This is a genomic window from Ferruginibacter sp. (genome assembly GCF_028288465.1).
Lineage (GTDB): Bacteria > Bacteroidota > Bacteroidia > Chitinophagales > Chitinophagaceae > Ferruginibacter.
The window spans coordinates 1-57,671 of sequence record NZ_JAQBNR010000002.1; the positions used below are offsets into that span (position 1 = coordinate 1).

Sequence of the window (57,671 nt, forward strand, 5' to 3'; positions counted from 1 at the left end):
TTTGTTTCTTTTTTTTATCAAGAAAAAAAAGAAAGTAGAGGCTAACTACCTATTGCAGGCTATACAAACACTTCAAATAAATACAAAGGTCTTTTCAACTTTCCTGAACAAGCAGCATCATTTAAACGCGTGTTAATTTAATAGGCGTAGTATGATTCGCATTCCACTGACAGATGTACAGATTTTTATCTTCATCCACACAAACATCATGACAATGCTGAAAAACTTTCTCAGGCGCCTGCAGCGTAGGTTGCAATACATTATTCTTATACACCGGCGCATTGCCCCCGGGGCATGACACGACCTGGTTTTTACCATCCAGTATGGTGACAAAACCAGTGTTGGCATTGCGTTTTCCGGCAGCGTCCTTCGACCAGCAAACACCGGAATAAATATTTTCACCATCCGGTACAGCACGGCAAACATACATGCCCGGCGTATCCGCCCGCTGTATAAATTTTCCGTCCATTGAAAAAAGCTTAAAACAATTCTCTTCTCTCGACGTGATGATCAAAGCAGGTTTATTTTTATCCCTTGTATCAATGGCTACACCATGTGCATTGGATAAATTGTGTTCGGGGTTGGCATTGTTATGTCCGCCGAAATGCCGGATGTACTGGCCCTTGCTGTTGTATTGAATAATGTAATCAGAGCCATAACCATCTGCTACATAAATATCGCCGTTCGGTGCCACCGCCGTTTCCGTTGGCATAAAAGGTTCGTTGTCTTTATAAATGCCAATGGTACGCGGATGCCCGATGGCAAACAAGATTCGACCATTGATGTCTGTTTTCACCACCTGCCCGGCCTGGCTTTTCCAGTTGCCTGTTCTGTCCTGGAACCAGCCACAATCCACGATCAGTAAAAAATCTTCCCCTCCTTCTTTTGAAATGGTTAACCCATGACCGCCCGGCCAGGATGTACCCCATGCATCCAGCAACTTGCCCGACTTATCAAACACCAAAATATTATTGTGCGTATCATCGCCCAGCATAATCAGCCGCCCCTTACTGTCTTGCACCATTTCATGACAGTTAAAAACAGGGTTGCTATTGGCGCTGATTTTCGCCCAGTCTTTATCTACTTTGTACTTATAGCCACCATGCCCGATCAACGGTTCTTCGGGCTTCAGGCCTTTGTGCAAAATCGTAAATGCGGTGCTTGTTTTAGCCACCGTAATGGCCGAAGCCATCGACGAATTCCTGATAAATTTTCTTCTGGAAAGCATATGTTATTTTTTGTGTGTTGTATTTCTTGTTAGATTTCTACTTATAAAAATATTTGTTTGCAGCACCATTCGCTTTTTCAAAAGTCTATTTAATAAATTGACAAAAACTTACCTTACCAAGTTTTTTCTATTCGAATAGTCGCCTCTACCGCCGGCGGGGCTGCGTAACTGCAACGCCGCTGCTTTTTCCCCTTTGAAAAAATATGCTACGCATTTTTTCAATCCCGCCTGAGGCGGGACCGGAGAAAAAGAGGCGTCTTATGCAGTTACTGTGTTCAACTCGAAGAACGATTTGAAGAGCCTTCTCTTTCCTTCACCTTCCTTCGCTTTCGATCAGGTTTAACAATGAACTGTACGAATAACGCTTACTCTTCAAACGGCCTCGAATAAAAAGTGCTAGAAATTTTCAGTACAATCCGTTAAGCAATCAAGGCTGTCTGAGCCGGCATAACCTTCAAAGTATTTTACTTTTCCGGCGAGTTCCTTGATTGTAGGATTGTGCTGAAAATTTCAGCCTTTTTATTCGCAGCCTTGATTTTTCTTGTTACTTCTTTGCATCAAGGCAAAGAAGTAAGCAGAGACTAACTAATTATTGTAGGCAATACAAACACTTCAAATAAATACAAAGACCTTTTTTCAATTTGAATAGTCGCATCCTAATCAGGCGAGGCCGCATAATTGCATCGCATCAGCATTTTGCCTTTCAGTTTTGCCTTTTTACTTTTTAATTTTTACTTTTTAATTTTATTCCTCAAGTCAAAACATCCCTAACCACTTTCCCCTGCACATCAGTAAGCCTGAACCGCCTTCCCTGGAACTTATAAGTAAACCGTTCATGATCAATACCCATAATATTCAGCAGCGTGGCCTGGAAATCGTGTACATGCACCGGGTCTTTAATGATGTTATAACTAAAGTCGTCTGTTTCGCCGTAACTGATACCATGCTTTACACCAGCACCCGCCATCCACATCGTAAAGCAACGGGGATGATGATCGCGGCCATAATTATCCGGTTGTAATTTGCCTTGCGAATACACTGTGCGGCCGAATTCTCCACCCCAAACTACCAGCGTATCTTCCAGCAAACCTCTTCTTTTTAAATCTTTAATAAGTGCTGCGGTAGCCTGGTCTGTGTCTTTGCATTGCTTGGCCATGCCTGCCGGCAAGCCGCCATGGTGATCCCACCCCTGGTGATAAAGCTGCACAAACTTTACATCCTTCTCTAATAGTTTACGGGCAAGGATGCAATTGGCCGCATAAGTGCCGGGGTCTTTGCTATCCGGACCGTAGAGGTCAAATATTTCCTGCGGCTCGTCAGAAATATCCATTACATCCGGCACGGAGGTTTGCATACGGTACGCCATTTCATATTGCTTAATGCGGGCCTCTACTTCAGGATCGGCGTTTGCTTCGTTTTGATACTTATTAAGCGTTGTAAGATAGTCCAGCATTTCCTTGCGGTCAGCGCCGTCATAACCTTCCGGGTTGTCGAGGAATAATACCGGATCTTTTCCGGCCCTGAACTGCACGCCCTGGTACTCCGACGCTAAAAAACCATTGCCCCATAACCGGGCATACAACGGCTGATCTTTCACCGCATTTTTTGACACGAGTACAATAAAGGAAGGCAGGTTTTCATTATCCGACCCGAGCCCGTAACTGATCCATGACCCGATAGAAGGCCGTCCTGGTAACTGGTTACCGGTTTGAAAAAAGGTGATGGCCGGGTCATGATTGATGGCTTCTGAATTCACTGTTTTGATGATGCACAAATCATCTACCACTTCAGCCGTATGCGGCAGCAATTCGCTCACCCAGGTTTGCGAAGCGCCGTGCTGGTTGAATTTATAAATGGAAGGCACGAGCGGTAAAATGCTCTGGTTGGCACTCATACTCGTAAGGCGCTGGCCCTGCCGCACAGAGTCCGGCAAAGGCTGACCAAACATATTCACCAGTTTGGGTTTGTAATCAAAAGTCTCCAGCTGCGACGGACCACCCGCCATAAACAAATAAACAATTCGTTTGGCCCGAGGTGCAAAATGCGGAATGGCTTTTAAAATTTCTGCTTCCAGGTTCTCATCAGCAGTGCCAGACGTTGGCTTGGTATTGCTCGCCGTTTTCCCAAACAACCCATTGTCCAGCAAAGAGCCCAGCGCCACTGCCCCAATCCCCATGGAGGTTTTGGTAAGAAAATTACGCCGGTCCCAGTTGCGTTTCAGTTGCTCCAGTTCGGGCAAATGCGGTTTAAATTCGTCGTGATGATGATGATGTTCACTCATAGCTTATCTTTTTGTAATCGCCGCATCTGAATTTAATATTACACTGGCCACCACGGCATTCGCTGCCACCGTGGCCGCATCCATATTTTTATTTGCCACGTACTGCCCTGCTGCCAGCCAGCCCTTTGCTTTACGGGGGTCTTTTTTAAATTTGTCCAGTTGGCCAGCTTGCAGTTTTTGCAGCAAGGCCAGTTCCTTTTCATCCGGCACAACACCGGTTAATTTGCGGTAGATTTTTTTAATGCCTTCCGCAACGTCCGGCTCCTTGCTGAGCTGTTCTCCCAGCACTTTGGAAGCCTCCACAAAAGTGGGATCGTTCAGTGTGACCAATGCCTGCAAAGGCGTGTTCGTTGGCTGACGCCGCACCACACAATAACTGCGGGAGCTGCCGTCAAAGGTTGAGAGCGTAGGATTGGGTACCGAGCGTTTTACAATTACATACAGACTGCGCCGGTACACCGCACTGCCTGAGTCTGCCTGGTAACTGGTATTGTTAATCTCCCACAAACCCGGCGGCTGGTAAGGCTTTACGCTTTTACCGCCGATGGCAGGGTTCAGCAATCCACTTGCCAGCAAGGCATTGTCCCGCATCATTTCTGCACTCAGCCTTACAGCCGGACCATGCGATAACAAGCGGTTGGCAGGGTCTTTTGCTTTCGCCTCCGCACTGGCCACAGACGATTGCCGGTAAGTGGCACTCATCACAATCAGCTTGTTTAGTTTTTTCACATCCCAACCTGATTCTATAAAATTAACCGCCAGCCAGTCCAGCAGTTCGGGGTGGCTTGGCAGCTCGCCCTGGTTGCCAAAATCTTCCGTTGTTTTTACCAGCCCGGTACCAAAAAAGTTTTGCCAGTAACGGTTAACGGCTACCCTTGCCGTAAGTGGATGTTTCGGGTCTGTCATCCACATCGCCAGTCCATAGCGGTTGCGGGGCAGGTTGGGTGCAAAGGGCAAAATAGATGCCGGTGTATTGGCAGTCACTTCATCACCTGGTGCATCATAATTGCCTCGTAGCAAAATATGTGTTTTACGCGGCTGCGGCATTTCCTGCATCACCATCAGCTCCGGAATATTTTCGGTAGAGTCTGCCAGCCGGTTGCGCAACTGCTGTAATTTCTTTTGCTCCGCCTGCAGACCTGGATGAATCGCATTTAAATAATAAGCTTTCAAAACAGCCGTTTCATCCAGCGATAACTGATTGGGTAATTTTCCTGCAACCGAAGCCCAGCTAGCCTCTCCGGTCAATACCTTTACTTCAAAACTGGTGAGCGCCCGGTTGTATACTGTTACATCATCTACCTTACCGCCTTTAAAACCAAGGCCTCGGTCCCACGCTCCTACCTGCAGCCCCGGCTGGTCATTGCCATTGATTAAAATATCTTTTGCCAGTTGGTCCATGGTGGTTTCCATTGGCGCTTCTTTGCCGTCGAGGTATAATTTTACGCCATCCGCTTTGCTACTGCCATCATAGGTTACTGTCACCGCGATCCATTTTTCTCTTGGTAAAGCCGCTTTGGTCACTTTCGTAATGGCGTTGCTCGGTGCCGCATGAGAGAGGTTCATTTCCAGCCGGTCGTTTTTAAAATACAAATGATAGCCGCGGTAATTGTACAAACGCTCCGCCACACATTTATGAAAAATCACGCCCTCCTTAAAGTTTTGCGGAATAAAAATATCCAGGTGAATTGTAAACGGGTCCGCCTTGCGGAACACACCCACCGGTTTTACATCCAGCCACTCATCACCACCCAACGCCAGCGCCTTGCCGTTATCCCGATGTTCAAATACCGGAGGCTCACCTTTCTCATAACCCAAACCCCGCTTCATGTTACCGGCAACTTTGCCAGGCACAATATTTTTTAAAGAGCCATCATCAAATACATAACGGGCCTGTAAACCCGCCTGCGGAATTTTTTGTTGTTGCAGCGTCGCGTAGCTTTTTGCCTGCAACCATTTGTCAAAATCAGCCGTGGCATTGGTGCTGACGGCTGCAATGGTTTGTTGTTCCGCCGCAATGGTATCGTTGATAAAACGCAGCAGGTTTTCTTTTTCTTTGTTGGGCAATAAAATAGTGGGCGAAGGCATGGTGCCATCAAAAGAAATCTGCCCTGCTTCTTTTACGTTATTAAAAAAGCTGAAGAGCTCATAATAATTTTTTTGAGAGATGGGGTCAAACTTATGATCGTGACAGCGGGCGCAGCCTACCGTAAGCCCCATCATGCCTACGCCCGTGGTGTTCACCCGGTCCACCACGTACTCCGCTTTAAACTCGTCTTCAATAATACCGCCTTCCAGGTTTTGCTGGTGCATGCGGTTAAAGGCGGTGGCAATCAGCATCTCCTTCGTCGGGTGCGGCATCAGGTCGCCGGCCAGTTGCCACTGAATAAATTTATTGTACGGAAAATTGGTATTGAACGCATCAATCACCCAATCGCGGTAAGGCGATACATCCCTCACCGCATCCACGGTATAGCCATGCGAATCCGCAAAGCGGGCAAGGTCCAGCCAGTCCACCGCCATTTTTTCTCCATAGTGCGGCGACTGCAATAAGCGGTCCACCTGCTTTTCGTAAGCATTGGCCGAAGCGTCGTTTATAAAAGCATCCAGTTCTTCGGTAGTCGGTGGCAGCCCCGTTAAATCCAGCGAAAGCCTTCTTAACAACAGCGCCTTATCCGCTTCGGGCGAAGACTTCATTTTTTCCTGCTCCAGCTTTTGTGCAATGAAATGGTCGATGGGGTTAACGGCCCAACGGTCGCCCCCTGCCGAAGGTACCACAGGTTTTTCTGGCGCCACAAAAGCCCAGTGCGGTTTGTATTGGGCGCCCTGTTCAATCCATTTTACCAGGATGGCTTTTTCGGTAGCCGATAAACTCAGGTGCGATTTCTGCGAAGGCATTTTGTATTCCGGGTCGTCTGACACAATGCGGTGAAACAGCTCGCTGCCCTGCAGGCTGCCGGGATCAATAGCCACCTTACCCGGACTTTCGGGCAATGCGGCGTAAGCGAAGGAAGCAATGTCCAGCCGAAGCCCGGCTTTTTGTTTGGCCTTATCCGGCCCGTGACAGCTAAAGCATTTATCCGACAGCACCGGTTTTACGTGCAGGTTATAATCAATCTTGTCGGGCAGTTCCTTGTAGGCCGCCGCCACGTCTTTCGGCAAACCCGGCGAGCACGACCACAACTGACCTGCCGCCAGCAACAACAATAATAAATACACAGTACAGCAACGCATTCGCACAAAATTTAAGCGGGAAAATTTAGCTGGTCTAAGTTAAGCAGTTAAATTTAAATACGCACAGCAGGCGGAAGGTGGGCATAAAGAAAGCAAAAATATTGGTCCGGGCTGAGGAAGCTATGTGGAACATCGTTGCGTCGCCCTCTTGTGCTGTTGTGGGTATAGGGACCGGCGGGACGGTTATTAATTTGCATAACGATTACCTGAAATCGAGATAAAAAAATTACGGTAAAACATTAGTCTCTAATGCAATATTTGAAACGATGGGTTTTAATATCCTACATTTACAGTCTTGGCTAAAATTAATTGACTCTCTCATATGCATAACATACAAGACACTTCCTTAGAATGGGCGTTATTACATGTGACGCACTATTATGACAGTGATTTCTTTCCTAGACTTTTTGAATTCGAAGCAATAAAAAGGGATTGGAAAAATATTAAAGAATATTTATTAAAACTTGACTTAGATAAATATGCTGCTAAAAGCCCTGTAATTTATTTGGCATTAAAACCTAATAGCACTTTTAGAGTTGTTCACCAACTAGAGCCTTTAGACAGTATTATTTATTCGGCGTTACTTTATGAAAATTCATTAATTATAGAGAATTACAGAATTCCAGAAAGAAGAAAAATTGCATGTTCTTATCGAATAAAACCAGATATTAATGGTTCCTATTTCGAAAAAGAATATAATGGGTACGGAGAATTTTTATCCCAAGCTGAAGCTTTGGCAGATGATTTTGACGGCGGGGTGGTCCTTGTGTGTGATATTGTAGATTTTTACAATCAAATTTATTTACATAGGATTAATAACGTATTAAGTGAAGCAGGTTCAAAAGATGGAAAAATCATTGAGGATTTCCTAGGAGGATTAAACTATAATGTTTCCAGAGGAATACCAGTCGGACCGGCACCAAGTATATTAATAGCCGAAGCAATAATGGGTGATATAAACAAAAAGATTCTTGGATTTACAAGCTCATTCGTTCAATATGTCGACGACCTATATATCTTTTTTGAAGATGAATATGATGCTAAATCATTTCTACACGAACTGACGAAATATCTTTATTCTAACCATCGACTTGTCCTGTCGCCTGACAAAACAAAAATTTTAAAAGTTGAAGAATTTGGCGCCGAATATTTACGTGAAGAGAGTATTGTTGAAAAAGATGCCATACACAAAAAACTCGAAAGCTTAAGCGGCGATTACGCATCTCCAGAAGAAACAAAAGAATTTGAAGAACTGGAAGCTCCTGAAAAACTTAAAATCCGTTCCGAAACTTATCTTGAGTTATTTGATGAAGCATTAAAATTCGATAACCTTGAGCTAGGCCTAATGCGTCACATTTTAAGACAAGCAGGAAGGTATAAGATCAGGAACATCATTCCAAAAATATTTAAGAACTTCAGTAGACTGTTACCTGTAATCAGAGAAATTGTAATTTATTTTGACAGAGTTTTAAACGAACAAACGGTCAAAAAATACGAAAAAAAATTTACTGCCCTTTTGGAGAATCCGTACCTAAGTCTACCATTTATAAATATGTGGGTATTCACTCTATTTCAAAATGAACATTTTAATTCTATTTCTCTTACTATTGATTACTCTATAATAATTCGAATTCGAGAAAGAGCACTAATAGCAAAGAGAGAAAACAATTTAACCTTTATAAAGGATGTTAAAGATAGTCTTGATACCCTAGGTATTTGGGACAGACGGGCCATCTTATACTCGTCGATAATTTTGTCAGAAGACGAAGTAAAACACTGGCTAGGCTTAGAGAGTTCAAAGGGGGACGTCGTAAATAAAGCAATTTGCTCAATGGTTATTAGTGACAAAAAAAAATCCCGATAGTCTCTATTATATATTGGGGGGCATAGCAAGCGCCAAAAGTAATAACACCGTTAACGTAAAACCCAACGTTTAATACAGTACATCAATTGGATACAACCATTTTTCTGCTACTAGCACTACAAAATGAATGATAGTAATACATTGATTTCGCAGGACTATTTTTCTGTCCCGGCGGGGTTTTCACAGCAAGCACTAACGTTAATAACAAAACTTCCGTGAAACCCCGACGTTGAATACACTGCGTAAACGATATCCACTCCTCTTGTGTTACAACAATACAAAAGTACATAGGGCACCAACAGGTCAATATCCCTACTGCCTTTTTTCAACAACGTTTATTATCTCATATATTTACATTCTCATCCGCGATTTTAATCTGTCCCGGCGGGGTTTTCACAGCAGGCACTAACGTTAATAAAATAGCTTCCGTGAAACCCCGACGCTAAATACACGACATCGATACAAGCTACCACTCTGCCACCAGCAGTAGCTTTACAAATCCAAATAATGCAAAGGCCGGTGATGTCTAACCAATTGTATTTCATAAAACGCATCGCTGCTGAGTTCATACTCAACAAAATCCTTTGCCAGCATCCACTTCCCGTTGAAAATATATTGCTGTGCGTTAATTTATTGCCATAAGATAAAGCTAACAAAACCGTAGAACGGGTACAACCTAATTGTATATTTGCTCAGCGTCGGGGTTTCACGGTAAGCGCATTCTAATTGTTGATGCAAGCTGTGAAAACCCCGCCGGGACAGAATCAAACCACCTTTAGCAATGACAGCAGAAAGATACTATAAACCAGAGTTGGATATCCTACGCTTATGTGCATTTCTGTTTGTATTCTTTACGCACCGGATGGACCTTGCACCCATTGATCCCGATAAATATTATTGGGAACACCACCTCAGTTTAGTAGGCGTATTCGGCGTACCGCTCTTCTTTTTAAGTGCATTTTTAATTACAGAATTGCTTACCAAAGAAAACGACCAGTTCGGAAAAATCAGCATTCAATCGTTTTATATCCGGCGAATACTGCGCATATGGCCGCTGTATTTTACCTTCTTCTTTGGAATGGTTTTAATCACACAATTCACTGACCTGTTTGGGCATATTACGCCTAACACACAACTTGCATTCAGTTTATTTTCCGGCAACTGGTATATTACTTTTCACCATTGGCTACCCTCCTATCCCATAAACCCACTCTGGAGCATTTCTGTAGAAGAGCAACTCTATATTTTACTTCCCCTGGCTATTTTTTATACTGGTAAAAAGGGGCTGAAGGTTTTTGCTTTTGTTGCGCTGGCAGCCGCGTATTTAGCAATCCTGTATTATTCCCGGAAACCCACGCAGGGATTCAGTGGGGAGTGGACAAACAGCTTTGTACAGTTCCAGTTTTTTTCGGCAGGAATGCTTTTATCCATTTATATGAAAGGCTGGCAGCCCGGCTGGCCTTTTGCAGCACGGTTTGTACTCTTCATAGCAGGTCTTATTTGCTGGTTAATTGCCTCTATCGTGTGCGAAGTTCATGCTGATTCCCCGCATACTTCCACTACCCTGCAGGCCATCATTGGCTGGTTGCTGATCCTCTCTGGCGTAATACTGTTCTTCCTGTCGTTGTATGGTGCACCTCAAAAATACATGCCATGTACGCTGGCATACCTCGGCCGTATATCCTACGGAATGTATATCTTTCACATAACGATGTTTTGGATTATTTACCACATATTTAAAAATGAACTGGCATCATTCAGCAATATGATTGGCCTGGCTGAATGGAAAAATGAGGTGGGTTTTGTAATCGCGTTTGTCGCCACGCTGCTTATTGCACTGCTATCTTACCGTTTTCTTGAAAAGCCATTTTTACGCCTCAAAAGACGGTTCACATTCATTCCGTCAAGAGATTAGCGGTCTGGAAACATCCTGTCGCCGTAGTTGGTGTACTCCCATCCGATTTCTTTCGGTCGTTTTTTTGCAGCAGCACTAAAAGTAATAATACAGCTTGCGTAAAACCCCGACGTTGACTAAGCTGCAGCCGTAAAAGAGGCAACTTTCTAAAACGCCCGCACTTTACCAATACTGTAAGATAACGACTAAAAAACCGTAGAACGGGTGCAAGCGAATGGTTGATTTGCTCAGCGTCATGGTTGTACGGTAAGCACTTTATAACTGTTGATGTAAGCTGGGAAATCCCGCCGGCACAAAAGACCGACAGATCACCCTTCATTTAAAAGACATAAATCTTAGCTCAATTGCCACATACTAATACTGCATTTTCTTCAACATTGATCTGGCATCCCTACGTTATATCTACGTTAGCTAACGTAGATGTATACAACATGTCAGCTATCAGCTGCGAAGAAGGTGGGAATGATCTGCCCCCTTACCAATAAAAAATAAACCGCATGCTTTACAAATTCTGTCCCGGAAGTGTTTTCACAGCTAGTACTAACAGTAATAAGACAGCTTCCGGGAAATCCCCGACGCTGATTAAACTACGTATATAAAAGAGGCGCTTCCTAAACCACTATCACGCTACAAATCCAGATGTTACCAATAATACGAATACTCTTCCCGGATGTATTTTTTTAATTTTTTCTTCGAGGCCTTTAACAGGGAGACAAACTTATCTTTTGTTAAAGTAGAAAAAAACAATTCGTTGTTCACCATATCTTTCATGGAAGCGGGCACAAACTCTTTCATATTTACAGAATAAAGGTATATGGTATGATACCCTTCGATGGCCACTGACCCCATACCCGGCATCTGGATATTGTGAAACTTACTCAGCAGAAAAATAATGAATTCCTTTTCCTTATCAATAATACCATTTCCCGTAACGGTGATATTTTCGGGATAACCGTTATCACCAATCTTAAATTCAATACTGCCATCAATTTCCTTGTGCTGATAGTCGAGCCGGTTACTGTTATTTTCCAGTGTATGAATCACGAACAACAATGCATTTTCAAATGTGCTGTCCTTTACAATTATCTCAGCAGCTTTACGATTCAGCAAATATCTTCTAAGGGCCAGATCACCGGTTGAATCGCCACCCTTGCGAAAAAAATCATCATAGGCCATCCGCTCGGTTATAAAAATTTTAGATGGCTCAAAATTGTAATCTTCATACCTGGTTGTTGATTGCAGGCCATAATAATTGCCTGCCAATATTTTTCTCTTAAATTCACCAGCGTCATTGTATTTTTCCTTAAACAACATCACATCGTCATAGCCTTGCCTTACCCGGTAAAATTTCCACACGCCTGATCTGTTGCCATTCAAAAATTTACCATCTACCATATACCCTGAACTGTTAATACTTTTGGAGCTGGTGAACCATTCAAAATCGCCGGTTCCATTTTGCAGGGTATTTTTACCATCAGCTGTAGTATACTGAACAAACTGAAAGTCTTTCTCATCACCATCAAAAATAATGATTGCTCTTACGCGTCCATTGTCGTAATACCATTGCCAGGCGCCCCGCATTTTATCGTTTTCATATCTTCCCATCATCCTTAATTTACCGTTGGGATAATAAAATTTGAACAACCCGGTTTTGTATCCGTCTTCTGTATACTGGCCTTCCATCAGCAAGGTATCGGCCATACTGTAGTCTTTTATTTTACCGGTAAAAAACCAAAAAGAATCAATGGCGAGTGTACCTATTCTGTAATTGGTTGCAATTGATTTTTCACAAATCTGCCAGCCACTGTTATAAAAAATGGTATCGGTTATTTTCTGCGCAAAAATGATCGCAGGAAGAGCGATGGAAATAAAAATGGTTATTGAGGTGCGGAGTAAGCTGGGCTTAATTTTCATAGACAAATAAATTAGACATAGCTAAGATAATAAAAAAGTCATCATTCTATAATTAAAGACCTTATTGGCAGCAAATTATTTTTGCCGAGATGAAGTACAACAGCAAACCCGAACGTTGCTACGACCTCTTTATATTTTAACAGTACTTTCATAGAATCGGACAGCCGTAAAACGCTATCGAATGCAATTGGTTGTACGACCTCAAAATAAAAAATGGAATTTCCGGCGAAAGGATAGAACCGCTGATCATTAAAAATGAAAACATTATTAAATGCCCGACGTTATCGTTAGAGAATAAGGAAAGCAAAAAGTGGGAGTTCTGTCACGGCGCGGCTTTCACACTAAATTTAACAAAGTAAATCTGTAATAAAAGATTAAGAAAATCCCAACTCAAATATTCAGGACGGTAAACCCTGGATTTATTTAAAGGCTTTAAAGTATTGAAGATCGTTTATTTCATCACCTTTGCAGTATGCAGCAGTTTGATACTTTAATAGTGGGCCAGGGCATTGCCGGTTCGCTGGTCGCATACCAACTGCACAAACAACATCGAACATTCAGGGTATTGGATGCGGGGCATGACAGCAGCGCCAGCAGGGTTGCGGCTGGTATGTTCACGCCTGTTTCCGGCAAAAGAAAAACCATTCACAAGGCGTTTTTTGACCGGCTGAAAATGGCTGTTGAAACGTACAGGGAAATAGAATTGCTGCTGGGAAAACGCATTCTGCATATAGAAAATGTATATCAGTTGTTTGAAGACGAAGCAGAAAAAAAATTGCTTGCCGGTAAAATGCTGTTACCGGAATACAAGGATGTTTTTGTGAAGAAAGTACCAGCACCAGATGGCATCAACAACGGGCTGGGTGGAATTATCATCAAATATTCCGGCTGGGTTGACTGCCCGTTATTCATAGCAAGCTTCCGGCAATGGCTGCACAATAGTGAACTGTTAATTGCTGAACTCCTTGATTATTCATCCCTGCAAATAAACAGTGCCTTCTTTCAATACAACGGCCTGCAATTCCAAAACATAGTTTTTTGCGAAGGCTTTCGTGCTGTTGGTAATCCTTTTTTTAATGAACCCATGATTCCCTGCAAAGGCGATATTATCAGCATCGCTGCAGGCGGCAACAACACAAGCGGCATCATCAAAAAAAATGCATTTTATATGTTGCCTGCGATGGATGGTATGAGCAAGGTGGGTGCCACCTTTAAATGGCACAACAGTGATGAGGCTTTGTATGAAACGGACCGGGATGAACTGGAACAGGCAGCAACTGCCATGCTGGATGGCGCCGGTTGTAAAACAATGCACCATCAATCAGCCATCAGGGCCACCACACCAGGCCAGCAGGTAATTGCCAAACAGCATCCTACCATAAAAAACATGTTTATGCTGAACGGGCTGGGTACAAAAGGAATCCTGCTCGGGCCTTGCTATTCGGCACAACTGGTACAGACCATACCGGAGGCTAGTCCGTCCGGCAACCCATTTTAATTTTGTTTCAACTGATTTTTTATAGCTACGCTAAAAACAATAATACACCTTCCGCTATGTCCTGGCATTAATAATTTGCGCAAGGCACCCCAGAATAAATTCCACATCAACACCGGGTTAAAAATCAATAAACACAGATACACCTAATGTTTCACAAAACTTATATTAAAAACAACACAACGCTCGTGATTCAGAATGAGTAACACTCTTATTTTTGCCCGGACATTATGAAAAATGACATTTTATAAAGTATTTTTGGAGGGTAGCACACAACCTTAACGCAGCACTATTTTTATTAAAGATGTCATAAATAAAAAACTGATCTGTGAAACCTATTTATAAAATATTACTGGCTATATTTTCGATCGCCCTATTTATAAACGCCTGTAAAAAGCAAGCGCCCGTTTGCACAGGTAATTGTGAGACAATGAATGCAAACGGAAGTGTGATCAATAAACTGACCAACACCGGTGCAGCCGGTGTTCCGGTTTCACTAAGCTGGGTAAAATTTGTTGGAGTCTTTTCTCAAAGCGAAATAATTACTACCGTAAATTCCAAAGCCGATGGTTCATTTAACTTTACCTCAAACATTGACACGACCTACTTTTCCAAAGGTTATTTTCTTTCAGTAAGTATTGGCAAAAGCAACGACTATATAATACTGGGATATTCAGGCAACATTGAAACAAGGACCTATTCTTTTGACCAAAACGCTTTTCAGCATAAACAATTTGAAGTTTACAAAAAAGCAACGCTTAAAATAAGATTGCACAGAACATTCAATGATACTTTTAAGAGTTATGCAATAACACACGCTAATGTAACGGAAGATTATTTATATGATTATAATGTGCAATCGCCACAAGAAGTAATTGACAGAAACACCAGCGAAATCAATGTTGAGACAGTTGCTGATGTTTATACAAAAATCAATACGGTAAAAACGTTTGCAAATGGTACATCCACTGTAACACTTGACTCTGTTAAATGCACCACCAGTGCTCCGGGCATTTATGAGGTCACTTTCTGAAAGGCAACCTGCGACAAAAGGGCTTTGGGCAATTGGGGTTAGCTGGAAAAAATAATTAAATGCAGTACATATCCACGCGCTATATCGGCAGTGAGCACTTTGGCCCGGCCCCTTTCCCGAAGTATTCAATAATAACGCAACATCCAAAAAATCTACCTGTTAAATTCCCTGCATCAATAGAATGGTACTCTCCTTTTACCAGCTACCTAAAAAAGTCCAGCTCATTCACCTGCTTTAACAATTCTATCCGGCTCTTTACTTATGGCAGCTTTATGCAGTACAATTTTTTCACCTGCTATATCTACACTTAATTCTACCCAGCCATTATAGCGTTTGCCATTTTCGTTAACCTGGTAAGGAAGATAATTATGCACTGCATTTTTCCAGTGCCCTTCCCAAACATCGGGTGCGGTAAAAGAAATGATCTTCTGCACAAGCAAAATGGATGACAATTCAAACCAATGATATCCATTAAAATCTTCCGGTACAATTGATTGCCCATTTTTCATTACAGGCACTTCTTCATTATCATTGACAGGCAGGTTTATTTTTATATTACTTGTTATTAAAAACTGCAGTTTATCCACCTGGTAAACCGGATCACCAACCAGTAAGGTTGTGAAAGCAAGGTCCGGACGGCTATCATGATTTACGTCCATAAAAAAGCCGGGTGTATTCGCTTTAATTTCCCTGTTATTAAGATTAAAATACTCCATTTCCGGGCGGGGTACAGCCGGTGTATCTTTCGTTTCCTTTTTGCACGACACCAGGGTCAACATCACCACAATACAGCACAAAGTTTGCAAGCCGGAAGTAAATCTGCTTGGCATAAATAAATTTTACCCAAAAGTATTTTTAAAATTACAAAGATCATTGTCAAATGCATGAATTGATGAATTACGAAGATCGATTGTTAAAATCAGCTACCAGTTCTGCGGGCATTCACGGCACACACAAATAAACAACGGGGAAACTGAACCAAGGGGAGATTCTTTAAAACGAAGGCGCCCTTTGGGTTAAAGCAAAAGGTATAATTCGAAGTGCTCAATTAACCGTGACTGCTTTCAGCATGCACAAATCATTGCACTCAGAAAAATAAAAAAGGTGACTATACAATAGCCACCTGCATGCTTCTGGTGGAGAATACCGGATTCGAACCGGTGACCTCTTGCATGCCATGCAAGCGCTCTACCAACTGAGCTAATTCCCCAAACGGATTGCAAATATATATGCATTGTCAGTTGCTTCAAAATCATTTTTTTTATGGATGGATGAATTGAGCCAGCTAACAGGCGTATCTGGTCACTTTTTTGCCGCCACAAAAAAAACCAGTAGGTTTGACCCCAATTGAAAAAGATGATGGAAGAAGAAAAGAAGGCAGCTGTAAAAGCGGAGATTAAGTTTTTGGCAGGACCCCAAAACCGGTGGAAAGAGCTGCAGTTTGCAATAAACGTACTGTTTGAATTTATAAAGGGTTTCAGGGCACTCCATTTTGTGGGGCCTTGCGTTACCATATTTGGTTCAGCCCGTTTTAAAGACGGGCACCCCTATTTTGAAAAAACAGAAGAACTGGCGGCCCGTATTGCGCAGCTGGGGTTTACGATAATGACTGGCGGCGGTCCGGGTATTATGGAAGCGGCCAACAAAGGGGCAAAAGAGGCCGGCGGCCGCAGTGTTGGCTGCAACATTGTACTGCCGCACGAACAACAGCACAATGCTTACCTGGATAAATGGGTGAACATAAAATACTTTTTTGTACGTAAAACACTGCTGCTAAAATACTCCTACGCATTTGTAGTAATGCCGGGTGGCTTTGGAACTATGGATGAATATTTTGAAGCCCTGACGCTGATACAAACCAGAATGATCAGTGAATTTCCGATCGTTATTTTTGACACCAAGTTTCATGCGGACCTGATTGAGCACATAAATCTAATGAAAAGAGAACTGACCATTTCGCCCGAAGACACCAGCCTGTTTCTGGTGACGGACTCTATTGATGAGGCGGTAGCCTACATTCAAAAAAACAGCATTGCCAAATTCAACCTTCAGCCGGAAAAGCCCAAACGTCCATTCAGGTGGCTCGGCGAAAAGGCCTGAAGGAGGGGATGGTGAGCGGCGGATCGTAATTGTGAATAATAAGTTAGCACAACACTTCATAAATCAGATCATTCGCTACCATTGCCTATCGACGATCGATTATTGACAATCGACCGGTTGACTACTGCCCATTCACCACTCCACTCACTTTCATGACAACGATCATCTCATTGCTGACGTATGTCACCTTCTTAAAAAGAAACTTATCTCAATTTTGTAGCGTTCTTTTTTTAACAAGCTGAATATAAAAAGTATAAAACCGAAAACCGACATAGTAATAAGCTGCTTCCATTGCGGGGAACAATGTGAAGAAATTATAGAAGCAGATCACAAATCATTTTGCTGCGAGGGATGCAAACAAGTATACCTGCTGCTAAATGAAAATAATCTCTGCACGTACTATAATTTCGACAAAAACCCCGGCATAAAAGCCAAAGGCAAATTTGTGAGTGAACGTTTTGCTTACCTTGATGATACCCCAACGGTAAACAAGCTGGTACAGTTCAGCAGTGGCACGCAAACCAATGTAACTTTCAGCCTGCCGCAAATGCATTGCTCCAGCTGTGTTTTTTTACTGGAAAACCTGCACCGCATTGAGCCGGGCGTTACTAAGTCGCAGGTTAACTTTCAACGTAAGGAAGTGTTTATCATTTTCAACCCTATAACAATTTCATTGCGCAAAGTGGTTGAACTGCTGGCTTTTATTGGCTATGAACCGGATATCAGTTTGAAAGACAGCACACAAAAAAAAGCGGTGACTTATAATAAAAAACAAATTTATCACATCGGCATTGCCGGCTTTTGTTTTGCCAATATTATGATGCTTAGTTTCCCGGAATACTTTTCTTCGGGCAATATTGAGCAGGCAGGCTTAAAAGCCACTTTTACCTGGCTTAATTTATTTTTATCCCTACCTGTATTGCTGTTCAGCGCTTCCTCTATTTTTATTTCGGCCTGGAAAGGGCTGCGGCAAAAATTTTTAAACATTGATGCTCCCATCGCATTGGCCATCATTGTTACTTTCAGCAGAAGCTATTATGAAATCATTACCGGCCATGGTGCAGGCTACCTGGATTCGGGCACCGGCATTGTATTTTTTATGCTGGTGGGCAGATGGTTTCAGAATAAAACCTACGACTCATTTGCATTCGACAGGGATTATAAATCTTATTTTCCGCTGGGCGTTACTGTGATACAAAATAATACCGAAAAAAATATACCGGTTACACAGTTAAAAAAAGATGACCGTATCATTATCCGCAACGGAGAAATGATACCGGCTGACGCTATGCTGCTAACAGGAAACGCCAGCGTGGATTACAGTTTTGTAAGTGGAGAAAGTAGTCCCATACAAAAATATATGGGCGAACTTATTTATGCCGGAGGCAAACAATGCGGCGCAGCTATTGAATTACAAATCATCAACGAAGTATCGCAGAGCTATATCACGCAGTTATGGAACAACGATATTTTTAAACATAAAAAAAATAAGGAGCAATCTTTTATTCATCCCTGGAGCCGTTATTTTACCCTCGCCCTGTTTTCGGTAGCCATTATTACAGCCATTTACTGGTCCATTGCAGATACGTCGAAACTTTTGCCTGCTGTAACGGCAGTGCTTATTGTTGCCTGCCCTTGTTCCCTTTTACTGTCCGCTACGTTTACCTACGGCAATATGCTGCGCATTTTTGGCAAGCATAAGCTATTTCTAAAAAATGCTGCTGTTATAGAAAGCATGGCAAAGGCAGATACACTTATTTTTGACAAGACAGGCACCCTTACACAAAACCACGCCTCAGCACTGCAATATAACGGCACACCACTCAGCAAAAAAGAGTTGGCTACGGTGCAGGCGCTCACCCGGCAGTCAGCACATCCCTTAAGTAAAATTATTACAGACAACCTGGGTAATGTAAATGACGGGCAATTACTGACTGTAAACGGATTTAAGGAATTTGCAGGTAAGGGCATTGAAGCCGTGGTGAATGACATGCCGGTAAAAATTGGGTCCGCTGCCTTTGTAGATGAATTATACAATACGGATAACTACGAGAGTGGATCGCAGATTCACGTGCAGTTTAATAAGGTACACATGGGAGCCTTTACCATCAGCAACCAGTATCGTTCAGGTATTAAGCAGGCTGTTACTGAATTACAGCAAAAAGGCTATGAGCTGCACCTGCTTTCCGGCGACAATGACACCGAGAAAAATACCCTTACCAAACTGTTTGGAAAAGATGCCGATATCCGTTTTAATCAATCGCCCCAAAATAAATTGGATACGGTACAGCAATTACAATCGCTGCATAAAAATGTATTAATGTTTGGCGATGGCTTAAACGATGCCGGCGCCCTGATGCAAAGTAATACAGGCATTGCCGTTAGCGACAGTACCACGCAATTTTCACCAGCCTGCGATGCCATTATTGATGGCAGTAAAGTAGGGCTGGCACCCCGGTTCCTGGCTTATGCCAGGGCAGGCAAAAAGATTGTGGCGGCCAGTTTTATACTTTCTATCATCTACAATTTTGTTGGTTTATCATTTGCCGTACAAGGCACGCTGGCCCCAATTGTAGCGGCCATCCTGATGCCTGCCAGCAGTATCAGCATTGTATTGCTGGTTACCCTGCTTTCATCACTGGTTGCAAAAAAAATCGGGTTGAAATAATTACAGCCTTTACCAGCCCGGATGCCGGGTAAAATCATCCATTTTTTATAGGCGGCTATAGCAAAAACGCAGGTCTTTTTCAAACTCATTCAATGGGTACTGTTTTGTGTTATACTGCCTTATGACGAATATCACCCTACCCTTGTGGCTGCATCATATATTTTGGTACACGGCCATAATAAATTTGCTCCAAATAAATTATAACACCATTGAGTGCATTATTTGTATTAATCGGAATCAGCATTGTTGTAGCAGGAAGCTTTTTAGCTGCCTTTTTGTGGAGCGTTAACAAGGGCCAGTTTGAAGATGATTACACGCCATCTGTAAGAATGCTTTTTGATGATGAGCTGAAAGAAGCAGCTGCAACAGAAACTCCAATAAAAAAATAAATCAAAACAATAAAACAATCATATGCAGGTAGAAAAATTTTATTATGACAACAGGACTGTAAAAAACTTTGCATACGCTACCATTTTATGGGGAGTAGTAGGGATGCTTGCAGGTTTGTATGTAGCACTTCAACTGGTGTTTCCGGCACTTAATTTTACCCAGTACGGATCATTCGGCAGGCTGCGTCCGTTGCATACCAATGCTGTAATTTTTGCCTTTGTCGGCAACGGTATGTTTATGGGTATTTACTATTCTTTACAGCGCTTGTGTAAAGCACGTATGTTTAGTGACACCCTAAGCAAGATACATTTCTGGGGATGGCAACTGATTATTGTTGCAGCCGCTATTACCCTGCCAATGGGCATTACAGCCAGCAAAGAATATGCTGAACTGGAGTGGCCGATTGATATTGCCATCACCTTAATATGGGTGGTATTTGGCATCAACATGTTTGGTACCATTATTAAAAGAAGGGAAAAACATTTGTATGTTGCCATCTGGTTTTACATCGCCACATTTGTTACCGTAGCGGTACTGCACATTGTAAATTCAATGGAACTACCTATCAGTTTAACAAAGAGCTATTCGCTATATGCAGGCGTACAGGACGCCCTGGTACAATGGTGGTACGGTCATAACGCAGTAGCTTTCTTTTTAACAACACCTTACCTGGGTTTGATGTATTATTTTATGCCGAAGGCCGCTAACCGGCCGGTGTATTCTTACAAACTATCTATTATACATTTCTGGGCTCTGATCTTTTTATACATCTGGGCTGGTCCGCACCATTTGTTATATACTGCTTTACCTAACTGGGCGCAGTCGCTGGGTGTTGTATTCAGCGCCATGCTTATCTTTCCAAGCTGGGGAGGTATGATCAATGGCTTACTGACACTGCGTGGTGCATGGGATAAAGTGCGGGACGATGTTATTTTAAAATTCATGGTGGTAGCTGTTACAGCATATGGTATGGCCACTTTTGAAGGCCCGATGCTATCGCTTAAAAGTATCAGCGCTATCAGTCACTATACAGACTGGATTGTTGCCCACGTACACGTAGGCGCCCTGGGCTGGAACGGTATGTTAACCTTTGGTATTTTATACTGGTTAATTCCCCGGCTGTTTAATACACCATTGTACTCTAAAAAAATAGCCAACCGTCATTTCTGGCTTGGTACATTAGGTATTGTATTTTACGCTGTACCCATGTACTGGGCTGGTTTTACACAAAGCAGTATGTGGAAACAATTTACAGACGCAGGACAGTTGAAATACACTTTTCTTGAAACTGTAACTTATATGAAACCATTTTACGCCATGCGTTCTTTGGGCGGCACATTGTATTTAATTGGTGCCCTGTTTATGGTGTATAATCTTTACAAAACAGTTAGGGCAGGTAAGCTGGTTGCTGATGAAGCTGCAGAAGCCGCACCGCTGGAAAAAGAATATGTAAAACATGCAGGCGAACACTGGCACAGGGCTTTTGAAAGAAAACCTGTACAGTTTATGATTATTAGTTTGGTAGTAATACTGATTGGTGGCGCAGTAGAAATGATTCCAACATTCATGATCAAATCAAATGTACCAACCATTGCGTCTGTTAAACCTTATACCCCGCTTGAGTTACAGGGACGTGATATTTATGTAAGAGAAGGCTGTTACCTGTGTCACTCACAAATGATAAGGCCGTTCCGCAGCGAAACAGAACGCTATGGTGAATATTCAAAAGCCGGTGAATTTATTTATGATCATCCATTTCAATGGGGCAGTAAAAGAACAGGCCCCGATTTAGCAAGAGAAGGCACTGGTAATCTTAAGAAAACAAATGGCTGGCACTTCCGTCACTTCAGGGAACCCTCTTCAATGAGTGAAGGATCTATCATGCCACCTTACGCCTTTATGCTGGAACAAAACCTTGACACTTCTACTACCAAAGCGAAAATAAATGCCATGATAACACTGGGTGTGCCATACGAAAAAGGATTTGCAGATGTGGCCAATGCCAACCTGATGGAACAGGCAAAGAGTATTGCTGACAACCTGAAAACAGACAGCATCCGGGTTTCGCCCAATAAAGAAGTAATCGCCCTTATCTCCTACATACAGCGTTTGGGAAAGGATATTAGTAACGAACCAAAAAATAAATAAGCCATGTTTAAATTCATAAAACAGTATGCCGAAAAAATAGATCACGCATCTATTTACCCAATGATTTCATTGCTTATTTTTTTCTTATTCTTTGTGGTATTGCTGGTATTGGTTAAAAAAATGGATAAAGAAAGAATCAACATATTATCGAACATACCATTAGACAAAGAAGCAGCAACAACAACATCAACCATTAAATAACACCGTATGTTTTTACAAAATTTCAAATATAAAAAACTGGGCGCTACAGCAATATTTATTACTGCCAGCCTTACTATGCTGGCGCAGGATGCTGCAGCAGCCAAAACAGTCCCTTCAGAAAATAATTTGCTGGCCATTTTACTATCGGCTACAGCCATTGTATTGGCTTTCGTTATCTGGGGTATGGGCCAGGCACTGGTAGCCCTCTCCCGTCAGCTGATGGAAAAAAATAAAACCAATAAGGCTACGGCTGTTGCTTCCATGCTGGTGGTATTGTCTTTGCTGTCGCAGACTGTGCTGGCACAAACAGATGCGGCTGCTGAAAATGTAAAGGTTGTTACCAACTATGGCGGTATATCTGCCCATACCTTTTATCTGTTTGTTGGTGTAATAGCAACAGAGATAGCCGCTATCCTGTTTCTCGTATTTTCTATCAGAAGAATTTATAGTGAACTGATACCGGAAAAAGCTGCTGCAGCTGTAAAGGAATCCAAACTGGCTGCTATATGGGCTAATCTTGACAAAAAATTATTTACCAAAGCAATACCTGTTGAACAGGAAGCAGATCATTTACTGGATCATAACTATGATGGCATCCAGGAACTGGACAACGCATTGCCACCATGGTGGAAATATGGTTTCATCATCACTATTGGTTTTGCATTTGTTTACTTGTTGAATTTTCATGTATTTGGGAATGGTAAAAATCCCACCGAAGAATACCAGGCTGAAATGGAAAACGCCCAAATTGCCAAAGAAGCATACGAAGCAAAAAACAAAGACAGGATTGACGAAGCTCATGTACCAATGGCCAACGCCGCAGGTATACAAAATGGTAAAACCAATTTTTTAGCCAACTGTGTGGCTTGCCACGGAGCCAATGGTGAAGGTGGCGTAGGACCCAACCTTACCGATGACTACTGGCTGCACAAGGGATCTTTGAATGATGTATACAACACCATCAAAAAAGGATATCCTGATAAAGGAATGCAATCATGGGCAACAAAATTTAACCCCAAGGAAATGAGTGAGCTGGCAAGTTTTGTAAAAACATTACATGGCACAAAACCTGCCAACGGCAAAGCCCCGCAGGGAGATTTGTTTTCTGAAACAGCCGCGGGCAGCGACTCTGTAAAAACAACTTTGCCAGATAGTACTATTATTAAAAAATAACAATGTCTCCTGTACAAAATACGTTGCCGGTGTCCGATGAATCCTTCAGGGATTCTGTAGCTACAATTACCAAAGATGGAAAACGGAATTATATCCATCCCAAAAAACCAAAAGGCAAACTTTATAATCTACGTACCTGGTTCAGCCTGTTTTACCTGGCAGTATTTTTTAGCCTGCCGTTTATTAAGGTAAATGGCGCACCATTTTTAATGATCAACATTCTTGAACGCAAATTCATTTTGTTCGGCCTGATATTTTGGCCGCAGGACTTTTTTATTTTCGGTATCGGCATGGTGACGTTCATTGTTTTTGTGATTTTATTTACGGTAGTGTTCGGAAGAATCTTTTGCGGCTGGGCTTGCCCGCAAACAATTTTTATGGAGATGGTGTTCAGGAAGATTGAATACTGGATTGACGGTGATGCTGCGCAGCAAAAGCAACTGGCAGCAAGCGCCTGGAACGGAAAAAAAATCAGGAAAAGGGTTTTTAAATTCATTGTATTCTTCCTGATATCTTTTCTGATTGCCAATTTTTTCCTGGCCTACCTCATCAGCATGGATGAGCTGATCGCCAATATTACCAACCCGGCTGCGCATGTGGCTACGCTGATTTCGTTGCTGACATTTACTACCGTTTTCTTTTTTGTATACTGGTGGTTTAGGGAACAGGCTTGTATTGTTGTTTGCCCCTATGGCCGTTTACAGGGCGTGTTGCTCGACAGAAATTCAATCGTTGTTGCCTACGATCGTTTGAGAGGAGAGCCCCGTGGCAAGCTTTCAAAACACAAAGTGCAGCATGAAGCAGCACACGAAACCTGTAACAGCTGCAAAAGTGGTGGCTCCTGCAGCAGCACTCCTGAAGTAATTGTACCGGCAGTAACAGCAGATTGTATAGATTGCTTTGCATGCGTACGGGTTTGCCCTACAGGTATAGATATACGCAACGGCACACAACTGGAATGCATTAACTGCACAGCATGTATAGATGCCTGTGACGCTATCATGACCAGTATAAACCGGCCCACAGGTTTGGTTAGGTATGCTTCTGAAAACAGTATCACGGAAGGCGTGCAACTTAAGTTCAGCAGCAGGATAAAAGCGTACACCGCAGTACTGGCCCTGCTGATATCCTTACTGGTATTTTTACTGGCGAGCCGAACAGACCTGGATGCAAGACTGATGCGCACTTCTGGTATGACCTATACCTCTTTACCTGATGGGCGTATTGAAAACCTGTACAGTTTAAAGCTTGCCAATAAAACGCACAAGGATATTGCCATTAGTTTAAAACTGGAGAATTTGCTTGGAGACATTACCATGGTAGGCAGCAGCAACCTGGTAGTAAAACATGAAGATTACAGCAACGTGCAATTTTTTGTAAGACTTACCAGGGGCCAGGTAAAAAACTGGAAAACGCCGGTACAGATTGGATTATATGAAGGCGACAAAAAAATAAAAACAATTACTGCCAAATTTATCGGACCTGAAGTGTACGAATAAACCGCAGATCAATTAACATAAATAACATTCCTTAAAAAATAGTAACACATGAACTGGGGACATAAAATAATAATAGTGTATGCAGCATTTGTTGCCGGAATGTTATTTCTTGCTTTCAAATCATCCAGGCAAAATACGGACCTTGTAACAGAAGATTACTATGCAAAAGAATTAGTGTACCAGCAAAAGATTGATGAAGTAAAACGCACTGCCTTATTATCCGCACCTGTAACGGTATCGGTTACCAAACATGAAATTGTCATCACTTTTCCAAAAGATTTTGATACCAAAAAAATTACGGGACAAGCTGAATTGTACTGTCCTTCTGATGAAAAGAAAGATAAGATACAGGGCTTTTCAGTAACGGACAGCACTGTAAAAATGGCGTTACCTGGTAGCTATCATGGCCTGCACTATGTTAAAATAGATTGGGCTGTTGACGGGATAAATTATTATTACGAAGAGAAAATATTTATTTAAAATGGCAACAGTATTTTTTGCAGCACTTACACTGGGGATGATAGGAAGCTTTCATTGCATTGGAATGTGCGGCCCGCTGGCATTTTCATTGCCATTGAAAAACAACAGCGATTTTGCAAAATTTACCGGATCGCTACTGTATAACGGCGGAAGAATACTTACCTACAGTGGCTTAGGTATGTTGTTTGGTTTAGCAGGCAAAAGTTTTTCCCTGTTTGGTTTTCAACAATGGTTATCAGTTATTGTGGGCATTACCATTTTGTTTTTTCTTGTAGCGCCTAAAAAATGGCTGACTGCAAAAAGTACCGACACCCTTTTTGCAAAATACAATTATAAAATACGCTTTGCATTGGGACAACTCTTTTTCAAAAAAAATTACGCTTCCCTTTTTGCTATTGGTGTACTGAATGGTTTATTGCCCTGTGGCTTAATTTATATGGCCATCGCCGGAGCCATCGCTTATGCATCACCTTTTGAAAGTGCGTTTTTTATGGCCTCGTTTGGTTTGGGCACTTTACCTGTAATGTGGAGTGTGAGTTTTTTTGGAAATTATATTGGCATTGAAGTTCGCAAAAAAATACGGAGTGCTTACCCGGTATTAATGGCAATGATGGCATGTCTGTTGATTTTGCGGGGCATGGGATTAGGGATTCCGTATGTCAGCCCCTCAGCAAATCATAACGATCACCCGGTAGAAATGTGTTACCCGGCAAAAGTGGGCACAACTGCCGTTATTAAATGAATAAGTAGTGTTACATGTAATAAATTATAAAAAAGATATAATGACGGGGTCTAAGAAAACAGAGCAATTTTTACATGAAAATATAACGTGGAAACGCTTGCTCGATTTTTTTATCCAGGAGAACAGCTTCTTAAAAACCAGGTTGAGCGAAGTAGTTGACAAGGAGACAGATAAATCCCTGATAGCAGAAGCGGAACATTTTCAAACCGAATTTATCTTAAAAGACGAATACATACACGATATTGAACACGACATAAAAGACCAGGAAAAAAGTCTGAAGAATTTGCTTACCCAAAAAACGGCTCCGGATTATAAAACCTGCAAAAAGCAGGACAAGTTGCGCAACGAAATGGCTTACCTGGAAAAAGAATTTTCACACCTGAAGACGCAGTTTAATAAATACCTGCTTTCGCTGGTATAGCATTTAGTTCAATAGGGCTGCGAGCCGCTTTTCATCCAGGATGATTATGGCTCCCTCTTTAATATCAATTAATTTTTCGCTTTTAAAATCGCTGAGTGTACGTATAATGGACTCTGTGGCAGTTCCCGCTATATGAGCAAGATCTTCCCTTGAAATGTACATAGAAAAATGCCCCTGGTCGTCTTTTGTGTATTTCTTCTGCAACAGGACCAGTGCTTCGGCCACCCGCTTTCGCAATGAATTATAGGCAATGCCCACCAGCTGCTCCTCACGGTCGGTAACACTCTGGGCAAGCATTTGAATAAACTGGCGGGCTACTTCTTTATTTGCCCTTAATAACTTCTCAAAATCCTGGCGGTCTATTATAGACAGTGTTGCATCTTCTATCACCTCAGCGGCTTCCTTATAAATACCCCCTTCTAAAATAGCCGTGTACCCTACATAATCACCTTCTCCGAAAAGCCCTACCGTTAGCTCCTTCCCGTCATCATTGGTTTTAAAAGTTTTTACCTTTCCTTTTTGGATGTAAAACAATTTCACCGGGTGATTCCCTTCATCATAAATCAATCTCTTCTTTTTGTAAAAATTAATAGCGCTGTTGGTAACCAGTTCTTCCAGTGCTTTAAGGTTTCCTGCTTCCTCCACTACCGGCTGGACGGAAGCAGGATCAAATTTTTTATGCAGCAGGGCTGCTTTTTTAAGGCGGCTTTCAATAGCTGTTAACAATTCTATATCGCTAAAAGGTTTTGTAATATAATCATCAGCCCCCATTTCCATCCCCTTTCTAAAATCTCCCCGCTCGGATTTTGCGGTTAAAAAAATAAAAGGAATATTTTTTAAACTTTCATTTTTGCGTAACAAATGCAATACGCCATAGCCATCCAATACAGGCATCATGATATCACAGATAATCAGGTCTGGAATATTTCCCAACGCCATTTCAACGCCCTGTTTGCCATTAGCCGCAGTATCTACCTTATAATTTGCCAGCTCAAGAATCTCAGCTGTATTTTCTCTTATCTCGTCATTGTCTTCTATCAGTAGTACTCGGCGCATAGTAAGTTTAAGATTTAGTCAATGCAAGATAAAGAGTTATGTCAAATTTGCAGCATTCACGTCAAAAGAAATACAAAAGGAAGTGCCTTTTTCCAACTCACTTTTACATTCAATATTTCCGTTCATCAGTTCAACATACTTTTCAACAATATGCAGTCCCAAACCGGTTCCCTGGATATTGGTTGCATTGGTTCCCCGGAAAAAACGTTCAAATAAATGAATTTTATCTTCCTGCGAAATACCAATACCACTATCCGTAACTTCCAGCAACAACTGCTTTTCAGTCAGTTCACTATTTACCCTTATAAGGCCTTTTTCAGGGGTGAATTTTATTGCATTGGATAGCAAATTGATCAGCACATTTCGCAACAGGGAAGGGTCCAGTACCAGGGTTTCGTTACCCTGGTGCTGGTAAATAATTTGTTGACCGGTTTTTACAATACCCCGCATTTCGCTGCATATAGAACCGATGAGATCTTTGATATTAAACTGAGAATAATGCGCAGCCAGTTTACCGTCTTCAATTTTACCTATGGAGAGGAAATCGTTTAAGATATCAGTCAGGTTGCTTACCGCCGATTTGATACGGTTGATGTGTTTGTCCCGTTTATCCTGCTCGTCTTCTTTTACATATTTTGACACCAGTGATGCTGATGAAAGAATGGTGCTTAGCGGCGTACGAAACTCATGCGATGCCATGGACACAAACCTGCTTTTAAGATCGCCCAGTTCTTTTTCCTTACTAAGCGACTTCATTAATTCTTCTTTCGAAACTTCCAGCTCATTCAGTGTTTCCTGCAACTGGCTTGTGCGCAATACTACCTGCTGTTCCAGGTCATTGTTAAATTCCTCTATCTTTTTATTGATCAATGCCAGCTGCTCTTTTTGGTGAATGGTGGCATTTTCTATTTCCTTTCTTTTGGTAATATCACTTATAAATGCAATTACAAAAGACTCTCCGGCGGCCTCGTAATTATTTAAACTCACTTCCACCGGAAACTCTGAGCCGTCTTTTCTCGCTGCAAATAAATCCATCCCGATTCCCATGGGCCTCCTTTCCGGCTGGGCTATGTATTCATTCCTGTCGTGCACATGCGTAGCGTGAAAACGCTTTGGAATAAGAATTTCCATTGTTTTACCTATCACCTCCGAAGAGTTGCTGTAACCGAATTGTGAAAGCAGGAATGAATTGGCAAGGATAATTTCGCCCCGCTGGTTTACCACCAATATGCCCAGCGAGGCATACTCAAAAAGCGCTTCAAACTTAATTTTTTCTACTGCTAACTTAAGGTCATCAACGGCCATGGAACTGATTATTTGTGCAAAATTAATCTATCCTTTTCTCACAGGGTTAGAAAATAAAAATGCAATGATCATAATCCAGAATAATAATCATATCCCTTTTCATACCAGTAATCTTTCGGTCTGCTGTTACTGAAAAAGATTGTGCCGATCCTTTTTAAATGTTTGATCCCGTACTTCACAGGAATAATCAGGCGCAGGGGGTAACCCTGGTTCATTGGCAAAGGTTTGCCATTCATTTCGTAACAAAGTATAGTTTGCGGATGTAAAATGCTTTTTGTATCGATGCCTACATAATACTTTTTATCCGGGGTATTAAGACCTACATACTGCATAGCACTTTGGTCTGAAAGATTGTACTTCTTTACAAAATCACTGAATTTAACACCGCCCCAATGCGTTACCTGGCTCCAGCCTTCAATACATTTAAAATCAAAGATGATATCCGTTTTAGGCATTGCCTTTATTTCGTCCAGCGTAATAAATAATGTATCACCAGGGGATTTTACCACCTGCAGTTTCCATGCGGCGGCATCAAAGTCATCACCCAAACCGTCATCGCCATTCACCCTTACTTTTGGTGCAGCGTAATAAATCGGGTAAGTTTTGCTGATGTTACCGGGGCTGTAAATAAAATTGCTGAACAACTTTTCATTACCATTCAGCACTGCACGCAAAGGCTGGGGTACGCTGTTATCTTCCGGCTGATGATTCAGCCAGCGCCAACCCGCAATCGCTGCAGCTATCAGTAAAAAGAAAACCGCGAAAGCACCAATGGTTCTGTTGCGCACATATTTGGCAGAAACTACTTTTTCACTTTTGTTTGTCATAACATTAAACGGTTTGTGTTGATACTGATGGCGGCTCTTCTGTTGATTTCTCGTCTGTTGCCTGCATCTTGGGTAAGTCACCAACCACATCAAAGCCTGTCACCATGGACCTGAAATTGTTCCAGCCTGCCAGCAATACCTGCACGATGTGCACCATAAAAAAAAGCGTAAATAAAATAGTGAGGGTAAAATGTTCTATGCGTGCCCACTCGTACCCACCCAGCATAGCGCAGAGCGTTTTAAATTGAACGGGTTTATAAATCGCCAGCCCGGTAATCAGTGAGCCCAGGCCCATAACAACAACTGAGGTATAGGCCACCCGTTGTGCGGCATTGTATTTTTTTTGTGGCGGCAACCCTTTGCGGATATGTAAATCATGAAGCACTACCTGCCAGCTTTCTTTCAGTGATTTTTTATTGGGGAAGATTAGCTTCCACTCGCCGGAAAAAAACAGGTAACAAACATACAGCAAACCATTGATGGCAAAAAGCCACATAAATACAAAATGAAAACTCATCCCCTCGGCCAGGCGAAAAGGAATATTAAGCGCCTTGTTAAATGAGTCAGGAAAAAATTTAAGTACAGTTGTGTTACCCCATCCGACACGATATACGTCGTTCGCCCAATAAATTAATAAGCCGCTCCAGATCATAACAGCCAGCACAGGAAAATTAATCCAGTGGAACCAGCGAATGGCCAGCGGATGCTTTTGTACAATTCTTTTCATCTTATACAATGTAAGATAATTCAGCGATTTTTTTATTTACCTTTCACACGTTGAGACATTTTATTTTTATTGATAGCTCATAAACCCTGAAAGTTTATTCACCTCCGGAAACATTTTGGCAAGCATGGAGTTGAGACTTCTTGTAATCTTACAGCTTAGTAAGCAATGTTGGAAAACCTCACCTTCAATATGGTCTGAGTTATTTTTTTGTAAAATTTAATGCAACAGAATTGATACAGTAACGCAAACCTGTGGGTTTGGGGCCATCGTTAAATACATGCCCTAAATGTGCACCACACCTGCTGCAGGTAACTTTTGTACGATCCATTCCGTAAGTATTATCCGACTCATCCAAAATGCTGGCTTTGCTGACCGGCTGGTAAAAGCTGGGCCAGCCGGTACCGCTTTCAAACTTGGTATCACTGCTGAAAAGTTCCTGCCCGCAGCAGATACAACTATAAGTTCCTTTGTCATGATTGTCCCAGTATTTACCGGTAAAAGCCTGTTCTGTTCCCTCTTTGCGGGTAACGGCATAGGCAGTCGAACTCAACTGCTTTTTCCACTCTTCATCTGTTTTTGTAACGGCAAATTTTTTACCTGCGGATGTATTGTTGGTTTTTGTCTGGGCATTGCAGGCGGTGAACAAAAATGCGATGGCAACAATAAATATGTTCTTCATAATAAAATGGTTATAAATTTATAAAAGATACGAAAGAAGCGCTTGCTTGGTTGAGTATAAAACAAACGTTTAACATTTTTAACAAAATAAAGTTTCAAATGTTATTTTCATAACTAAATTCTAAAATTATGGGAGTGTGGAACCAGGTTGCGCAATACTTGTACCTGAAGAAAAAAGATCCGGATGCGCCGAAAAATTTTTCAGTAAAGTTTATGCACGGTATTAACCGGATATCTATCCTGCTGTTTTTGCTGGCTATGATTATACTGGCATTTAAATTATTGCGGCATTAGGTAAGTGTAAATACTTTTTGCCGCATTCGCGGAAGCATTACCACCCTTACTGAGTAAGGATTTTAGCGAGGTATAATCTTTCTGCAGCTGCTGTTTTTTCGTCGTGTCTGATAAAATCTTTTTTAATTCTGTTGTTATATTCGTTACGGTAAGTTCGTCCTGGATCAGTTCCCTGACCACTTCTTTATTCATGATAAGATTAACCAGGCAGATGTATTTTATTTTGATCAGCCACTTTGCTATTTGAAAAGAAACGGCGCTGCCTTTATAGCAAACTACTTCCGGCACTTCAAATAAGGCTGTCTCTAAAGTGGCGGTTCCACTGGTAACCAACGCTGCTTTTGCAACGCTCAGTAATTCATATGTTTTATTTACTACTGATGACACATTTTTATAAGGGGCCAGCAAATCATGATAAAAGCCTTCTTCCAGGCCGGGCGCTTTAGCCACCACAAAATGATAATCGGGAAAGTCTGCCGCAACCTGCAGCATGATGGGTAGCTTTTTTAAAATCTCCTGCTTACGGCTGCCTGGTAAAAGCGCAATAATATTAACACCTTTATTTGGAAAGGAAGCGGCCTTATAAACACTGGCTTCAGCAGCATGTTGCACCTTAAACTCATCTATCACTTGCACAAGGGGATGGCCAACATACTCAACTTCATAATTCCATTTTTTATAAAATTCTTTTTCAAATGGCAATATGACAAGCATTTTATCTACCGATTTTTTTATGCCTTTAACCCTGCTCTCCTTCCATGCCCATACTTGCGGAGAAATGTAATAGATCACGTTGATGCCCTGTTTTTTGGCCCATTCAGCAATGCGCAAATTAAATCCGGGATAGTCAATCAATATCAGCGCATCCGGCTTAAAGGCAAGAATATCCTTCTTGCAAAAATCCAAATTCTTAAAAATGGTAGGCAGGTTTTTAATAACTTCTGCAAAGCCCATAAAAGCCAGGTCCCTGTAATGCTTTACCAGCCTGGCTCCTGCGGCTTCCATCTTATTGCCACCCCAACAGCGAATACTGGCTTTGCTATCCAGCAGCAGTAATTCTTTTATAAGATTACTGCCATGCAGATCGCCGCTTGCTTCGCCCGCTATAATGTAGTATTGCATAGTTGTGAAATTCTGTTGCAAATTAACCTATAGCATTTACAAAAAAACTGATTCCTCAATTAAGCAACCATATTTTATACACGTTATTTTATGGAGATAAACCGTTTCATCGAAATAAAAAAACCCGGTCACAAATGTGATCCGGGTCATTTACGATTGCTTGCCAGCTATTTTAAAAATCTTACCCCTAAGGGATAAAGATTCAGGTTGTTTATCTTAAGAACAACATTTCCCTGTACTTAGGCAATGTCCAGTAAGCATCATCAACCAGCAATTCCAGTTTATCTACATGATAACGGATTTCGTCAAAATGCCTTCCTTTGATATCATCGCAGTAAGCAATGGCTTTATCCCTGGTATCTGTAATTTTATTGGCTTTTTTTCTTGCTTCGATCATATCTCTTACGCTGGTGCTCATCGCGTTGATATGATTGCTGATTTCTTCCAGGATACTTAGCTGGTTGGAGTAAGAAGCAGGAGGTAAACCAGCAGCCTTTAAGCCGTTAATATTTTCAATCAATATATTCTGGTATTTTACCGACGATGGCAAAATTACTGAAGTAGCCAGCTCACCCATTGTTCTTGCTTCAATCTGTACTTTTTTAATGTACGCTTCCAGCATTATTTCGTGGCGTGCTTCCAGTTCAGCATGCGTGTATATTTCGTTGCTTGCAAACAGGTTTTTTGATAAATCTGTAAGGTAGGCATCCAGCGCAAGCGGAGTAGTTTTTACATTTGGTAAACCTCTCCTTTCAGCTTCTGCAGCCCATTCGTCGCTGTAACCGTCGCCTTCAAACAATACAGTTTTACTTTCAACAATGTATTTTTGAATTACCTGCATGATGGCGATTTCTTTCTTATCACCTTTTTCGATATGTGCATCAACATCTTTTTTAAACTGCTTCAATGTTTCAGCAACAATTGAATTTAAAACAGTCATGGCGTTGGCACAGTTGGCCGCAGAACCTACCGCACGAAACTCAAACTTATTACCGGTAAAGGCAAAAGGAGAAGTACGGTTTCTGTCGGTGTTATCCAGCATCAGTTCCGGAATCGTTTTATGAATATCCAGTTTCAGCATAGCCTCATCCTGTTCATCAAACTTACCACCAACACGAGTTTCAACCTGGTTCAATACTTCAGTTAAGTATTTACCAATGAATATAGAAATGATTGCTGGTGGTGCTTCGTTGGCGCCCAAACGATGGTCGTTACCTGCGCTTGCAATTGATGCTCTTAATAATGCAGCATAGTCATGTACCGCTTTAATGGTGTTAACGAAGAACGTTAAAAACATCAGGTTGGTTTTTGGAGTTTTACCGGGTGCTAATAAGTTAACACCGGTATCAGTCGCAATGCTCCAGTTATTGTGTTTACCACTACCGTTGATACCGGCAAATGGCTTTTCGTGCAACAATACAATCAGGCCATGACGTTTAGCTACCCTTGTCATCACATCCATCAATAACGTGTTGTGATCAACCGCCAGGTTAGCTTCTTCAAAAATAGGCGCACACTCAAATTGTGAAGGCGCAACCTCATTGTGACGTGTACGTAATGGAATTCCTAATTTATAAGACTCCTGTTCGTAATCTCTCATGAAGGCATAAATCCTTTCAGGAATAGCTCCGAAATAATGATCCTCCAGCTGCTGTCCTTTTGCAGGTGCATGGCCGAAAACAGTACGACCTGTCATTACGATGTCAGGGCGGGCATTTACCATGCCCGCGTCAATTACAAAATATTCCTGTTCCCATCCTAATGTAGCGGTTACCTTAGTTACGTTTTTATCAAAATACTGACAAACATCAACAGCAGCTTTATCCAAGGCTACCAAAGCTTTAATCAACGGGGTTTTAGCATCCAGTGATTCGCCTGTATAACTAACGAAAATTGTAGGAATGCACAATGTTTTACCATTGCCGATCTCCATAATGAATGGTGGTGAAGATGGATCCCATGCAGTATAACCACGGGCTTCAAAAGTAGCCCTTAAACCACCTGATGGAAAAGAAGATGCATCTGGCTCCTGCTGAATTAAAGCGGCACCTTCAAATTCTTCGATGGGTGTACCATCGCCTTTCAATGTAAAAAACGAGTCATGTTTTTCTGCAGAAAGATCTGTTAATGGCTGAAACCAGTGTGTGTAGTGGGTAACACCTTTGCTTTCTGCCCAGGCTCTTAAACCGTTCGCAATCTGGCTCCCCATATTACGATCAATTTTTTTACCGCTTTTTATAGAAGCCAGTAAACTTTTGTATGCTTCATCGCTCAAAAACTGGCGGGCAGTTTTATGAGTAAATACATTTTCACCGAAAATTCCGGTAATTTTTGTAGATGCTTTTACAGTAACATCCTGGCCCGTTGCCAAATTGTCAATTGCTTTAAAACGAAGTGATTGCATTATTTTTTAGATTTAGAACCTGCAAAATAGGCTTTAAATTCGAAATACGTGAACCAGACCTCAAAAACTTTAGATTTTTTATCAAAAAAATGCAAAAAACAAAATATGCAATTATTTCAATATTTGAAATGAACTTCTGATTTTAACCCAGTCTATGTCGCAGATAAGAGGGGTTAATATAAAAGGAAGGAAAGTGGACCGGTATCGGACAATGGCGCCAATTACCGGGATGGTGTATCCAATAATAAGCAATACTGAAAACCCGAAAAAATATCCAAAAAAGATAAAAGGATCTTTGTCAATTGTTTTATTTCTATAAAAAATAAATAACAGTACTAGTAACTGATAGCAAAAAAGCTCTATCGCCAAAGGAATTAACGAACCGGATAAATGAATGTCCGAAAAAGCTGGCCTCAGCAATACGTGATTCAATGCCTGCGGACTATTTAGGAGGAATCCCCTGAAGTTGGGCGGAAGTGAATCTACTTTAATATAAGTAGCCGCTGCGGGAAGATGGTTAAAAGCCCATTGCTTATTGGTTACTTTTTCAGGCAAATTTAAAGCTGGTGCCAGCAAGCCTGCACTAAAAAAGAGGATGGCCCCTGCTATATAAATAATAATAAAGGTTTTCAGCGCAGGGTATTTTTTAACTACGCAAACAATCCAGGCAAAAGCGGCCGGTAAAAAAGCCAGCAAAACATAATTACGCTGCAAAAACATCAGGATAAGGGCCAAAAAAATGTACAATACCCTCTTCAAAGTAAATCCTGATATATGTATCGCCTGGTAAATATTGAAAACAGCTATACCAATCGTAGCCAGTATGATACCATCCTTGTGAATAGTGCTGCTAAAAAATAATAGGGAGGGTAGTAAAAAACAGGTAACTACCAATAGATATTGTCTGCCGGGATAAACAGTGTTAAAAACGCGGTACAATCCTATTGCACCAAAAAAGATAGCAGCGTTATAAAAAATTACATTTACATAATAATAACCAAAGGTAAAAATATCGCAGACAGATAAAAATTTAATGATGAGGTTACTGGTCAAATCATTCCAGTAAGAATTTGTTGAGCTAAACATGCCAGCATACCCAGTACTGTAGCCCGATTGAAACATGTTGGTAAAATACTCGCCGGGATGTGTAAAAAGCAGGTGATATTCCAGCAGGCCCTCTTTATGAAATATAGCCGTATCAGCTACGCTGCTAATACCCAACAGTATCCAGGCATGCACACAACCCGTTACTACTTTCAGAATAAATAAACTGATTATAATTTTTGCAGACAGCCCGGAATTAAGAATGAAACGGCTTTTGGTTAACAGCCATGAAAAAAGCAGCAGATAAATTAAAAATAAAACATAGCTCAACCCTTCATTTTTTTAATGTGGGAAGTTAGTTAAAATAATAAATATTCATTGTAAGCTGAAAAAGAAATACTGGTTGTACTTTCGCACTTTCTACAAAAATTATGGAAATAACAGTTTCAACCGCCAACGAACTTCGCCTTACGGCAGAAGAATTTGAACTGATCAAACAAAAGATCGGTCGCACTCCAAACTTTAATGAGCTGTGTTGCTTCAGCGCCATGTGGAGCGAGCATTGCAGTTACAAGAACTCCATCAAGTGGTTAAAAACCCTGCCCCGTGACGGAGAAAAAATGCTTGTAAAAGCAGGTGAAGAAAATGCCGGCCTGATGGATATTGGGGACGGTTACGGTGTAGTGTTTAAAATTGAAAGTCACAATCACCCAAGTGCCATTGAGCCTTTCCAGGGGGCGGCAACAGGTGTAGGTGGTATTCACCGCGATATATTTACCATGGGTGCAAGACCCATCGCTTCTTTAAATTCACTGAGGTTCGGCAATTTGGCCGAAGCTAAAACACAACATTTACTGGCTGGAGTTGTACACGGTATTGGTCATTACGGCAACTGCTTTGGCGTACCAACAGTTGGTGGCGAAATTTATTTTGAAGATTGTTATCATACCAACCCGCTGGTAAATGCCATGAGCGTGGGTATATTAAAAAATGGTACCACTATTTCTGCAACTGCTGAAGGAAACGGCAATCCCGTTTTTTTTGTAGGAAGCGCCACCGGTAAAGATGGTATTGGCGGAGCATCTTTTGCATCTGCTAATATTACGGCCGACAGTGCTGAAGATTTACCTGCTGTTCAGGTAGGAGATCCTTTCCAGGAAAAGAAGTTACTCGAGGCTTGCCTGGAAGTAATCAAAACAGGTGCTATAGTAGGTATGCAGGATATGGGTGCGGCAGGAATTATTTGCTCTACCGCAGAAATGAGTGCCAAAGGAAATTCAGGCATGCGGATAGATCTGGATAAAGTACCCATGCGCCAGCAGAATATGAAAACATGGGAACTGCTGTTAAGCGAAAGCCAGGAACGGATGCTGATGGTGGTGCAAAAAGGCAAGGAGGCAGCCGTGCTGGAAGTATTTGAAAAATGGGATTTGCCCTGCAGCGAAATTGGAGAAGTAACCGGTGACGGCCTGCTGAAATTTTATATGAATGGTATACTGGAAGCTGAACTACCCGCACAGGAACTGGTGTTGGGTGGCGGTGCACCACAATATGAAAGAGAATATAAAGAACCGGAATACCTGCAAAAAGTAAATGCTTTCGATGCTGGTTCCATCGCTGTTCCTTCCGACTTAAAAGCCATTGCTGAACAGCTGATTCAAATACCAAATATAGCCAGCAAGCGCTGGGTTTATACACAATATGATAGTATGGTAGGTGCAGGTACAGCAAGTACCAATGCTCCAAGTGATGCTGCAATTGTTGTGGCAAAACCAACCAACAAGGCATTGGCGCTTACAACAGATTGCAACAGCCGGTACACTTTTGCAGATCCCTACAAAGGGGCTATGATAGCCGTAGCAGAAGCTGCCCGCAATATCGTTTGCAGTGGTGGTGAACCGCTGGGTGTTACCAACTGCTTAAACTTTGGCAACCCTTATAACCCCGAAGTATATTACCAGTTCGTGCATGCTATCAAGGGCATGGGTGCTGCCTGTATAAAATTCAATACGCCTGTAACCGGTGGTAATGTAAGTTTTTACAACCAGGCTCCTGAAGGACCTGTATACCCTACTCCTACTATCGGTATGGTGGGTGTATTAGACAGCGCTGATGATAAAATGACAATGAATTTTAAAACAGCTGGTGATGTAATTTATATGATCGGAGTTAGCAGGGATGATATTAACTCTTCGGAATACCTGCATAAAATTCATGGAGTAGAATTTAGCCCGGCACCACATTTTGAGCTCGACGAAGAATTTAATTTACAACAAGCCATACAGCAACTGATCAAGGATAAATTGATTTTATCTGCACACGATGTCAGCGAAGGCGGTTTGTTTGTAACCCTAACTGAAAGCGGCTTTAACAATGATCTCGGTTATAATGTTACTACAAAAGAAGGCATTCGCAAAGACGCTTATCTTTTTGGTGAAGCGCAAAGCCGTGTAGTAGTTTCTGTTGCTGCAGACAAATCAGGTGCGGTTGAATCTTTATTATCTGCGGCAACAATTGGTTTTGAAAAGCTGGGTACTGTGACCGAAAGTGACATAACAATTGACGGAGAAAATTGGGGCAGCTTCAGTAGTTGGAAATATAAATATGATAATGCCATCGGTAACCTGCTGGCGGGCCATGAAAGTGAACAGGCTTTAACTGCCTTATAAAATAAATCCCATGAGCAAAAAAATTGCCATTATCGGCGGAGGAAATTTAGGAACCGCTATCGCCGAAGGGTTGATCAAAAGTAAATTTTGTAAACCTTCGGATATAACGATTACAAAAAGAAACCTGGCCACTTTAAAAGAACTGGAAGGCAAAGGCGTGCACGTTACCAGCGATAATGCAGCAGCGGTACGCGGCAGTGAGCTGGTCATTCTTGCTATCAAACCGTTCCAGGTAAGCGATGTCGTAAATGGTTTTAAAAAAGAACTCACCGGCAAACATATGCTGGTATCTGTTGTAACCGGTGTTGCTACCAGCGATATTGAAGGCATCATCAAAAAGAAATTGCCTGTCTTTCGGGCCATGCCCAATACGGCCATCGCCATACAGGAAAGCATCACCTGCATTAGTGTGAGCAATGCCACGGATGCACAGGCTGCCTATGTAAAAGACCTGTTTACCAACCTCGGTAAAGTAGCCATGATTGATGAAAAATTAATGGATGCCGCCACCGTGCTGGGTGCATGTGGTACCGCCTTTGCCATGCGGTACATTCGCGCCAATATACAAGGCGGTATTGAAATTGGTTTTGATGCAGTAACAGCCAACCTGATTGCTGCACAAACCGTAAAAGGAGCTGCGGAATTACTACTGCAGAAGGGCACGCATCCAGAGCAGGAAATTGACAAGGTAACTACGCCAAAAGGCTGTACCATCGCCGGTTTAAACGAAATGGAACACCAGGGTTTCAGTTCTTCTTTAATAAAAGGTATTGCTACCAGTTACAATAAAATCGTAAAGGGATAAAATACTTTGGTTTCTAACTACAAAAAAAAGAAAAGGAATTGTTATCGGGCCGCCCTGCGATAAAGATAGTAGGCTATAAAACCAAAAACTATATTTGGCACCCATGCCGCAAGGAGTGGCGTAAAATTTCCTTTGGTGGCAAACACCAGCGCAAAGCGCCCAAATAAAATATACAAAACGCTCAGTAAAACGCCTACTGCTAAATGAAAGCCGCTTCCGCCCCTCACTTTACGGGAGGAGAGCGATACGCCGATAATAGTTAAAATAATCACAGAAGCCGGAATGGCATCCCTGCTGTATCGCTCCACCAGCAAAGAATTAATATCTTCAGACCCCCTTATTTTTTCCATTTTTATCATGTAGTTCAATTCGGGGGTTGCCAAACGATCTTTTAGATATTCATCCCGGCGCAGGTCCATCGGTTTAAAATTGTATCCTACCAAAAGCGATGTATTATGTCTCAAGCTTTCTTTATCTCCTTCAAATGTTCTTTGCTCTACATTAGTGAGTTTCCATTTTCTCGTGGCAGTATCCCAGCTGATATTTTCGCAACGTAAATTGTACACCAATTCATTTTTCTTAAATTCCTGTATAAAAAAATTGGAGCCGGTCTTACTAGTCGTGTCATAACTACGCAAACCAGCATAAGTGTTGGCATCCATCCGAAAATAGAAGTTCTGCATAAAGGCTTTATTTTCATTTCCGCCAAAATTTACATCTATATATTTTGCCTGGAACACGCCCCATTTGGTATTGGCATTCGGCAGTACAAACTGGTATGCAAGCCACAATATGCCCGCCAGCAAAAAACTACCAATCCAATAGGGAACCAAAAAACGCCTGAAACTTACGCCACTGCTAAGGATAGCAATTACTTCTGAGCGGTCGGCCATTTTTGCCGTAAAAAATATTACTGCAATAAAAACAAATAAAGGAAACAGCATGGCGTCAATACGCGGAATAAAACCAAAATGATAATCCCTGATAATGATCCAAAGCGGCAATCCCGACTTATGAAAATCATCCGTTTTTTCGCTGGTATCAATCACCACCACTATTACTGTAAATAGTATGAGGCAAAAAACAAAAGTCGTTAAAAAATTTTTTAGTATAAACTTATCTAGCTTTTTCATTTCGGTTGGCGCAAAACTAACTTAAAACCAGCAGGCAGTAAAATGCAGGCAGTAAAGTTTTGTGAAATATTAGCGGCATAAAAAAAAGGAACAGCAATTAAGCTGCTCCTTTTAAAAATGCATTGGTTATTTACTCAATTATTTTCACTTCGGTCCGGCGATTGAGCGCCCTGCCTTCAGCAGTTGTATTTTCAGCAATTGGTACCGTCATCCCATAGCCTTTGGAAGTAACTCTTTCCGGTGCAATACCCTTGGTTAAAAGATAAGCCCTTACTGTATTTGCACGGTTGCCAGATAAAATCATATTGGCATCCGGCTTTCCTACATTGTCGGTGTGCCCGCCCACTTCAATTTTTTCATCCTCTTTTCTTTTCAGGTATTCTACCAGTTCATCCAGTACTGTATAAGCTTCGGGTTGCAACGTGGCTTTGCCAGTTTCAAATGTACAATTATCCAGCACAAAAGATTTCGGCGCCTCAAACTGTATATCCACGTTAAAAGGGTTTTTGTAGTACTGGTTATCTTTTAAGGCAGGTATATCAAGTACATTGTAACTGGTAGAATCATGAAATCCTAAAATATAAATATCATATTTGCTTCCGTTGGGAAGCCGCAGAGAAAATTTGCCCGTAGAATCTGATAGCCCCTGGAACTCAGTTCCGTTGGCACGGCTTTTAAAAACCACTATTTCACTGGCAAGCAGGTTACCACTTTTTGCATCTGATATCGTAACATTTACCGGTGCATCTTTAGGCAAATTCATTGGCGCCGCCGGCACTTGTGCCATCACAGCAAAAGGAATTGCCATTGCTATCAGTAAATAATAAAATTGTTTTGCCATCCTGAAGTTGATTTGATTATCCTTTAAAGATAATTTTTTTGGTATACGCTCCAAAAACTCAATTATTGTGTAACATACCTTGTTTTTTTACAACTCAATTGCAAATTATTTTGGTCCGGGCTAAGAAGCAATGTGGTGCATTGTTGCATCGCCCTCTTATACCGCATTGCAAATATTAGCTTTTATTAAAGCGGGTCTGGACAATTATAGCCGGTGCTGCAATTGTACAACCATGGCTTCTTTCCAGCTTTTAAAATCGCCCGCTGCAATATGGTTGCGGGCCTCGGTTACCAGCCAGAGATAAAATGCCAGGTTATGCACACTTGCAATGGTAAGACCAAGGTATTCTTTAGATTTCATTAAATGCCTTAAATAACTTTTTGTGTAGTAGTTGCTCATTTCGCAATCAATACCATCATCAATGGATGAAAAGTCTTTTTCCCATTTCTTATTGTCGATATTGATAATTCCCTTGCTGGTAAATAGCATGGCGTTGCGCCCGTTGCGGGTAGGCATTACGCAGTCAAACATATCAACCCCCAGCGCTATACATTCCAGTATATTCCAGGGAGTGCCCACGCCCATCAGGTAACGCGGTTTTTGTACTGGTAAAATATCGCAGCAATGCTCCGTAAATTCATACATCATTTCCATCGGCTCGCCCACGCTCAGTCCGCCAATTGCATTGCCTGAAGCATTTTGCGAGGCGATAAATTCTGCTGATGCCGTTCGCAGATCTTTATAAATGCTGCCTTGTATAATCGGGAATAAATTCTGCGTATAGCCGTATCTGTCAGGTGTTTCATTGAAACGGGTAAAGCACCGTTGCAGCCAGCGATGTGTGAGTTCCATACTTTTTTTTGCATAGACATATTCACTTGGGTAAGGCGGACATTCGTCAAAAGCCATAATAATATCTCCGCCTATAATACGCTGAATGTCCATTACTTTTTCCGGGCTAAACAAATGTTTGCTGCCATCAATATGGCTCTGAAACAAAGCACCTTCTTCAGTCAATTTCCTGTTATTGGCCAGCGAGAAAACCTGGTAACCGCCGCTGTCGGTTAATATGGGTTTATGCCAGCCGTTAAACTGGTGCAACCCGCCTGCAGCTTCCAGTACTTCCAGGCCTGGCCGCAGATATAAATGATAAGTATTGCCCAAAATAATCTGCGCTTTTACTTCGGTGTTTAATTGTTGCTGGGTTACTGCTTTTACACTGCCAGCTGTACCAACAGGCATAAAGATGGGTGTTAATATTTCTCCATGATCTGTTGTTATCCTTCCTGTTCTCGCTTTTGTTGCGGAATCTGTATGCTGTAATTCAAATTGCAGTGCTGCCATAAAAAAGCCATTTTGCCCAAACCGGGTGGCAGGCAAAATTATTGTTTATTGATACATTAAATACACCAGCTAATAATATGGGCTGTTTATAACTTCGTTGTATATCAACGGTCTTATACTTTTTTCGAATTTTATAAATCCAAGACAGAATATCGGGCGAATTATTTATCCTTGCCCGCCATGTTTCAACACTTATTTTAGTATTACTTTTGCGCTTATGAACCTTAACCAACTGTTAATGCACTGGCACGGCATTATTTTTATTATATTTTGTGCCATTGCTTTTATTCAGCTATTTTATTACCTTTTTTTCTTTACCAGGCTCGCATCCTACAAACCAACTGCCGGGCAATACATTCAAAAAAATCCGGTTTCGGTAATTATTTGTGCAAGGGATGAAGCGGCTAATCTTGCAAAAAATTTACCCGGAGCCCTGGTGCAAAAGTACCCGGTTAACCATGAAGTGATTGTGGTGGATGATAACTCTTTTGATGACAGCAGGTACCTGCTGGAGGAATTTGAAAAGACGTTTCGCCAACTGCATGTTATTGAGCTGAAGCAGGAAGCAAAGATGATCACCGGAAAAAAATTTCCGTTAAGCATTGGCATTAAAACAGCCAAACACGAAATTGTTTTACTGACAGATGCCGATTGCGTACCCGCCACCGAAAACTGGATAGAAGGAATGCAGCAAACGTACGACGACAATACTGAAATTGTATTGGGTTATGGTGCCTATTACAAAAAAAAGGGGGTCTTGAATAAACTGGTGAGATGGGAAACATTCCACACCGCCCTGCAATATTTTACCTACGCCCTGGCTGGTGTTCCCTACATGGGCGTGGGCAGAAATTTGAGTTATAAAAAGACAATCTTTTTCAGGCACAAAGGCTTTTCATCTCACAACAATATACCCAGCGGCGATGATGATCTTTTTATCAACATTGCAGCGAACAAATTCAATACAAAGATTAATATTGATCCGGAAACTTTTACCTTAAGCGAGCCGGTGAATACCTGGCCCAGCTGGATAAAACAAAAGAACCGCCATTACACAACAGGAAAGTATTACAAGCCATTGCACAAATTCCTATTGGGTCTTTACTCGTTTTCCCATTTTATCTTTTTCCCTTTACTGGTAGTAAGCTGCATCGTTTTCAGCTGGAAGCTGAGCCTGCTGGTATTTGGTATTCGCTTTATAACTCAGTTATTTGTATTTTATCCTGCCATGAAAAAGTTGCAGGAACAAGACCTTTATAGCTGGTTACTATTTTTTGATATCTGGATGTTTTTTCATTACCTGCTGTTTTCAGTGGCCTTAATAAAAAAACCAAAACAGGCCTGGAATTAAAAACATTTTAGCACTATAAAAATTAAGGGAATTTATCTTTTTTAACATGGATACAATCACCAACTATTTCGCCGATTTTACAGAAGAGCAGCTGCAGCAATTTGCCGCTTTGAAAGATTTATATAAAGAATGGAACGAGAAAATCAATGTCATTTCCCGCAAGGATATTGATAATTTTTACGAGCACCATGTATTGCATTCTCTCGCAATAGCAACCCAGTTTGAGTTTAAAGCTGGCAGTGAAATTATGGATCTCGGCAGTGGTGGCGGATTTCCGGGAGTACCGTTGGCTATTTTTTTCCCCGATACTCAATTTCACCTGGTAGACAGCATCAATAAAAAATTAAAAGTGGCTAATGAAATTGCCGCTGCTATTGGTCTTAAAAACCTGTCAGTACAACATACAAGGGCAGAAGATATTAAGAACAGAAAATTTGATGTAGTGGTATCGAGGGCAGTAGCGCCGTTAAAAGATTTATGGTGGTGGGCAAAACCACTTTTAAAAAAGGGAGTATCGCCTAATGGGCTTATTTGCCTTAAGGGAGGAGACCTTACGCAAGAGATATCCGAAAGCAAATGCAGGCCAAGGGTTTGGGAAATTGATAAAATTTTTACTGAACCTTTCTTTAAAGAAAAATTTTTACTGCATGTTCCGTTATAATAATTGAATGCATAAATTCTTTTAAAAAAGACAAATTGTCTCAATACCGGAAATGCTTCGCAACCTGCAAAAAAACTACCACTTTAGGGTATGGAATTGTATGATTTTTTAGCAACCTTTGTGATCGATGAATATATCTGTAGCAATAGTAGAAGACAACAATGATATCCGGCAGGCGCTGGAACAAATCATTACTATGGCTGAAGGATGTTCTTTGGCCGGCTCCTGCGTTAACGGTGAAGAAGCCCTTGTAAAAATCCCCATTTTGAATCCGGAAATTGTTTTAATGGACATTAACCTGGGTGGAATGAACGGGATAGAATGCGTGAAAATTTTAAAAGAAAATTACCCGCAGATTCTTTTTATGATGTGCACGGTATATGAGGAAGACGAGAAAATTTTTGAGGCATTGAGTGCAGGGGCAAGTGGTTATGTGCTGAAGAAAACCACGCCCGACAAGTTATTAAACGCCATTAAAGAATTAAGTGAAGGTGGTGCGCCGATGAGCAGCCAGATTGCAAGTAAGGTTGTTGCTGCATTTAAGAATAAACCTACGGTGGCTGTTACAAATGATTCGCTGGACACACTATCAAAAAGAGAAGTAGAGATATTGATTGCTTTATCCAAAGGCTTGCTGTATAAAGAAATTGGAGAAGAATTATTTATCAGTTCGCAAACAGTGCGCAAACATGTTTACCATATTTACGAGAAGCTGCATGTAGGCAACCGCATACAGGCTGTAAATAAATACTTTGGGCGATAAGAAATTTCACAGCCCTTTTACAACCAGTTGAGCCTCCGTAACAGGAGGTTTTTTATTACAGGAACTTCCAGAACCAGTTATCTGTTTGTGGTGTATTGCCAATGGGGAAATCATGCCTGTGGCCAGAGTCTGCAAAGCCATATTTACCATAAAATTTTTGCGCCCGCATGTTGTGCTCCCAAACACCCAGCCACAAACATTTGTACTGGTGTTTGATTGCGTAATCCTGGTAAAAATCCATTAACTGCTGCGCTATTTTTTTCCCGTGAAACTCTTTTATAACATACAACCTTTTCAGCTCAAGCGATTTCCATTTTTTTACTTCTGCCCAGCTTCTGTAATCTTCCATAAAACGGATATATCCAACCGGCTCTCCGTTTACCTCTGCAAAAAAAAACATATCCCTTTCATCACTCAGTTCAGCCTCAACCTGTGGCAGGTTATAATATTGTTCCAGGTAAAGCTGCATATCTTCTTCCGTGCAGGTGCCGGTAAAAGTATCATAAAATGTTTGCCTCGCAATTTTAGCCAGCACCGGCGCATCCTGTAATAAAATCCTCCTGATAGTTATCTCCATAATAAAATGTGTGATTAAAAATTTACCAGTGCAATTCCAGCATATTGTTTTTCTGATCCACATCCGCCATTCGTTTGGTTGGATCTATTTCTATCTTTTTTATATCCATCAAACGGCGTTTAAATTCGATCGTATAGGTAGGATGTGTCCACCGCCATTCTTCATCCACAATTCTTGGTGCCTTATCCTCTGCAGGTTTTTCTCCAAACATCAGGTTTAGAGGAATGTAGTGCTGTTCGGTTGTTCCATCTTTAAATGTAAGCTGTAAATCAATCGGCATGGGCATTTGACCAATACGACGCAGTCTTATTTTTGAAATACCATTTTCTTCCCACAAACTGTCAATTGAATAGTCAATTTTTTTGGTAGTGCTGCACCAGTATTCTTTGTACCAATCCAGTTTAAGGCCGCTGACATTTTCTGCAATTTGTATAAAATCAGCTGCGTTTGGATGTTTAAAGTGCCATTGTTTATAATACTCAAGCAAAATTTTATCTCTTGTTGCAGCGCTGGTAATGTAGCCCAGCTGTTCAAGAAATACAGCTCCTTTACTATAGGCAGCATTGCTGTAACCAACATTGGTGTTAAAGTGATCGGCGTGCGTTGTGAGCGGTTCTTCCCAATCGCTTTTAGCAATAAAATAATACGCCCGGTAATTGTTATAATGCTCCAGTGGCAGCAAGGCTGCTGCTGAATCAAGTGATTTAATAAAGGCCGGATTAGAAGCGTTTTTTACCCTCGTAACTTTCTCCCGGTAGTAGCCTTCCACCAGGTCACTTGCAAACTCGGTAAAGCCTTCATCCATCCAGGCATACAGGCTTTCATTGGTGCCCAGCATCATCTGGTACCAGCTGTGCATCCATTCATGAAAAACAGTGCCCAGACTTGGTCCAATAAGCAAGGTGCCCATCGGATATTCCATACCTCCATCGCCTCCCTGTATAAATGAATACTGGGGATAAGGATACTTGCCAAATTTGCTTTCCATAAAAGGCAATACCGTTACAGCTGCATTGGCAACCGTTTCCCATGCCTCATCATTGGCCGCATCATTTTCTTTATACTTGTAGAGAACATTGAGTACGGGCCCACCGTTTGGCATTTTACGCACCAGGTGTTTGTATTCCGGGTCGGCAGCCCACATAAAATCATGTACATTGTTTGCAACAAAATGCCAGCTACGTTTGGGCTTTGCCGCAGGCTTCAGCTCGGAACCTGCAGCATCATATCCCCAGCCAATTTCAGCTGCATTTAATAGTATACCGCTGCCGCCTAATTTGTAGTTTTTATCAATATTAATCGTCACGTCAAAATCGCCCCAAACTCCGTAAAATTCCCTTGCCACATAGGGCGTAGGATGCCAGCCTTCATAATCATACTCACACAATTTCGGGTACCATTGGCTCATGCTGTACCTCACACCCGTCGTAGGATTATCTCTTCCACTTCGCCTTACCTGCAATGGAATTTGTGCTTCAAATTCCATATCAAAAACAACTGAGCTTTTAGGCGTGATTGGTTTGGTAAGATTTACTTCCAGAATTGTTTCGTGATATTTAAACGGCTGAGCAATGCCATTCATTTTCAAAGAGATAATTTTCTGGTAACCAATTTCAGCTGGTGTTAATTTGCTGATACGGTCTTTTACCCTGCCATCCCAATCCGGTCTTCCGTTTACGAGCGTTTTACCCAACTCCCTGCTGCGCACATCCATGCTGCTGTTGGGTTGAAAAGCATTGAAATAAAGATGATAAAATACTCTCTTCAGTACATCCGGAGAATTGTTAGTGTATACCAGTTTTTGTTTACCAGTGAATTGGTTGCTTACATCATCCACATCCACGGTCATTGTATATTTTACACGCTGCTGCCATCTGTCTGCTTGTGCAACCAGGGTTATATTTCCTGTGATAAACAACAACATCAAAACAAAAATTTTCTTCATACTACATTTGATTTTAAAGTAAATTTCAACAGGCAGCAATTGCAATTATTTATACTCATTGAACACCCTGAACCACAATTACTATTTCCCCCTTTACAGGCTTGCTGTTAAAATGATCGTGTACCTCTTGTAATGTTCCCCGCTTGTTTTCTTCAAATTTTTTAGTCAGTTCACGGCTTACACAACAAACCCGGTCAGCGCCAAAATATTCAATAAAGTCATGCAGGGTTTTTACCAACCGCATGGGACTTTCATAAAATACCATAGTGCGTTCTTCCAACGCCATCTTTTTTAAGAATGTTTGTCTTCCTTTTTTCAATGGTAAAAATCCTTCGAAACAGAAACTTGTAATGGGCAATCCACTGTTTACAAGTGCCGGCACGAAGGCGGTGGCACCTGGTAAACATTCCACTTTTATATCTTGCTTTACACATTCTCTCACCAGCAAAAAAGCAGGATCGCTGATGCCCGGTGTGCCCGCATCTGTAAGCAGGGCCATTGTTTTGCCGGCCTGCAATTGCTCCGCGAGGTGGTGAATAATTTTATGCTCATTGTGCTGATGGTATGGTGTAAGCGGCTTATGAATTTGGTAATGCTGTAGCAGTACCGATGAAGTACGGGTGTCTTCCGCCAGTATTAAATCAACCGATTTTAACACCTCAATCGCCCTGAAAGTTATATCAGCCAGGTTACCGATGGGCGTGGGAACAATGTAAAGCATATTTTTTTGATGTGCTGATTTGCTAATCTGATAAAGTGCAGCTATATCAGCTGCAACAGCATGCGCTCTTAGAAAGTTGCTTGTAATAGCAGGTTAGCAAATCCGTCAATTTGCTATTTGATTTCCACCTCAAACATTTCCATTACCTGGTTGGCCAATAATTTCTTTGCCGCTTCTTCGGCTATCTGCGCAGCAGCATCTGCGCTGTCTGCTTCTACCTGGAGGGTAATATTTTTTCCAATGCGAACATCCTTGATACCATTCAGTCCAAGATTTGCAAGCCCGCCCATTACGGCCTTTCCCTGCGGATCTAACAATTCTTTTAGCGGCATTACTTTTACCTGTGCAGTGAAGATCATGTTGTAGTTTTATTTTTGAGCGCCAAAGATAAAATAATGTAAGCAATGAAAACAACCGGTACGGCAAGCCATTTCAATAAAAATGCGGAAATCAGTGAAATTGCTATCAATATTATTTTAGGCATATTATTTTTTACCGTGTAATCTTTAAACTTCATTGCCATTATCGGTAGTTTGCTTACCATTAGCCAACTAAGCAAAATGATAAGAGCGTATAAAAACCATTTATTTAATATCACGTTATATACGGCGTCCGAATTGCTGTACCAGTATATTAAAGGTAATGAGGCTACTACTAAACCTGCAGCTGGTATTGGCACACCTTTAAAACCGTAGGCCTGGGAAGTATCGATATTAAATCTTGCGAGCCGGTAGGCACCGGCGCAGGTGAAAATGAATGCCGGCAGTAATAATAAAATGGAGGCTTCTATACCATCTGCATCTTTTATATATCCCATCCGTAAAAATTGGTAAAGTATGATGCCGGGTGCCACGCCAAAACTTGCCATATCCGCCAGCGAATCCAATTGCTTGCCCATTTCAGAACAAATATTGAGTGCACGTGCAACAAAGCCATCTAAAAAATCCACCACAGCCGCGATGGCGATAAACAGAGAGGCTAAACAAATATTCTCTTTTAGTTTTATAAACTGCTCCCCTTCCTTTGTGTACACAACATCGATCCCGTTTTGCAAAGCAAAAACAATCGCTATACAACCGAAAAATAAATTGAGCAGGGTAAATAAATTAGAAATGTGTTTTTTCATTGCTGGTTATCGCTTTTTCATCAATGATTCAATCTCATCAACGGTTATTGGAATATTTTTCATCAGGTCTTTATTACCATTCTTTGTAATCCAGAAATTGTTCTCAATGCGCACGCCCATCTGTTCTTCCTCGATATAAATACCTGGTTCAATTGTAAATACCATTCCCGCTTTTATGGGCGCTGTCCGGGTACCAAGGTCGTGCACATCTATGCCCAGGTGATGTGAAATGCCATGGTACAAATACTTGCGGTATGCCCTGTTATCGGGATCTTCATTTTTGATATCCGATTTTTTAAGCAGACCGATCTTTTGAAAAATACTGGTCGCTTCTGCTCCCACCTTATCAGTATATTCAACAATGCTTATGCCCGGTTTTAGAATAGAGGCTGCAAAATGGTGTAAATGTAAACAGGCATTGTAGACTATTTTTTGCCTTTTGGTAAACTTGCCATTTACAGGTACCGTCCTGGTCAGGTCTGCGCAATAATTTCCGTAGCCTGCACCAAAATCCATCAGCACCATTTCTCTGTCTTTGCATTCCCTGTTGTTTTCTACATAATGCAACGTTCTTGCCCTGTCGCCGCTTGCTATAATGGAGCTATAAGCTTCGCCAGTTGCCCGTTGCGACAAAAATGAATGCACTATTTCGGCTTCAATTTCATATTCCATAACACCTGGCTTTATAAAGCCGAGCAGGCGCCTGAAGGCAACTTCAGTGATGTCGATTGCTTTTTGTATCACCTCCACTTCGAGTACTGTCTTAACCGCCCGCAAGTCTTTTAATATAACAGCACTTCGTTTATATTGGTGTACCGGGTAACGTGACCGCATCATTTCTGCGTAACGATAATCTCTTACCGGTATCAGGTTGGCCTTACGGTCATTCTCATTTGTATTAAGGTAGATCAAATCTGCTAAATGTATCCATGGTTGCAATACTCCATCCAATACATCTAACCAAACGATGGTGGTAATTCCCGAGATGGCGGTTGCTTCTTTCACTCTTAACCTGTGCCCATCCCATTTTTCTTTCAATTCGTTTGGCCTTACCAGCACCAGTACTTCCCGGTATTTAGGATCGGGATTACCCGGAAATAAAATCAACATGGTATCTTCCTGCTCTATGCCAGTAAGCCAAACCAGGTCTGCATTTTGTTTGAACCGGTGAATGGCATCGCCATTGTAAGGCAATTCATCATTGCTGTTAAAAATTGCGATGGCATTTTTATCCATTCTTTCTACAAAACGCTTTCTGTTTTGAATAAAAATGCCGGCATTTAAAGGAAGGTATTTCATGAAATATTTTTTACCGCTTGCAATATACATTTTTAAAGCCTTGCGTAAAAAACAGGTTTATTGCATAGCAGTCAGGCAAAGAAAAATAGTGGTTACTGAAAGTAATCTTATATCAAACGGATACTTATTTTTGAACCCGTCACAGTTGCATTTCCGGTATTTCATGATCGACTATAAGCCGGCCGGCAGTTTTGGCAATGATTTCTTCTACGCTTACACCGGGCGCTCTTTCCATTAATCTGAACCCGGCCGGAGTTATGTCCAATACTGCAAGATCTGTAACAATTTTTTTTACGCAGCCAATACCTGTCAGTGGCAAAACACAATGAGGAAGTAATTTTGATTCTCCTTTTGGATTGGTATGCATCATGGCAACAATGATATTTTTTGCACTTGCTACGAGGTCCATAGCACCGCCCATACCTTTCACCATCTTGCCAGGTATTTTCCAATTGGCGATATCACCTGTATCACTTACTTCCATCGCCCCTAAAATAGTAAGGTCAACCTTGCCTGCCCGTATCATTCCAAAACTCATTGCACTGTCAAAAAAAGAAGAACCTGGTACCGTTGTAATTGTTTGTTTGCCGGCATTGATCAGGTCAGGATCTTCCTGGCCTTCAAACGGAAAGGGTCCCATACCCAATAGCCCGTTTTCACTTTGTAACACTACTTTTATATTTTCAGGGATATAATTAGCAACAAGTGTGGGGATACCGATGCCGAGGTTAACGTAGTAGCCGTCTTTCAATTCTTTTGCGAGCCTTTGCGCTATCTGATTTTTATCAAGCATACAATTAATTTGCTGTTGAAGGAATGCATAAGTATCAGGATAATTTTCTTACCGTGCGTTGTTCTATTCTTTTTTCATAATTAATCCCTTTAAAAATACGATGTACATAAATGCCGGGAGTATGCACCTGGTTTGGATCCAATTCACCTGCAGGTACCAATTCCTCCACTTCTGCGATGGTTATCTTACCAGCCATCGCCATCAGCGGATTAAAATTACGGGCAGTTTCTTTAAAAATCAGGTTGCCTTCTGTATCGCCTTTCCAGGCTTTTATAAAAGCGAAGTCTGCTTCAAAAGCATATTCAAGCAAGTATTCTTTATTATTAAATGTTCGTACTTCTTTTCCAATGGCTACTTCGGTACCAACACCGGCTGGCGTAAAGATCGCCGGCATTCCATACCCGGCCGCCATACACCTGGTGGCAAGTGTACCCTGGGGTATTAACTCTACTTCCAGTTCTCCGCTAAGCAACTGTCTTTCGAACTCGGCATTTTCGCCCACATAAGACGATATCATTTTCCTTACGAGCTTTCTTTGCAATAGCAATCCAATACCAAAGTCATCTACACCGGCATTGTTGGCAATACAAATTAAATTTTTTGTGCCCTTTTGCACCAGCGCTGCAATACAGTTTTCGGGAATACCACATAAGCCAAAACCACCAAACATGGCTGTTGCTCCATCAAAAACATCATTTAGGGCTTCGGCTGCGTTGGCATACACTTTTTCCATAACAATCATTTTAGTGAGATTACTTTATCGGGACGGGTCGAAAAATATGGGTTTCAGTTTTTGCTGAATCAGGAACCGGGGTGCTGGAATATTTCACCCCAGGTATTGGGAGGATCGGCGGAGGTGGCGGCAAGGGCATTAAGGAAAAAGGCTCCGCGGCAGGTCGCTTGGCGTAGAGAGTGGAATACTTCTCTCTTTCGCCTCTTAACGTGATACTGTCAAGCAATACACCCATCAATTGTGTGTGCGCATTATAATACTGGTAACTATCATAAAAAATTTTCTCGTTTATATGATGTGCTGCAAACACCTGCTGCTGAAGTTTTGCGTTTTCAAGCGCCGCGTTTTTCATGCTATCCTTTTTTATAAACTGAGTGGTATATGTTTCAGCACGGATCACATCCCAAAAGACATCCTGCATTTTATCCGGTGGCAGAATCCCGGATGGCAGTCCTCCATTGGTGTTGCAGCCTGCAAACCAAATCGAAAATAATATCAGTACCGCTATTTTCATTACTTCAGTTCATCTTTATACCTCGCCGCATTGGTCATATCCATTTTTTGTAATAGCTCAGATGCCCTGGCCTTATCCTGAGGAGGTGCTTTAGCGAAAATTTTGATCAATTCATTTGCTTTTCCCTGGAAGAAGAACTGGCTGATCATAGTTGTGGAATTGTCAGCATTAAAACTACTTAGCAGGTTTAATACATTCAGCATTTCTGACCGGGCCTCGGCTTCGTTTTCAACCATTTTATCTGCTGCCTTTCTATAGTAGCCATAATAAATATCGTGCATGATGGCATAACGGCTGTTCTCCATATTTTCAACAAGCCAATACCTGTTGCGGCGACCATCAAAAGCTTTCCAGCCTGAAATACCCCTGGCTTCCGGAGCGTTATTAACAATGTTTTGCGCCTTTAAAAAATAGGGTGAACCTCCACGCAATGCATAGGAATCATAGTCGAATCCTAAAACCATATAAGCATAATAAGCAAATACTGCTGTGAGGTTTGACACTAACCCATCTGACCCTGACACCCTGTTTTCATTAAATTCCAATTGCTGAAACTCTACATATTTAAAAGTAATATCGGCATCCTGGTAATTGATGATAGGAGACAAGTAAGAAGAGTTAAACACAGGTCTCCCCGCCTGTATAGTCAGCGAAGCAGTGTACACATTCGCATCGGTGCCAGGTTGCAGATTTAATAAAAAGTTACAATCAATTTTTTCATTTACTAAAAAATTATCCCCTGTCCATTTATGATTATTTAGAAAAGTATTTAATGCTGTTTGCAGTGTTTGAAAAGTGCTCTTATTTACATTGGTGCCAACCCTGCTGCTGTTAACGGTTACCCGGGCATTCAATTCCTGGGCTACGGCTATATAACCGGTTAGCATAAAGAACAACAGTAATTTTATTTTGTTATTAAGCATAGTACAAATGAATAATGGTATTTACAATATCAACTGCTACTTCCTTTTTTGATTTGGTATCAAAATGCTGTTCCCCTCCATTTTTATCAAAAATAGTTATTTTGTTAGTGTCGCCGCTAAAACCAGCGCCGCTGTCATTCAGTGAATTTAGTACTATTAAATCAGCATTTTTTTCTGCGAGTTTTTTCAATGCATTATTTCTTTCATCAGTTGTCTCCAGCGCAAACCCGGCCAATAATTGCCCCTCTTTTTTTATGGTGCCTAAATGCTTTAAAATATCTTTTGTCTTTTTCAATTCAACAGAAAATATGCCTTCGCGTTTTTTAATCTTATCTGTTGCAATATTGACAGGTGTATAGTCCGCAACTGCGGCACTCATCACTGCAATATCTGTGTTGTCAAAAACGGACATACATGCGTTAAACATTTCTTCTGCTGATTTTACCCGTATTACCTGTAAACCGGCTGGTATTTCTTCACCAGATGGGCCGAGTATCAATGTTACGACGGCACCTCTTTTTTTACATTCTGCAGCAATGGCAATACCCATTTTGCCCGATGAATGATTGCCGATAAACCGAACTGGGTCCATCGCCTCATAGGTTGGACCTGCCGTTACCAGGATGTTCTTTTCTAACAGCTGGTTCTGACCGAAAAAAAAAGCTTCCAATCTTTTTAAAATGGTTTCAGGTTCTGCCATTCGCCCGTCACCTGTTAAACCACTTGCGAGTTCACCATTTTCAACCGGTATTACCACATTGCCAAACCCCTGAATTATTTGCAGATTATTTTTCGTAGAAGCGTGATGCCACATATCTTCATCCATTGCCGGCACCACTATTACAGGACAGGTTGCAGAAAGATAAACCGCGGTAAATAAGTTATCGCAAATTCCGTGGGCCATTTTAGCCAATGTATTGCAACTCAGGGGTGCAACCAGCATAACATCAGCCCACCTGCCCAACATTACGTGATTGCTCCAGGAATTATTCTCTGCCAAATCTGACAATACCTGATTTTTAGACAAAGTAGATAAAGTAAGTGCAGAAACAAAGTTCATGGCTGCAGGCGTCATCACAATTTTCACTTCGGCGCCGGCTTTAATTAACAGGCGCACCAATGCTGCAGTTTTGTATGCAGCAATACTTCCCGTTATACCCAGTAAAATTTTTTTATTTTTCAACATAAAAAAAAGACGGCAGTTGCCGTCCTTAAAAATAAAACTTCTTATCTAACATTAATAAACAAAGCCAAAAATTAACTAAATAAATCCTCCTCATTTTTACGGAAGTAGATTTTATCTTCCATAAATTCCTGCGATGCAAGCAGTGCCGGGTTAGGCATTCTTTCGTATGCCTTTGAAATTTCTATTTGTTCTTTATTTTCATGAATTTCTTCCAAACTATCGGTATGGCTTGCAAATTCCTCCAGCTTGTTATGCAATTCTTCCTTAATAGAAATATTGATCTGGTTCGCACGCTTTGCAATAATGGCAATAGATTCATAAAGATTGCCTGTTTTTTGCTTGATGTCAAACAAGTTCTTTGGTTCAACCACATTGCTTGTGCTGGAACTTAGCTGGCGTCTTAGTTTACTCATTTTTTATTTCTTTAATTTTATTTAAACTTAAATTATTGTATTCCTGAGCTTCCTTCAGGTGAACACTTTGAGGAAAACGATCTGCGAAATCCTGGTACTCTGTTATCACTTTTTCAAACCTTTCAGGTTGCTTATCAACTACGCTCAATTTTGCAAACTTATAGTAGCACATTAAAGATTTCAACTTATATAAATCCCCATTTTGGGACTCGGGATAATCACTCAACAGAGTACTGTAGGAAATTGCAGCAGCTCTGTACTGACCTAATTTATTGTAAAGATCAGCTGCCCGCAATTCCTTTTGCTCCAGTTTTATCCTGTTTTTATCAATTATTTCGGTAGCTTCTTTTACTCTTGCAGAACCAGGATGCGAATTTATAAACGATTGCATTACACCGATTGATTTAGAAGTATTGGTCTGATCTAATTCAATTTTTGCAACCTGTTTGTAGAAACAAAGGGCATGCATAAAATCCACTTCTTCAGATTTACTGCTATTGGGAAACACTTCTAAAAATCCCTTGAAAAAATTCTCTGCGTCTTTATATTCTTTTAGATAATAGAAACAGTAGGCATCTTTATAATATAACTCTTCAAATTTATCCGTGCCTTTATAAACAGGGTATAATTCCTCATATAATTGCTGAGCTATACGATATTTTTTTTCTGAATAATAGGTATCCGCCATTTTCAGTTTATAATCTGAATCCTTACTTTTTAGCACTTTTCCATACTTATTGCATGATGAAAAGAACGTTACCAATAAAAGAGATGTAATAAATACTTTAATAAAATTCATAAAGAAGTGCGAAATTAATGATTTTAAATCAAAAATCCCTTGTAATTATAGTATAGCAAAAAAGATCGCGTTAAGGTTTTGGTAAACCAATTTCCGGATAATTATCATACTTGCAAAAAGAGCCCCTCCAACAGGAAGGGCTCTTCGACAAAAAACTATTTTTAATTAGTTTGATTTAATATCAATCGTATTGGAATCTCCGCCGCCAATAACCTTATCAACCAAAACCCTGTCCGGACTAATACCTAATTTTTCAACCAGGTAGTTTTTAACCGCATCCAGTTTTTTGTCAGCTAAAGACTGTTCCTTTTTAGATGCTGCAGGATATGCCGTCAATGTAATTGTACAGTTAGGTTTTTCTTTCAATTTATTGGCAACTGTTGCAAGCAACGCTTTTGTATCGGCTTTTAATGTAGCTGTTTTAACAGACAGGCTTGGGTAATCAGAAGCACAGGCATTCAGGCTATCCATTTTTGCATTCATAGCAGTGCAGCAAGCAGGATCAGGGCATTTACCAACACCATCAGCATCTACTGGTTGACACTCGGTAGGAGTGATCAATTGCTTATCCTTACAATCCGGAACACCATCACCGTCTGTATCCCTGGTTACACCATGTGAATCAACCGGGCAACCAGCCGGAGTATTCGGCTCTCTGTCCAGTTGGTCAGTAACACCATCACCATCCGTGTCATCCAAAATTGGTTTAGGCAACTTCATGTGCTTAGGATTGTTGATTTCGCTGTAAGCATAATCCAAAGGATTCAGCCACCACAACGGCTCAACAGCCTTCGCGCCTAAATTAAAGTTGATGCCAAGAGATAAATAGTTA

General features: G+C 41.4%; 50 protein-coding genes and 1 tRNA gene (1 of these 51 running past the window's edge). 20 read left to right on the forward strand and 31 right to left on the reverse strand.

Annotated features, from left to right (window positions below; all coding sequences use genetic code 11):
* Positions 1-121 precede the first annotated feature (121 nt).
* The 3 genes from JWR61_RS01330 to JWR61_RS01340 all read right to left on the reverse strand — a co-directional run bounded on the left by JWR61_RS01330 (position 122) and on the right by JWR61_RS01340 (position 6,743).
* Positions 122-1,228 (reverse strand): 6-bladed beta-propeller, encoded by a 1,107-nt coding sequence (locus tag JWR61_RS01330; RefSeq protein ID WP_301926072.1) that lies wholly within the window; start codon positions 1,226-1,228, stop codon positions 122-124.
* A 751-nt stretch (positions 1,229-1,979) separates the two neighbouring features.
* On the reverse strand, positions 1,980-3,509 hold the full coding sequence (locus JWR61_RS01335) for a DUF1501 domain-containing protein (protein ID WP_301926073.1): 1,530 nt from the start codon (positions 3,507-3,509) through the stop codon (positions 1,980-1,982).
* Positions 3,510-3,512: 3 nt separating this feature from the next.
* The gene (locus JWR61_RS01340; RefSeq protein WP_301926074.1) at positions 3,513-6,743 is read right to left on the reverse strand and encodes a DUF1553 domain-containing protein; all 3,231 of its coding nucleotides are present in this window, start codon (positions 6,741-6,743) and stop codon (positions 3,513-3,515) included.
* Between the two features lie 322 nt (positions 6,744-7,065).
* On the opposite strand from JWR61_RS01340, the gene JWR61_RS01345 reads away from it, so the two are divergent.
* A complete protein-coding gene (locus JWR61_RS01345; protein ID WP_301926075.1) occupies positions 7,066-8,607 on the forward strand; it encodes an RNA-directed DNA polymerase in 1,542 nt (513 codons plus the stop codon).
* Between the two features lie 781 nt (positions 8,608-9,388).
* Positions 9,389-10,522, forward strand: a complete 1,134-nt coding sequence (locus JWR61_RS01350; protein WP_301926076.1) for an acyltransferase — start codon at positions 9,389-9,391, stop codon at positions 10,520-10,522.
* A gap of 642 nt (positions 10,523-11,164) precedes the next feature.
* On the opposite strand, the gene JWR61_RS01355 is transcribed toward JWR61_RS01350, so the two are convergent.
* On the reverse strand, positions 11,165-12,436 hold the full coding sequence (locus JWR61_RS01355) for a toxin-antitoxin system YwqK family antitoxin (RefSeq protein ID WP_301926077.1): 1,272 nt from the start codon (positions 12,434-12,436) through the stop codon (positions 11,165-11,167).
* 472 nt (positions 12,437-12,908) lie between these two features.
* Here JWR61_RS01355 and JWR61_RS01360 point away from each other — a divergent pair, with 472 nt between their 5' ends.
* Positions 12,909-13,934 carry an FAD-binding oxidoreductase gene (locus JWR61_RS01360; RefSeq protein ID WP_301926078.1) on the forward strand — a complete coding sequence of 342 codons (1,026 nt, stop codon included), beginning with the start codon at positions 12,909-12,911 and terminating at the stop codon, positions 13,932-13,934.
* Between the two features lie 325 nt (positions 13,935-14,259).
* Positions 14,260-14,964 (forward strand): hypothetical protein, encoded by a 705-nt coding sequence (locus tag JWR61_RS01365; protein ID WP_301926079.1) that lies wholly within the window; start codon positions 14,260-14,262, stop codon positions 14,962-14,964.
* Between the two features lie 221 nt (positions 14,965-15,185).
* On the opposite strand, the gene JWR61_RS01370 is transcribed toward JWR61_RS01365, so the two are convergent.
* Both JWR61_RS01370 and JWR61_RS01375 read right to left on the reverse strand, forming a co-directional pair.
* On the reverse strand, positions 15,186-15,794 hold the full coding sequence (locus JWR61_RS01370; protein ID WP_301926080.1) for a hypothetical protein: 609 nt from the start codon (positions 15,792-15,794) through the stop codon (positions 15,186-15,188).
* Between the two features lie 304 nt (positions 15,795-16,098).
* A tRNA-Ala gene (locus JWR61_RS01375) sits at positions 16,099-16,174 on the reverse strand.
* Between the two features lie 146 nt (positions 16,175-16,320).
* Between JWR61_RS01375 and JWR61_RS01380 the strand changes: the two genes are divergently transcribed.
* The 10 genes from JWR61_RS01380 (at position 16,321) to JWR61_RS01425 (ending at position 26,786) form a co-directional block, all read left to right on the forward strand.
* A complete protein-coding gene (locus JWR61_RS01380) occupies positions 16,321-17,064 on the forward strand; it encodes a TIGR00730 family Rossman fold protein (RefSeq protein WP_301926081.1) in 744 nt (247 codons plus the stop codon).
* Between the two features lie 277 nt (positions 17,065-17,341).
* A complete protein-coding gene (locus JWR61_RS01385) occupies positions 17,342-19,732 on the forward strand; it encodes a heavy metal translocating P-type ATPase metal-binding domain-containing protein (RefSeq protein WP_301926174.1) in 2,391 nt (796 codons plus the stop codon).
* A gap of 209 nt (positions 19,733-19,941) precedes the next feature.
* Complete coding sequence (gene ccoS, locus JWR61_RS01390) at positions 19,942-20,121, forward strand: cbb3-type cytochrome oxidase assembly protein CcoS (RefSeq protein ID WP_290336919.1); 180 nt, start codon at positions 19,942-19,944, stop codon at positions 20,119-20,121.
* A gap of 22 nt (positions 20,122-20,143) precedes the next feature.
* On the forward strand, positions 20,144-22,270 hold the full coding sequence (gene ccoN, locus JWR61_RS01395) for a cytochrome-c oxidase, cbb3-type subunit I (protein ID WP_301926082.1): 2,127 nt from the start codon (positions 20,144-20,146) through the stop codon (positions 22,268-22,270).
* Between the two features lie 3 nt (positions 22,271-22,273).
* Positions 22,274-22,471, forward strand: a complete 198-nt coding sequence (locus JWR61_RS01400) for a CcoQ/FixQ family Cbb3-type cytochrome c oxidase assembly chaperone (protein WP_301926083.1) — start codon at positions 22,274-22,276, stop codon at positions 22,469-22,471.
* A 6-nt stretch (positions 22,472-22,477) separates the two neighbouring features.
* A complete protein-coding gene (locus tag JWR61_RS01405; protein ID WP_301926084.1) occupies positions 22,478-23,644 on the forward strand; it encodes a cbb3-type cytochrome c oxidase N-terminal domain-containing protein in 1,167 nt (388 codons plus the stop codon).
* 2 nt (positions 23,645-23,646) lie between these two features.
* Complete coding sequence (ccoG, locus tag JWR61_RS01410) at positions 23,647-25,143, forward strand: cytochrome c oxidase accessory protein CcoG (protein ID WP_301926085.1); 1,497 nt, start codon at positions 23,647-23,649, stop codon at positions 25,141-25,143.
* A gap of 48 nt (positions 25,144-25,191) precedes the next feature.
* On the forward strand, positions 25,192-25,623 hold the full coding sequence (locus tag JWR61_RS01415) for a FixH family protein (RefSeq protein WP_301926086.1): 432 nt from the start codon (positions 25,192-25,194) through the stop codon (positions 25,621-25,623).
* Between the two features lies 1 nt (position 25,624).
* Positions 25,625-26,365 carry a sulfite exporter TauE/SafE family protein gene (locus tag JWR61_RS01420; protein ID WP_301926087.1) on the forward strand — a complete coding sequence of 247 codons (741 nt, stop codon included), beginning with the start codon at positions 25,625-25,627 and terminating at the stop codon, positions 26,363-26,365.
* A 40-nt stretch (positions 26,366-26,405) separates the two neighbouring features.
* Positions 26,406-26,786: a hypothetical protein gene (locus tag JWR61_RS01425; protein WP_290336928.1), complete on the forward strand. Its 381-nt coding sequence runs from the start codon at positions 26,406-26,408 to the stop codon at positions 26,784-26,786.
* A gap of 3 nt (positions 26,787-26,789) precedes the next feature.
* Here the strand turns inward: JWR61_RS01425 and JWR61_RS01430 are convergent, their stop codons facing one another.
* The 5 genes from JWR61_RS01430 to msrB form a co-directional block, all read right to left on the reverse strand.
* Complete coding sequence (locus JWR61_RS01430) at positions 26,790-27,842, reverse strand: response regulator (protein ID WP_301926088.1); 1,053 nt, start codon at positions 27,840-27,842, stop codon at positions 26,790-26,792.
* A gap of 36 nt (positions 27,843-27,878) precedes the next feature.
* Positions 27,879-29,147 (reverse strand): PAS domain-containing sensor histidine kinase, encoded by a 1,269-nt coding sequence (locus tag JWR61_RS01435; protein ID WP_301926089.1) that lies wholly within the window; start codon positions 29,145-29,147, stop codon positions 27,879-27,881.
* A 68-nt stretch (positions 29,148-29,215) separates the two neighbouring features.
* The gene (locus JWR61_RS01440; RefSeq protein ID WP_301926090.1) at positions 29,216-29,974 is read right to left on the reverse strand and encodes a molybdopterin-dependent oxidoreductase; all 759 of its coding nucleotides are present in this window, start codon (positions 29,972-29,974) and stop codon (positions 29,216-29,218) included.
* Positions 29,975-29,978: 4 nt separating this feature from the next.
* Positions 29,979-30,701 carry a cytochrome b/b6 domain-containing protein gene (locus JWR61_RS01445; RefSeq protein WP_301926091.1) on the reverse strand — a complete coding sequence of 241 codons (723 nt, stop codon included), beginning with the start codon at positions 30,699-30,701 and terminating at the stop codon, positions 29,979-29,981.
* Positions 30,702-30,900: 199 nt separating this feature from the next.
* Positions 30,901-31,380, reverse strand: a complete 480-nt coding sequence (msrB, locus tag JWR61_RS01450; protein ID WP_301926092.1) for a peptide-methionine (R)-S-oxide reductase MsrB — start codon at positions 31,378-31,380, stop codon at positions 30,901-30,903.
* Between the two features lie 128 nt (positions 31,381-31,508).
* Between msrB and JWR61_RS01455 the strand changes: the two genes are divergently transcribed.
* Positions 31,509-31,673, forward strand: a complete 165-nt coding sequence (locus JWR61_RS01455) for a DUF6728 family protein (protein ID WP_301926093.1) — start codon at positions 31,509-31,511, stop codon at positions 31,671-31,673.
* On the opposite strand, the gene lpxB is transcribed toward JWR61_RS01455, so the two are convergent.
* From lpxB to JWR61_RS01470, 3 genes are all read right to left on the reverse strand, one after another.
* On the reverse strand, positions 31,659-32,795 hold the full coding sequence (lpxB, locus tag JWR61_RS01460; RefSeq protein WP_301926094.1) for a lipid-A-disaccharide synthase: 1,137 nt from the start codon (positions 32,793-32,795) through the stop codon (positions 31,659-31,661). The two genes, JWR61_RS01455 and lpxB, sit on opposite strands and share 15 nt — an antisense overlap.
* Positions 32,796-33,006: 211 nt before the next feature.
* A complete protein-coding gene (locus tag JWR61_RS01465; RefSeq protein ID WP_290336943.1) occupies positions 33,007-35,199 on the reverse strand; it encodes a glutamine synthetase III in 2,193 nt (730 codons plus the stop codon).
* A 111-nt stretch (positions 35,200-35,310) separates the two neighbouring features.
* The gene (locus JWR61_RS01470) at positions 35,311-36,573 is read right to left on the reverse strand and encodes a hypothetical protein (RefSeq protein WP_301926095.1); all 1,263 of its coding nucleotides are present in this window, start codon (positions 36,571-36,573) and stop codon (positions 35,311-35,313) included.
* A gap of 101 nt (positions 36,574-36,674) precedes the next feature.
* Here JWR61_RS01470 and purL point away from each other — a divergent pair, with 101 nt between their 5' ends.
* Both purL and proC read left to right on the forward strand, forming a co-directional pair.
* Positions 36,675-38,912: a phosphoribosylformylglycinamidine synthase subunit PurL gene (gene purL / locus JWR61_RS01475; protein WP_301926096.1), complete on the forward strand. Its 2,238-nt coding sequence runs from the start codon at positions 36,675-36,677 to the stop codon at positions 38,910-38,912.
* A gap of 10 nt (positions 38,913-38,922) precedes the next feature.
* Positions 38,923-39,717, forward strand: coding sequence for a pyrroline-5-carboxylate reductase (gene proC, locus JWR61_RS01480; RefSeq protein WP_301926097.1), 795 nt, complete (start codon positions 38,923-38,925; stop codon positions 39,715-39,717).
* A gap of 41 nt (positions 39,718-39,758) precedes the next feature.
* On the opposite strand, the gene JWR61_RS01485 is transcribed toward proC, so the two are convergent.
* The 3 genes from JWR61_RS01485 to tgt all read right to left on the reverse strand — a co-directional run bounded on the left by JWR61_RS01485 (position 39,759) and on the right by tgt (position 43,035).
* Positions 39,759-40,850, reverse strand: coding sequence for an LptF/LptG family permease (locus tag JWR61_RS01485; RefSeq protein WP_290336948.1), 1,092 nt, complete (start codon positions 40,848-40,850; stop codon positions 39,759-39,761).
* A 130-nt stretch (positions 40,851-40,980) separates the two neighbouring features.
* A complete protein-coding gene (locus JWR61_RS01490) occupies positions 40,981-41,691 on the reverse strand; it encodes an OmpA family protein (protein WP_290336949.1) in 711 nt (236 codons plus the stop codon).
* Between the two features lie 204 nt (positions 41,692-41,895).
* On the reverse strand, positions 41,896-43,035 hold the full coding sequence (gene tgt / locus JWR61_RS01495) for a tRNA guanosine(34) transglycosylase Tgt (RefSeq protein ID WP_301926098.1): 1,140 nt from the start codon (positions 43,033-43,035) through the stop codon (positions 41,896-41,898).
* A 217-nt stretch (positions 43,036-43,252) separates the two neighbouring features.
* Here tgt and JWR61_RS01500 point away from each other — a divergent pair, with 217 nt between their 5' ends.
* The 3 genes from JWR61_RS01500 to JWR61_RS01510 all read left to right on the forward strand — a co-directional run bounded on the left by JWR61_RS01500 (position 43,253) and on the right by JWR61_RS01510 (position 45,810).
* Positions 43,253-44,386, forward strand: coding sequence for a glycosyltransferase (locus JWR61_RS01500; protein ID WP_301926099.1), 1,134 nt, complete (start codon positions 43,253-43,255; stop codon positions 44,384-44,386).
* A 46-nt stretch (positions 44,387-44,432) separates the two neighbouring features.
* Positions 44,433-45,047 (forward strand): 16S rRNA (guanine(527)-N(7))-methyltransferase RsmG, encoded by a 615-nt coding sequence (rsmG, locus tag JWR61_RS01505; protein ID WP_301926100.1) that lies wholly within the window; start codon positions 44,433-44,435, stop codon positions 45,045-45,047.
* Positions 45,048-45,174: 127 nt separating this feature from the next.
* Positions 45,175-45,810, forward strand: coding sequence for a response regulator transcription factor (locus JWR61_RS01510; RefSeq protein ID WP_301926101.1), 636 nt, complete (start codon positions 45,175-45,177; stop codon positions 45,808-45,810).
* A 55-nt stretch (positions 45,811-45,865) separates the two neighbouring features.
* Here JWR61_RS01510 and JWR61_RS01515 read toward each other — a convergent pair whose 3' ends face one another.
* The 14 genes from JWR61_RS01515 to JWR61_RS01580 form a co-directional block, all read right to left on the reverse strand.
* Positions 45,866-46,387, reverse strand: coding sequence for a GNAT family N-acetyltransferase (locus JWR61_RS01515; RefSeq protein ID WP_301926102.1), 522 nt, complete (start codon positions 46,385-46,387; stop codon positions 45,866-45,868).
* A gap of 22 nt (positions 46,388-46,409) precedes the next feature.
* On the reverse strand, positions 46,410-48,332 hold the full coding sequence (locus JWR61_RS01520; protein ID WP_301926103.1) for a M1 family metallopeptidase: 1,923 nt from the start codon (positions 48,330-48,332) through the stop codon (positions 46,410-46,412).
* 55 nt (positions 48,333-48,387) lie between these two features.
* Complete coding sequence (gene rsmI / locus JWR61_RS01525) at positions 48,388-49,053, reverse strand: 16S rRNA (cytidine(1402)-2'-O)-methyltransferase (RefSeq protein WP_301926104.1); 666 nt, start codon at positions 49,051-49,053, stop codon at positions 48,388-48,390.
* A 113-nt stretch (positions 49,054-49,166) separates the two neighbouring features.
* Positions 49,167-49,412 carry a phosphoribosylformylglycinamidine synthase subunit PurS gene (gene purS / locus JWR61_RS01530; RefSeq protein ID WP_290336960.1) on the reverse strand — a complete coding sequence of 82 codons (246 nt, stop codon included), beginning with the start codon at positions 49,410-49,412 and terminating at the stop codon, positions 49,167-49,169.
* On the reverse strand, positions 49,409-50,179 hold the full coding sequence (locus tag JWR61_RS01535; protein ID WP_301926105.1) for a phosphatidylcholine/phosphatidylserine synthase: 771 nt from the start codon (positions 50,177-50,179) through the stop codon (positions 49,409-49,411). The genes purS and JWR61_RS01535 overlap by 4 nt, the downstream gene beginning before the upstream one ends.
* Positions 50,180-50,185: 6 nt before the next feature.
* Positions 50,186-51,478, reverse strand: coding sequence for an aminopeptidase P family protein (locus tag JWR61_RS01540; RefSeq protein ID WP_301926106.1), 1,293 nt, complete (start codon positions 51,476-51,478; stop codon positions 50,186-50,188).
* 139 nt (positions 51,479-51,617) lie between these two features.
* Entirely contained in the window at positions 51,618-52,271 is a 654-nt protein-coding gene (locus JWR61_RS01545) for a CoA transferase subunit B (RefSeq protein ID WP_301926107.1), read from the reverse strand.
* Between the two features lie 34 nt (positions 52,272-52,305).
* Complete coding sequence (locus tag JWR61_RS01550) at positions 52,306-53,004, reverse strand: CoA transferase subunit A (RefSeq protein WP_301926108.1); 699 nt, start codon at positions 53,002-53,004, stop codon at positions 52,306-52,308.
* Positions 53,005-53,023: 19 nt separating this feature from the next.
* Positions 53,024-53,518 carry a DUF4296 domain-containing protein gene (locus JWR61_RS01555; RefSeq protein WP_301926109.1) on the reverse strand — a complete coding sequence of 165 codons (495 nt, stop codon included), beginning with the start codon at positions 53,516-53,518 and terminating at the stop codon, positions 53,024-53,026.
* Positions 53,518-54,405 carry a DUF4835 family protein gene (locus JWR61_RS01560; RefSeq protein ID WP_290336969.1) on the reverse strand — a complete coding sequence of 296 codons (888 nt, stop codon included), beginning with the start codon at positions 54,403-54,405 and terminating at the stop codon, positions 53,518-53,520. Before JWR61_RS01560 ends, JWR61_RS01555 begins: the two co-directional genes overlap by 1 nt.
* Before the next feature lie 28 nt (positions 54,406-54,433).
* Positions 54,434-55,627 carry a bifunctional phosphopantothenoylcysteine decarboxylase/phosphopantothenate--cysteine ligase CoaBC gene (gene coaBC, locus JWR61_RS01565; RefSeq protein ID WP_301926110.1) on the reverse strand — a complete coding sequence of 398 codons (1,194 nt, stop codon included), beginning with the start codon at positions 55,625-55,627 and terminating at the stop codon, positions 54,434-54,436.
* A 71-nt stretch (positions 55,628-55,698) separates the two neighbouring features.
* On the reverse strand, positions 55,699-56,040 hold the full coding sequence (locus JWR61_RS01570) for a DNA-directed RNA polymerase subunit omega (RefSeq protein WP_290336972.1): 342 nt from the start codon (positions 56,038-56,040) through the stop codon (positions 55,699-55,701).
* Entirely contained in the window at positions 56,033-56,839 is an 807-nt protein-coding gene (locus JWR61_RS01575; protein ID WP_301926111.1) for an outer membrane protein assembly factor BamD, read from the reverse strand. Before JWR61_RS01575 ends, JWR61_RS01570 begins: the two co-directional genes overlap by 8 nt.
* Positions 56,840-57,004: 165 nt before the next feature.
* Positions 57,005-57,671 carry the 3' end of an OmpA family protein gene (locus tag JWR61_RS01580; protein WP_290336975.1) on the reverse strand. It continues 941 nt past the right edge of the window, so the window shows 667 of its 1,608 coding nt (coding positions 942-1,608); its start codon lies off the right edge, out of view; the stop codon is at positions 57,005-57,007.

What these genes read in the sequence shown, in the direction of transcription:
- rsmI (WP_301926104.1), bottom strand. Translation starts at nt 49,053, where the DNA reads ATGCTTTACATTGTTCCCACGCCCATCGGTAACCTGGCTGATATAACT.
- JWR61_RS01550 (WP_301926108.1), bottom strand. Translation starts at nt 53,004, where the DNA reads ATGGAAAAAGTGTATGCCAACGCAGCCGAAGCCCTAAATGATGTTTTT.
- JWR61_RS01465 (WP_290336943.1), bottom strand. Translation starts at nt 35,199, where the DNA reads ATGCAATCACTTCGTTTTAAAGCAATTGACAATTTGGCAACGGGCCAG.
- JWR61_RS01350 (WP_301926076.1), top strand. Translation starts at nt 9,389, where the DNA reads ATGACAGCAGAAAGATACTATAAACCAGAGTTGGATATCCTACGCTTA.
- JWR61_RS01435 (WP_301926089.1), bottom strand. Translation starts at nt 29,147, where the DNA reads ATGGCCGTTGATGACCTTAAGTTAGCAGTAGAAAAAATTAAGTTTGAA.
- JWR61_RS01560 (WP_290336969.1), bottom strand. Translation starts at nt 54,405, where the DNA reads ATGCTAACCGGTTATATAGCCGTAGCCCAGGAATTGAATGCCCGGGTA.
- JWR61_RS01570 (WP_290336972.1), bottom strand. Translation starts at nt 56,040, where the DNA reads ATGAGTAAACTAAGACGCCAGCTAAGTTCCAGCACAAGCAATGTGGTT.
- JWR61_RS01545 (WP_301926107.1), bottom strand. Translation starts at nt 52,271, where the DNA reads ATGCTTGATAAAAATCAGATAGCGCAAAGGCTCGCAAAAGAATTGAAA.
- purS (WP_290336960.1), bottom strand. Translation starts at nt 49,412, where the DNA reads ATGATCTTCACTGCACAGGTAAAAGTAATGCCGCTAAAAGAATTGTTA.
- JWR61_RS01430 (WP_301926088.1), bottom strand. Translation starts at nt 27,842, where the DNA reads ATGCGCCGAGTACTACTGATAGAAGACAATGACGAGATAAGAGAAAAT.
- JWR61_RS01575 (WP_301926111.1), bottom strand. Translation starts at nt 56,839, where the DNA reads ATGAATTTTATTAAAGTATTTATTACATCTCTTTTATTGGTAACGTTC.
- JWR61_RS01355 (WP_301926077.1), bottom strand. Translation starts at nt 12,436, where the DNA reads ATGAAAATTAAGCCCAGCTTACTCCGCACCTCAATAACCATTTTTATT.
- coaBC (WP_301926110.1), bottom strand. Translation starts at nt 55,627, where the DNA reads ATGTTGAAAAATAAAAAAATTTTACTGGGTATAACGGGAAGTATTGCT.
- JWR61_RS01510 (WP_301926101.1), top strand. Translation starts at nt 45,175, where the DNA reads ATGAATATATCTGTAGCAATAGTAGAAGACAACAATGATATCCGGCAG.
- lpxB (WP_301926094.1), bottom strand. Translation starts at nt 32,795, where the DNA reads ATGCAATACTACATTATAGCGGGCGAAGCAAGCGGCGATCTGCATGGC.
- proC (WP_301926097.1), top strand. Translation starts at nt 38,923, where the DNA reads ATGAGCAAAAAAATTGCCATTATCGGCGGAGGAAATTTAGGAACCGCT.
- JWR61_RS01440 (WP_301926090.1), bottom strand. Translation starts at nt 29,974, where the DNA reads ATGACAAACAAAAGTGAAAAAGTAGTTTCTGCCAAATATGTGCGCAAC.
- JWR61_RS01400 (WP_301926083.1), top strand. Translation starts at nt 22,274, where the DNA reads ATGTTTAAATTCATAAAACAGTATGCCGAAAAAATAGATCACGCATCT.
- tgt (WP_301926098.1), bottom strand. Translation starts at nt 43,035, where the DNA reads ATGGCAGCACTGCAATTTGAATTACAGCATACAGATTCCGCAACAAAA.
- JWR61_RS01370 (WP_301926080.1), bottom strand. Translation starts at nt 15,794, where the DNA reads ATGCCAAGCAGATTTACTTCCGGCTTGCAAACTTTGTGCTGTATTGTG.
- JWR61_RS01490 (WP_290336949.1), bottom strand. Translation starts at nt 41,691, where the DNA reads ATGGCAAAACAATTTTATTATTTACTGATAGCAATGGCAATTCCTTTT.
- purL (WP_301926096.1), top strand. Translation starts at nt 36,675, where the DNA reads ATGGAAATAACAGTTTCAACCGCCAACGAACTTCGCCTTACGGCAGAA.
- JWR61_RS01415 (WP_301926086.1), top strand. Translation starts at nt 25,192, where the DNA reads ATGAACTGGGGACATAAAATAATAATAGTGTATGCAGCATTTGTTGCC.
- JWR61_RS01515 (WP_301926102.1), bottom strand. Translation starts at nt 46,387, where the DNA reads ATGGAGATAACTATCAGGAGGATTTTATTACAGGATGCGCCGGTGCTG.
- JWR61_RS01380 (WP_301926081.1), top strand. Translation starts at nt 16,321, where the DNA reads ATGATGGAAGAAGAAAAGAAGGCAGCTGTAAAAGCGGAGATTAAGTTT.
- JWR61_RS01535 (WP_301926105.1), bottom strand. Translation starts at nt 50,179, where the DNA reads ATGAAAAAACACATTTCTAATTTATTTACCCTGCTCAATTTATTTTTC.
- ccoG (WP_301926085.1), top strand. Translation starts at nt 23,647, where the DNA reads ATGTCTCCTGTACAAAATACGTTGCCGGTGTCCGATGAATCCTTCAGG.
- JWR61_RS01335 (WP_301926073.1), bottom strand. Translation starts at nt 3,509, where the DNA reads ATGAGTGAACATCATCATCATCACGACGAATTTAAACCGCATTTGCCC.
- JWR61_RS01540 (WP_301926106.1), bottom strand. Translation starts at nt 51,478, where the DNA reads ATGAAATACCTTCCTTTAAATGCCGGCATTTTTATTCAAAACAGAAAG.
- rsmG (WP_301926100.1), top strand. Translation starts at nt 44,433, where the DNA reads ATGGATACAATCACCAACTATTTCGCCGATTTTACAGAAGAGCAGCTG.
- JWR61_RS01485 (WP_290336948.1), bottom strand. Translation starts at nt 40,850, where the DNA reads ATGAAAAAGCTAGATAAGTTTATACTAAAAAATTTTTTAACGACTTTT.
- ccoN (WP_301926082.1), top strand. Translation starts at nt 20,144, where the DNA reads ATGCAGGTAGAAAAATTTTATTATGACAACAGGACTGTAAAAAACTTT.
- JWR61_RS01345 (WP_301926075.1), top strand. Translation starts at nt 7,066, where the DNA reads ATGCATAACATACAAGACACTTCCTTAGAATGGGCGTTATTACATGTG.
- JWR61_RS01405 (WP_301926084.1), top strand. Translation starts at nt 22,478, where the DNA reads ATGTTTTTACAAAATTTCAAATATAAAAAACTGGGCGCTACAGCAATA.
- JWR61_RS01455 (WP_301926093.1), top strand. Translation starts at nt 31,509, where the DNA reads ATGGGAGTGTGGAACCAGGTTGCGCAATACTTGTACCTGAAGAAAAAA.
- JWR61_RS01330 (WP_301926072.1), bottom strand. Translation starts at nt 1,228, where the DNA reads ATGCTTTCCAGAAGAAAATTTATCAGGAATTCGTCGATGGCTTCGGCC.
- JWR61_RS01360 (WP_301926078.1), top strand. Translation starts at nt 12,909, where the DNA reads ATGCAGCAGTTTGATACTTTAATAGTGGGCCAGGGCATTGCCGGTTCG.
- JWR61_RS01340 (WP_301926074.1), bottom strand. Translation starts at nt 6,743, where the DNA reads ATGCGTTGCTGTACTGTGTATTTATTATTGTTGTTGCTGGCGGCAGGT.
- JWR61_RS01445 (WP_301926091.1), bottom strand. Translation starts at nt 30,701, where the DNA reads ATGAAAAGAATTGTACAAAAGCATCCGCTGGCCATTCGCTGGTTCCAC.
- JWR61_RS01420 (WP_301926087.1), top strand. Translation starts at nt 25,625, where the DNA reads ATGGCAACAGTATTTTTTGCAGCACTTACACTGGGGATGATAGGAAGC.
- JWR61_RS01425 (WP_290336928.1), top strand. Translation starts at nt 26,406, where the DNA reads ATGACGGGGTCTAAGAAAACAGAGCAATTTTTACATGAAAATATAACG.
- JWR61_RS01555 (WP_301926109.1), bottom strand. Translation starts at nt 53,518, where the DNA reads ATGAAAATAGCGGTACTGATATTATTTTCGATTTGGTTTGCAGGCTGC.
- JWR61_RS01520 (WP_301926103.1), bottom strand. Translation starts at nt 48,332, where the DNA reads ATGAAGAAAATTTTTGTTTTGATGTTGTTGTTTATCACAGGAAATATA.
- JWR61_RS01500 (WP_301926099.1), top strand. Translation starts at nt 43,253, where the DNA reads ATGAACCTTAACCAACTGTTAATGCACTGGCACGGCATTATTTTTATT.
- msrB (WP_301926092.1), bottom strand. Translation starts at nt 31,380, where the DNA reads ATGAAGAACATATTTATTGTTGCCATCGCATTTTTGTTCACCGCCTGC.